We start from the raw sequence: 54,969 nt of genomic DNA on the forward strand, positions 1-54,969 counted from the left end.
GCTCCAGGCCGGGGACGCCGTTCTCATAAAAGGCTCTAACGGCGTGCGGCTCGGGTCGGTCGTTGCGGCGTTGGCGGAAAGGGCACCTGCCTGATGTTGTACTGGATCGCAGAGCTGCTCGGCTTCCCCGGCGTGTTCAACCTGTTCCGTTACCTGTCGTTCCGCACCGGCGGCGCGGTGGCGACGGCGCTGCTGATCGGCCTCGTCATCGGCCCGAAGTTCATCGGCTGGCTACGCGTCCGCCAGGGCAAGGGGCAGCCGATCCGCGACGACGGCCCGCAGAGCCACCTCGCCAAGCGCGGCACGCCGACGATGGGCGGGCTGATGATCCTGACCAGCCTGATGCTGTCGCTGCTGCTGTGGATGGACCTGAAGAACCCCTATGTCTGGGCCTGCATGTTCGTCACCTTCGGCTTCGGCATGATCGGCTTCCTCGACGACTACGACAAGGTGCGGAAGCAGAAGACCGCGGGCGTATCGGGCAAGGTGCGGCTGATCGGCGAGTTCGCGATCGCGGGCATCGCCGCGGCGATCATCTGCTCGCAGAACGGCACCCAGCTCTACGTGCCCTTCTTCAGCAGCTTCCACCCCGATATCAGCTATTTCTACATCGCCTTCGCCGCCTTCGTGATCGTCGCGTTCGGCAATGCGGTGAACCTGACCGACGGGCTCGACGGCCTGGCGACGATGCCGGTGGTGATCGCCAGCATGGCATTCATGCTGATCGCCTACCTGGCGGGCAACAAGATCTACGCCGTCTATCTCGGTATCCCGCACGTGCCCGGCGCCGGCGACCTGGCGATCTTCTGCGGCGCGATGGTCGGCGCAGGGCTCGCCTTCCTGTGGTTCAACGCACCCCCGGCGGCGGTGTTCATGGGCGATACCGGCAGCCTCGCGCTCGGCGGCGCGCTTGGCACCATCGCCGTGACCACGCACCACGAGCTGGTGCTCGGCATCATCGGTGGCCTGTTCGTGATGGAGGCGCTGAGCGTCATCATCCAGGTGTTCTTCTACAAGCGCACCGGCAAGCGCATCTTCCGGATGGCGCCGATCCACCACCATTTCGAGCAGCTCGGCTGGTCGGAGCCGACGGTCGTGATCCGCTTCTGGATCATCGCCTTCGTGCTGGCGCTGGCGGGCCTCGCGACGCTCAAGCTGCGGTGATCACGAGCACGTCCTGGCGCGGCAAACGCTATGCGGTGCTCGGGCTTGCGCGCTCGGGGCTGGCGACGGTCGACGCGCTCGTCGCCAGTGGTGCTGACGTCACCGCCTGGGATAGCAGCGAGGCGGCGCGTGCCAGGGCGCAGGGTGCGAGCCTCGCCGATCCGCTGGAGATCGACCTGACGGGCTTTGCCGGCGTCGCCGTTTCGCCGGGCGTGCCGCTCAACACCCATCCCATCGCGGCGAAGGCGGCTGAGGCCGGCGTGCCCGTCATCGGCGATATCGAGCTGTTCGCCGAGGCGCGCGCCGAGATGCCGGCGCACCGCGTCGTCGGGATCACCGGGACCAACGGCAAGTCGACCACCACGGCGCTGATCCACCATATCCTCTCGACCGCCGGCATCCCGACGCGGATGGGCGGCAATATCGGGCTGCCGATCCTGGGGCAGGACCCGCTTCCCGAAGGCGGCGTCTATGTGCTCGAGCTCAGCAGCTACCAGATCGACCTGACCCACAGCCTCGACTGCGACGTCGCGGTGCTGCTCAACATCACCCCCGACCATCTCGACCGCTATGACGGGTTTCTGGCCTATGCGGCATCGAAGGCGCGGCTGTTCGCGATGCAGGCCAGGGGGCATGCCGCGATCATCGGCATCGGTGACGAGCCCAGCGCGAACATCGCGCGCCAGGTGGCGGATGCCGGCCGCAGCGAGGACCTGACCCGGATCGCGCCGGGCATCTGCATGGACCAGTCGCGCTGGCCGGCGCTGCAGGGGCCGCACAACGCCCAGAACGCGCTTGCGGCCATCGCCGCCTGCCAGGCGCTCGGCATCGAGCAGGCCGCGATCGACAAGGGGCTGGAGAGCTTCCCCGGCCTGCCGCACCGCATGGAACGGGTGAAGACCGTGAACGGCGTGCTGTTCGTCAACGACAGCAAGGCGACCAACGCGGATTCCACCGCGCCGGCGCTCTCGGCCTATCCCAAGATCCACTGGATCCTGGGCGGCAAGGCCAAGACCGACGATCTCGATGCCTGCCGGCCGGGCTTCCCCCATGTGGTGAAGGCGTACACGATCGGCGATGCGGGCGAGATGTTCGCGAAGCTGCTCGAAGGCGAGATGCCGGTCGAGCGATCGGGCACGCTCGATGTCGCGGTAAAGGCCGCCGCCGCCAATGCCCAGCCGGGCGAAGTGGTGCTGCTGTCGCCCGCCTGCGCGTCGTTCGACCAGTTCAAGGACTATGAAGCCCGGGGCCAGGCCTTCCGCGACGCGGTGGAGGCACTGGGATGAACGACACGATGCCGCAGGAAGCGGAGCCCGAGGCCCGCCGCCGCGGCTCGCCACAACTCGGCCGCGCGAGCAAGACGCGCGCCGGCATGTGGTTCTGGGAAGTCGACCGCGTGCTGCTCACGCTGGCGCTGCTGCTGATCGCGATCGGTCTGGTCGCGGTTGCAGCGGCCTCGCCCGCGACCGCGCGCCGCTATTCGGACGCCAGCCATGTGATGGCGCCGATGTATTATTTCTGGCGACAGCTGGTGTGGGTGTGCATCTGCGTGCCGGTGCTCGTCACCGTGTCGATGCTGCCGGTCACGTTGGCGCGCCGGCTTGCACTGATCGGGGCGGCGATATTCCTCGCCTGCCTCGCCCTGGTGCCGATCATCGGGCACGAGGTGAACGGCGCCAAGCGCTGGATCGGCGTCGGCATCTCCGAATTCCAGCCTTCCGAGTTCCTCAAGCCGCTGTTCATCGTCGCGACCGCGTGGATGCTGAGCTTCCGCGCCAAGGATCCGCAGCTGCCGGTGCTGTTCGTCACCGGCGGGCTGACCGCGCTGATCGGCGTGCTGCTGATGCTGCAGCCGGACTTTGGCCAGACGATCGTGTTCGCCAGCGTGTGGATCATCCTGCTGATGATCTCGGGCATTTCCCCGGCGGCAATCGCCGGGCTGTTCGGCACCGCTGTCGCCGGCGTGATCGCGGCCTATCTGTTCTACGGCACGGCGCGCACCCGCATCGATAACTTCCTGTTTCCCACCAAGGACGCGGCGCTCGCCGAGCGCTACCAGGTGGAGATGGCGCATGACACGCTGACCGCCGGCGGGCTGCTCGGGCGCGGGCCCGGCAACGGCATCATGAAGTTCAAGCTGCCGGAAGGGCATACCGACTATATCTTCTCGGTGATCGGCGAGGAGTTCGGGCTGATCGCCTGCATCGTGATCGCGCTGCTGTATCTCGCCATCGTGATCCGCGTGCTGATGAAGCTGCTCGACGAGGAAGACGCGTTCCGGCTGCTCGCCGCGGCGGGACTTGCCGCGCAGTTCGGCGTGCAGTCGCTGATCAACATGGCGGTGAACACCGGCATCGCCCCGTCCAAGGGCATGACACTGCCCTTCATTTCCTATGGCGGATCGTCGATGATCGCGCTGGCGATCGGCTATGGGTTGCTGCTCGCCTTCACGCGACGAAACCCGTATCTGAAGCGCTCGCCCTATACCGGCCGCTGGAGCACCAACGCATGAGTCAGTCCCGAAGCTATGTCCTCGCAGCCGGCGGTACCGGTGGGCATATGGTGCCCGCTGCCGCCCTGGCAGCGGAACTGGCCGAGCGGGGCCATCATGTGGCGCTGGTGAGCGACGATCGCGGCGTGCGCTTCCCGGGCCTGTTCGACGGCGTCGAGACGCATGTGCTGCCGGCCGGACGGCTGGGCGGCGGGCCGCTCGGCTATATCCGCGCGGCGGGCAAGATCATGGCCGGGCGCTCGATGGCGCTGCGGCTCTACAAGGAAATCCAGCCTTCGGCGGTGATCGGGTTCGGCGGCTATCCGGCGCTGCCCTCCCTGCTCGCGGCGTTCCGAGCCGGCGTGCCGACGATCATCCATGAGCAGAATGCGGTGCTCGGCCGGGTGAACCGTTTCGTTGCGGGACGCGTCGATGCGATCGCGACGTCGTACGAGCAGGTCGACCGGATGAAGCCGGGCTGGCAGGCCAAGGCGCATCTCGTCGGCAATCCGGTACGCGAAGCGGTGCTCAACCTGCGCAACCGGCCCTATCCGCTGCTCGAGGAGGACGGCATCTTCCGCGTGCTCGTCACCGGCGGCAGCCAGGGCGCGACCGTGCTGAGCCAGGTGGTGCCCGATGGCCTGGCGCTGCTGCCCGTCCATTTCCGCCGCCGCCTGCAGGTGACCCACCAGGCGCGCGTCGAGGATATCGAGACGGTGCGCGCCAAGTATCAGGCGCATGGTATCCCGGCCGACGTCTCCACCTATATCACCGACATGCCCGAGGCGCTGGCCTGGGCGCATATCGTGATCGCGCGGGCAGGGGCCTCGACCATTGCCGAGCTGACCGCGGCGGGCCGCCCGGCGATCCTGGTGCCGCTGCCCAGCGCGACCGACGATCACCAGACCGCCAATGCGCGCGAGATCACCGCCGCCGGCGGGGCGCGGACGATCTCGCAAAAGGGCTTCACCGCCGCCGAGCTCGCCAAGCAGATCCAGAAGCTCGGGCTCGACACGGTGGGCCTTGAGAATGCAGCGGCGCGGGCGCGCAGCGTGGGCCGTCCCAACGCCACGCGCGACCTTGCCGATCTCGTCGAATCCATCGATGCGCCCGAGGCCCCGATCAAGGGCCAGCGCATCTCCATGCAGGGAAGGCCAGCGTTCGCATGAAGGGTGTCGCAAAGGACATCGGTACCATCCATTTCGTCGGTATCGGCGGCATCGGCATGTCGGGCATTGCCGAGGTGATGCACAATCTCGGCTATTCGGTGCAGGGCTCGGACGTGGCCGAGGGCTATGTCGTGCAGGGGCTGCGCAGCCGCGGCATTCCCGTCACGATCGGCCACAAGGCGGAGAATCTGGGCGATGCTTCGGTGGTGGTGGTCTCCACCGCGATCGTGCGCACCAATCCTGAGGTCGAGGCCGCCTATCAGCGCCGCATCCCCGTGGTGCGCCGCGCCGAGATGCTCGCCGAGCTGATGCGCCTGAAGTCCACCGTCGCGGTGGCGGGCACGCACGGCAAGACGACGACGACTTCGATGGTCGCGGCGCTGCTCGATGCCGGCGGGGTGGACCCGACCGTGATCAACGGCGGCATCATCAACCAGTATGGCTCGAACGCCCGCCTGGGCGACAGCGAGTGGATGGTGGTCGAGGCCGATGAGAGCGACGGCAGCTTCCTGCGGCTCGACGGCACCTATGCGATCGTCACCAATATCGATCCCGAGCATCTCGACCATTATGGCTCGTTCGATGCGGTGAAGGATGCGTTCGTCGAGTTCGTCGAGAATGTGCCCTTCTACGGCGCGGCGCTGCTGTGCCTCGATCACCCCGAGGTGCAGGCGATCATCCCGCGCGTGCGCGACCGGCGGATCGTGACCTATGGTTTCGCGGCCAGCGCCGACGTGCGCGGCGTCAATGTCGTGCCGCATCATGGCGGCAACCGCTTCGAGGCGATCATCCGCAACCGCGACGGCACCACCCGCTCGATCGAGGGGATCGAGCTGCCGATGCCGGGTCGCCACAACGTCCAGAACGCGCTCGCCGCGATCGGCGTGGCGCTCGAGCTGGGCATCCCCGATGCGACGATCCAGCAGGGCTTCGCCAAGTTCGGCGGAGTGAAGCGACGCTTCACCAAGGTCGGCGAAGTAAACGGCGCGACGATCATCGACGATTACGGCCATCACCCGGTCGAGATTCGCGCGGTGCTGGCGGCAGCGCGCGAGAGCGCCGAGGGCAGGGTGATCGCGGTGGTGCAGCCGCACCGCTTCACGCGCCTGAAGAACCTGATGGACGAGTTCGCCCAGGCCTTCAACGACGCCGACATGGTCTATGTCACACCGGTCTATGCGGCGGGCGAGCTGCCGCTCGAGGGCGTGAGCGCCGAGGCGCTGGTCGAGAATGTCCAGCGGCGCGGGCATCGCTCGGTCGCGGCGGTGGAGAATGAGGACGGGCTGGCGCAGGCGCTTGCGGGCGTGGTGCAGCCCAAGGACATGGTGATCTGCCTGGGCGCGGGCGACATCACCAAATGGGCGGCGAACCTGGCTGGCGCGATCGAGGAAGCGCGGGCGTGAACCAGGCGGCTGCCGCGCTCCCTCCCGTGCGCGGAAAACTGACTGCGGATGCGCCGCTGGCGCCGCTCGTCTGGTTCAAGAGCGGCGGCGCGGCGCAGTGGCTGTTCGAGCCGGCCGATGCCGAGGACCTGGCTTCGTTCCTGGCGGGGCTCGATCCTTCGGTTCCGGTGATGGGGCTGGGGCTCGGCTCGAACATGATCGTGCGCGACGGCGGCGTGCCGGGCGTGGTCGTGCGGCTGGGCAAGGCCTTTGCCGGGGTGGAGCAGCTGGATCCGGTGACGCTGCGCTGTGGCGGCGGGGCTTCGGGCATCCTGGTTTCCTCCAAGGCGCGCGATGCCGGGATCGGTGGGGTGGAGTTCCTGCGCTCGATCCCCGGCACGGTCGGCGGGTTCGTGCGGATGAACGGCGGCGCCTATGGCCGCGAGGTCAAGGACGTGCTGGTCGAATGCGAGGTCGTGCTGCGATCGGGCGAGCGGCGGGTGCTGGCGCTGGCCGAACTCGGCTATACCTATCGGCACAGCGCGCTGCCCGAGGGCGCGATCGTGATCTCGGCGACGTTCCGCGGGCATGGCGAGGAACCGGCGGTGATCCAGGCGGAGATGGACCGCATCGCGGCGGCGCGCGAGGAATCGCAGCCGCTGCGCTCGAAGACCGGGGGCTCGACCTTCAAGAACCCGGACGGGCACAAGGCCTGGGCGCTGATCGACGCCGCCGGCTGCCGTGGCCTGATGCGCGGCGATGCGCAGGTCAGCGAAAAACACTGCAATTTCCTGCTCAATCTGGGCAATGCTAGCTCCGCCGACATCGAGGCGCTGGGCGAGGACGTCCGCGCGAAGGTGAAGGCGCAGTCGGGTGTGGAGCTGGAGTGGGAAATCCAGCGGATAGGGGTTAGCAAGTGAAGTCGTTGCACGTCGCAGTTCTCATGGGTGGCTGGTCGGCCGAGCGCGAGGTGTCGCTGATGTCCGGTGCGGGCATCGCCGATGCGCTGGAGGGGCTGGGCCACAAGGTGACGCGGATCGACATGGATCGCGACGTCGCTTTGAAGATCGCCGAGGCGAAGCCCGATGTGGTGTTCAACGCGCTGCACGGCACGCCGGGCGAGGACGGCACGGTGCAGGGCATGCTCGACCTGATGGGGGTGCGCTACACGCATTCCGGGCTGGTCACCTCGGTGATCGCGATCGACAAGCAGCTTACCAAGCAGGCGCTGGTGCCGCACGGCATCCCGATGCCCGGCGGACGGATGGTCAAGACCGAGGACCTCCACCGCGAGGACCCGCTGCCGCGCCCCTATGTGCTGAAACCCGTGAACGAGGGTTCGTCGGTGGGCGTGGCGATCGTCACCAAGGAAGGCAATTACGGCAACCCGATCGCGCCGGACGCGCGCGGGCCGTGGCAGGAGTTCGACGAGCTGCTCGCCGAGCCGTTCATCCGCGGGCGCGAGCTGACCACGGCGGTGCTCGCGGGCGAGGCGCTGGGGGTGACCGAGCTCAAGCCCAAGAGCGGCTTCTATGATTACGACGCCAAGTACACCGACGGGCTGACCGAGCATGTCTATCCGGCGCAGATCCCCGACGAGATCACCGAGGCGTGCAAGCGCATCGCGCTCGAGGCGCACAAGCTGCTCGGCTGCAAGGGCACCTCGCGCTCGGATTTCCGCTGGGACGACAGCATGGGGATCGAGGGGCTGTTCCTGCTCGAGGTGAATACCCAGCCGGGCATGACGCCGCTGAGCCTGGTGCCCGAGCAGGCGCGCCACCTGGGCATCTCCTATCCCGAGCTGTGCCAGCGCATCGTCGACGAGGCCTTGAGCGGATGAGCCGGCAGCCCGCCAAGCGGACGGCCACCCGTCGCGGGGCGAAGCCGGTAGCGAAACGCAAGCAGCAGCCGCGCAAGAAGCAGCCGGGCCTGATGGACCAGGCGCTGGCCGCGCTGCCGTTCGACCAGGCGACGCTCACGCGCATGGCGACCTGGGGGATTGTCGGCATCTTCGGGATCGGCGCGATCACCGTCGCGACCTGGTTCGGCATCCCGCAGATCATCGGCACGGGGGCCGCGCAGGCTGTGGGCGATGCCGGGCTGCGGGTGGACACGATCCAGATCAACGGGCTCAAGCGGATGAACCGCATGACCGTGTACCAGCAGGTGCTCGACCAGAATTCGCGCGCGATGCCGCTGGTCGACCTTGGCCAGGTCCGTGCCAAGCTGCTTGCCTATCCCTGGATCAAGGATGCGCGTGTTTCACGTCGGCTGCCCGACAAGCTGCTGATCGACATCGTCGAGCGCGAGCCCGCGGCGATCTGGCAGAACCATGGCCAGCTGATGCTGATCGACCCGACCGGCGTGCCGCTGGAGCCGGTGTCGCGCGAAGCGATGCCGGACCTGCCGCTGCTGATCGGCGACGGCGCCAACAACCAGGAGCCCGCGCGCCGCGACCTGATGGACAGCGCGCCCGCGCTCAAGCCGCTGGTCCGCGCCGCCACCTGGGTGGGCAATCGCCGCTGGGATATCATCTTCGATACCGGCGAGAAGCTCCAGCTGCCCGAGGGCGACAAGGAAGCGAAGGACGCGCTCAAGACCTTCGCCGAGAAGGATGGGGCGTATCGGCTGCTCGGCCGCGGAAACCTGGGGTTCGACATGCGCGACCCCGATAATCTGGTCGTCCGCCGGCCCGCCGCGATCGGCGCGCCGCCCGCGACGGGATTATGAGTAACACCGTAGTTGTAATCAGGGCAAAATCCTGATTCATATGGTGAATTGAGTATTAAGCGTTTTTTCGAATGAGGGGCAGATGGCGAAGGTAGCACCGGAAGGGCTGATCACGGCATTGGACGTGGGGTCGTCCAAGGTCTCGGCGCTGATCGCGCAGCGGTCCGACGACGGCACTTTGGTGGTGCTCGGCACCGGCCAGCGCGAGAGCCGAGGCGTCAAGCGCGGCTATGTCGCCGACATGCACGCGACCGAACTCGCCATCCGCGAAGCGGTGGAGCAGGCCGAGCGCATCGCCGGCCAGAACATCGAAGACGTGTGGGTGAGCTTCTCCGCCGGTGGCCTGATCTCGGACATCGTCCGGCTTGAATCGGATCTCGGCGGCCACCGCATCGAGCAGAACGACATCGACGAGCTGCTCCGCGCCGGCCGCGACGCGATCGACCCGCAGGGCAAGATGGTGCTCCACGCCCAGCCGACCCGCTACACGGTCGACGGCCTTGCCGGCGTGCGCCGTCCCCTCGGGCTGCATGCCGAGCGCCTGGGCGTCGACATCCATGTCGTCGCGACCGACGGCGCGCCGGTGCGCAATCTCGATCACTGCGTCCGCTCGGCGCATCTCGAAGTCCGCTCGATCATCGCCGCGCCGGTGGCGACGGGGCTGGCCTGCCTGACCGACGAAGAGCGCGAGCTCGGTGTCGCGCTGGTCGAGATCGGCGCGGGCGTGACCAATGTCTCGGTCTTCTCGCAGGGCGTGCTTTCGGGCCTTGCCTCGATCCCGATGGGCTCGGCCGACATCACCGACGATATCGCCTCGTCCTTCGGCACCGCGCGTGCCTGGGCCGAGCGCACCAAGTGCTTCCATGGCTCGGCGAACCTGAGCCCGCGCGACAATCATGAGATGATCGATGTCGTGCCGGCGATCCCCGATGACGGCACCGAAGGCCCGCGCATCACCAAGGCGCAGCTCAACGCGATCATCCGCAAGCGGCTGGAGCGGCTGATGGGCGAGATCCAGAAGGAGCTGAAGAAGCTGAGCTTCGAGGATCCGGCCGGCCGCCAGATCGTCCTGACCGGCGGCGGTGCCGAGCTGAAGGGCGTCGCCGATTACGCCCAGCAGTTCCTGGGCAGCGCGGTGCGCGTCGGCCGGCCCAAGGGGCTGGTGGCGCTGCCGGAAGCGCATGCCGGCCCGGCCTTCGCCACGCTGGCGGGCCTGGCGCGCTTCGCCGCGGCCAACCCGATCGACCTGCGCACGCTGGAGCCCAGTCGGCACCAGATGGTCACCCGGACCAACCCGGGAGCCCTGTTCCAGCGGCTAATCGCGGCATTCCGGGCAAATTATTAGAAGAAATGCGTTGGTAACTTCGCGTTCCCTCTAGAGTCGCCCTCCGCGTTCGTGCAGAACGGGCGACAGATTACGCGTTCGTGACAGGCCACCCGGACGCAGGGAGACTAAGGCGATGAGTATCGATTTCCTTCCGCCCGACGTGGACGAGCTGACCCCCAAGATCACCGTAGTCGGTGTGGGCGGCGCGGGCGGCAACGCGATCGCGAACATGATCCGCGCGGACGTGCAGGGCGTCGACTTCATTGTCGCCAACACCGATGCGCAGGCGCTCAAGCAGTCGAGCGCGGGCCACCGCATCCAGCTCGGCGCCAAGATCACCCAGGGCCTGGGTGCCGGCAGCCGTCCCGAGATCGGCCGCGCCGCCGCCGAAGAGACGATCGACAACGTCCAGAAGGCGCTTGAGGGCGCCCACATGGTGTTCATCGCTGCCGGTATGGGCGGCGGCACCGGTACCGGCGCCGCGCCGGTCATCGCCAAGGCGGCCCGCGACATGGGCATCCTGACGGTGGGCGTGGTCACCCGGCCGTTCGCCTTCGAGGGCAAGCGCCGTGCGGCTTCGGCCGAGGCAGGCATCAACGAACTGCAGAAGTACGTCGATACCCTGATCGTCATCCCGAACCAGAACCTCTTCCTGATCGCCAATGCGAACACGACCTTCAAGGAAGCGTTCGAGATGGCCGACGAGGTGCTGCAGCAGGGCGTGCGCGGCATCACCGACCTGATGGTCATGCCGGGCCTCATCAACCTCGACTTCGCCGACGTCCGTTCGGTGATGCAGGAGATGGGCAAGGCGATGATGGGCACCGGCGAGGCCGAGGGCGACGACCGCGCGCTCATCGCCGCGCAGAAGGCGATCGCCAATCCGCTGCTGGACGGCGTGAGCATGAACGGCGCCAAGGGCGTGATCGTCTCGATCACCGGCGGCGAGGACATGCGCCTGCTCGAAGTCGACGAAGCCGCCAACCATATCCGCGAGCTGGTCGATCCGGACGCGAACATCATCTGGGGTTCGGCGTTCAATCCAGAGCTCGAGGGCAAGATCCGCGTCTCGGTCGTCGCGACCGGCATCGACGCCGAAGCGCAGCCGGTGGCCGCGCCGCGCGCCGCCGAGCAGCCGCGCGTCTTCTCCTTCTCGACCCCGCGCCGCACCGCGGCCGAGCCGGCGCCTGCCGCCGCGCCCGAGCCCGAGGCTGCAGCCGAGCCGGTTGCCGAGGAAGCGCCGCTCGCACCGCCGATTCCCGAGGCCTATGAGCCCGTCGCCGAGGAGCCCGTGTCGCTCGCGCCGCCGGTGCCCGAAGCCTATGAGCCCGAGCCGCAGCCGGCCGCGCCGGTCCAGTCCAACTGGGTCGATGACGGCAAGGACGAGGACGAGCTGGTCCTCGGTGCTGACAGCCTGGTGCCCGAGGCGCCCGTCGCCCCGATCGACGAGCCTGCCGCGACGCCGACCACGCGCCGCCGCTGGCTGACCGGCGGGGACGAGGAAGAAGCTTCGCCGCTGGTCGAGAAGCCGGCCAAGAAGAGCGGCGGCACGCTGTTCGAGCGCATGGCGATGGCCTCGCGCGGTGCCTCCAAGTCGGAAGACGAGGCGGACAAGGATCCGCTCGACATTCCGCGCTTCCTGCGCAGCCAGAACAACCAGTAAGCCATTCGTCGCCGGCCGGTCTCGCTTCGGCGAACCGTGCCGGCGCCGTCATTGGCGGTTCAGCGCAATTGCGCGCAGGTGGCGGGGACATGAACCGGAATCGCTTTATCGGCATCGCTGTGCTGGCCCTTGCGTCCGCGCAGGCCGTGCCCTCGTTCGCCCAGACCGAAGTCGTCGCCCAGGCCAATCCCGATGCGGACCGGCTGGCCAATGACATCCGCATGCTCGCCAGCGATCCGCGCGACCTGACGACGCTGGTCGATGCCGGGATGACCAGCGCGCGGCTGGGCGATACCTCCGCCGCGCTTGCCTTCTTCCAGCGGGCCGAAGTGATCAGCTCTACCGATCCGCGCATTTCGGCGGGCCGGGCGATGGTGCTGGTCCGGCTCGAGCGGCCGGGCGAGGCGCTGCGCCTGTTCCAGTCGGCCGAGGCGCACGGGCTGGAGCCGCGCAACTACGCCTCCGATCGCGGCTTCGCCTATGACCTGCTCGGCCAGCCGCTGCTCGCCCAGCGCGACTACAAGCTCGCGCTCGCCGGCGACCGAGACGATGCCGAGACGATGCGCCGTTTTGCGCTGTCACTGGGCATCACCGGCGACAAGGACGAGGCGATGCGCGTGCTCGATCCGCTGCTCCGCCGCAGCGATCGTGCCGCCTGGCGCGCGCGCGCCTTCATCCTGGCGATGAATGGCGACACGGCGGGGGCGGAGAAGATCGCCTCCAGCATGATGCCGGGCACCATGGGCCAGTCGCTGATCCCGTTCTTCCGCCGGCTTGGCGGGCTGAGCCCGGCGGACCGTGCCTTTGCCGTGCATTTCGGCGAGCTGTCGCCGACCCAGGCGCGGCTTGCCGATGCGCGGATGGCGCCCGATCTGCCGCGCTACGTGCCGACGCCGCGCCCGGTGCAGGTCGCCGTCGCCCAGCCGGTGGCACCTCCGCCCGAGCCCAAGGGCAGGGACCGCCGCTCGCGCAAGGATCGCGAGCGTGACCAGAAGCTCGCCGCTGTCGCTGCCGTGCGCCCGGCGCCGGCACCCCAGCCGGCGCCCGAAGAGAATCTGCCGCCCCCGCCGCGCTTCGTGGCGCCGCCCGCCGAGATCGTCCAGCCGATCCCGCAGCCGAAGCGCGAGGAAGAGCCGAGCGAGACCAGCGAGCGGCCGGTGCCGGCGCCGGTTCGTCCGACGCCAGCGCCTGCGCCGGTTCGGATGGCGGCTGCTCCCACGCCGACGCCAGCTCCTGTGCGGCCAGCGCCTGCACCAACCCCGGTTACGCCTGCTCCGGCGCCTGGGCCGGTCACGCTCGCGCGTGCCGAACCCGTGGTGCAGCCGGTTCGGCAAGCGCCGCCGCGTTCCGAGCCTACCCCGCCGGGACCGGCCAAGGTGGGGCAGGAGGATTCGGTGCTTGCCGCGATCGTCGGCGGGATCACCATTCCGGCCGAGGAACTCGCCACCGTCACCGCGACGCCGATCGATCCGGTGCCGACCGCCGCGCCCGAACCGCCGCCGGTGCGCGTCGCCGAGGCCAAGCCGGTGCCGCCGGTGAAGCCCAAGCCCGAGCCGGTCGTCGCCAAGCCCGATCCGAAGAAGCCGGATCCCAAGGCCAAGTCCGACCCCAAGGCCAAGACGCCGCCCGAGGATGCGAAGAAGGGCGGCAAGCCCGATCCGAAGGACGCCAAGGCGAAGAAGCCCGAGCCCAAGAAGCCGGATCCGGCCAAGACCGATCCGAGCCGCATCTGGGTGCAGGTCGCCGGCGGCGCCAACCCGGATACGCTGGCCAAGGCCTGGAAGGGCGTTGTCGCCAAGGCGCCGGCGCTGATGAAGGGCAAGGGCGCCTGGACCACGCCACTGCGCGCCACCAACCGCGTGCTCGCCGGCCCGTTCAAGACCAGCGCCGAGGCCCAGGCCTTCGTCAACGCGCTGGGCAAGGAAGGCGTGTCGGGCTTCGTCTTCACCAGCGAGGCCGGGCAGAAGGTCACCAAGCTGGGGCTATAGCCGTCATCTCCGCCTGCGCGGGGATGACGGGTGAGGCGGAGCCTGTTAGGGCACGCGCGTGAAAGCGATTTCTCCCTGGGCCTCCACGCCTGAAGCCAGCCGCGGCCGTCTCCATCCCGAGCCCGGCGGCACCGCCCGGGGGCCGCGCGACGCCTTCCAGCGCGACCGCGACCGGATCATCCATTCGATCAGCTTCCGGCGGCTGCGCCACAAGACCCAGGTGTTCATGGCGCCCGATGGCGACCATTTCCGGGTGCGGCTCACCCACAGCCTGGAGGTTGCGCAGATCGGCCGGGCGATCGCGCGGACGCTCGGGCTCAACGAGGACCTGACCGAGGCTTTGTGCCTGGCCCACGACATCGGCCATCCGCCCTTCGGCCATGCCGGCGAGAAGGCGCTGGGCGAGGCGCTGGCCGGGCAGGGCGGGTTCGACCATAACGGCAACACGCTGCGCACCCTGACCACGATCGAGCGACCCTATCCGGCCTGGGACGGGCTCAACCTGACCTGGGACACGCTGGAGGGGCTGGCCAAGCATAACGGCCCGATCGCGCACCCGGAATGGGCGCTGGCCGAGGCGGATGCGGCGTTCCCGCTCGAGCTGGAGAGCTGGGCGTCGCTCGAGGCGCAGGTCGCGGCGATCGCCGACGACATCGCCTATGACAATCACGACATCGATGACGGGCTGCGCGCCGGACTGCTCCAGCTCGATCAGCTGTTCGAGCTGCCGATGGTCGCCGAGGGCTGGCGGCAGGTGGAGGCGAAGTTCCCCGGCTGCGAGCGGCGGCGGCTGATCAGCGAGCTGATCCGCGCCCAGATCGGGCTGATGGTCAACGACCTGATCGAGGCGACCCGCGCGCGCATCGCCGAGAGCGGCGTCGAGACGGTGGCGGATGTCCGCGCGGCGGGGCGGGTGCTCGCCCATTTCTCCGACGGGATGCGCGAGGCGGAACGCGGGCTGAAGCGCTTCATGTACGCCAATCTCTATCACCATCCGAGCCAGCTGGCGGCTGCGGACGCGGCGCATACGGTCGTGGCAGGGCTGTTCGCCGCCTATCGCGACGATCCCAGGCTGATGCCGGCCGAATGGGCCGAAGCGCTGCCCGAGGCGGAACCCGCGCGCAGCCGGCACATCGCCGACTTCATCGCCGGCATGACCGACCGCTACGCCATCGCCCGCTACAAGCAGCTGGTCGGCACGATCGACTTGCCCGAAGGGTTCTGAACACAAGAAAGGCCGGAGCGTTGCCGCCCCGGCCTTTCGTTCAGCCCCAGAGGGAGGGGGCTAGCTCAGCGTGCGGCCAGAACCGCGCCGCTCTTGTCCTTCGGCGCGCGGAACGAGACGCGGGTGTCGTTGACGTAACCGTCGACCCAGCCGTTCTTCACGTTCAGGCGGAATTCGCCGCCCTTGTTGGTGCGGCCTTCGAGCACCTGGACCTTGTCCTTGCTGGTGACCGAATAGGTGTAGGTCACGCCTTCATGGGTGAAGCTGCGCTCGCCGGCGATCGCGGCGGGGGCGGTGAAGGCGAGAGTGGCGGCGGCAGCCGCGAAAAGGAACTTCGTCACGATCTTTCTCCTTATTGATAAAGAAGCCAGATCAGCATCCAATATGTTCTGTTCTTGCGCCGAGTTATGTTGCGACGCAGCAAAAGCATCAATCGCAAAGAAAGTCGGGCCCAGTTGCAGAAAACGCAACCGGTGAAGCGTTGCATGCAGGCGACGAGTCGAAAGTCTGGCAAACTTCTGCGACACTTGGGACGTATTCCGGAGAAATACCGTTACAGGGGAGTCGCATGTCGGACGCCAGTATCGCGCGAAACCGCTTCGGGCTCGGCGCCAGGCCGGGCGAGGATGTGGGGAGCGATCCCCGTAAATGGCTCGCCGGGCAGATCGCCGCCTTTGATCCGCGACCCCAGGCGATCGCCGCCCAGGCATCGAGCGCGCAGGTCGCAAGCGAGCTTGCCGATTTCTATGAGCGCCAGCGGCTGCTCCGGCTGGAGAACCCCAAGCCGAAACCCGCTGCCGTAGCGCCCGCCAAACCAGCCGGCGTGCAACCGGCGATGGCCGAGGGCATGGCGATGCAGGACATGCAGGCCGCGGCACCGGCGATGCAGGGAGCCCCGGCGGCCAAGCCGGTCTATCAGGGCGAGGATGCCGCGATGATCGCCCGGCGCGAGGCGCGGCGGGTGCAGCAACAGGCCTATGTCGGCATGGTCTCGGCCCGGGCGCTGACCGCAATCACCTCGCCGACGCCCTTTGCCGAGCGGCTCGTCCATTTCTGGGCGAACCATTTCGCGGTCTCGGCCGACAAGCTCGAGCTGGTCGGGCTGTCGGGCACGATGGAGTTCGAGGCGATCCGCCCGCATGTGATGGGCAAGTTCGGCGACATGCTCAACGCGGTCGAGCGCCATCCGGCGATGCTGCTCTATCTCGACCAGGCGGTGTCGGTCGGCCCCAACAGTGCGGTAGCGCAGCGCCAGCGCGGGCGGCGCAGTGGCCTCAACGAGAATCTGGCGCGCGAGATCATGGAGCTTCACACGCTCGGCGTGCGCAGCGTCTACACCCAGGCGGACGTCACCGAATTCGCCCGGGCGATGACCGGCTTCACCGTGGCGGGTATCGGGCGCGGGCCAGGCGCGCGCTATGTCGGCGCCGCCGACGGCCAGCCGGGCAGCTTCCTGTTCGCCGACCGGATGCATGAGCCGGGCACCCGCACGATCCTGGGCAAGCAATGGAGCGCGCAAGGCGAAGAGCAGGCGAGCGAAGTGCTCGACTATCTCGCCACCCATCCGGCGACCGCGAAGCATATCGCTACCAAGCTCGCCCGCCATTTCGCCAGTGACGATCCGCCCGCGCCGCTGGTCGCGCGGCTGCAAAAGGCGTTCCTGTCCTCGGGCGGCGACCTGCCGACCGTTTACCGCGCGCTGATCGCCTCGCCGGAGTGCTGGTCGCCGACGCCGGCCAAGTTCAAGTCGCCCTGGGAGTGGTCGATCTCGGCGATGCGCGCGCTCGGCACGCAGCAGGTACAGCCCCAGGCAGTCAACGGCCTGATGGGGCAGCTCGGCCAGCCGACCTGGAAGCCGGGATCGCCGGCGGGCTGGGACGATGTCGCCGGCGCCTGGGCCGGGCCGGATGCGGTGATGCGCCGGGTCGAGGCGGCCGAGCGCATGGCTGCCCGCGCCAAGGACACGATCGACGCCCGCCAGCGCGCCGCCGAGCTGTTCCCCGGCACGCTTACCCCCTCGACCACCCAGTCGATCGCGCGTGCCGAGAGCCCGGGCCAGGGCCTCGCCCTGATGCTTGTCTCGCCCGAATTCATGCGGAGGTGATCCGATGACCGCACTTTCCCGTCGCAACTTCGTGGGCCTGGGCGCTTCCGCCATGCTCGCCACCGCCTTCGGCTCGCGCATTGCCTTTGCCCGCGCGGCGACCGATCGGCGCTTCGTCTTCATCATCCAGCGTGGTGCCGCCGACGGCCTGCACACCGTCGCGCCGGTGGGCGATCCTGCCTATGCCGGGCAGCGTGGGGCGCTGGCGGAGGAATTCGCCGCGGCACCGAAGCTCAACGACATGTTCGCGCTGCATCCGGCGATGAAGAACGTCATGGGGCTATATGGCGCCAAGCAGGCGCTGTTCCTGCATGCCGTCGCCTCGCCCTATCGCGACCGCTCGCATTTCGATGGGCAGAACGTACTCGAGACCGGCGGCACCTCGGCCTATCAGCTCAAGGACGGCTGGCTGAACCGGCTGCTGACCATGCTGCCTGCCGACGACAAGGCGATCGCGCTGGCCGCGACCGTGCCGATGGCGCTGCGCGGGCCGGTCGAGGTGGCGAGCTATGCACCCTCGTCGCTGCCCGACGCTTCGGACGATCTGCTCGCCCGGGTGAGCCAGATGTACCAGGGCGATGCCCAGCTCCACGGCATCTGGGAACAGGCGACCGCCACCCGCATGCTGACCGGAGACCTTGCCTCGAACAACGGCAAGAACGCAGCCGATACCGGCACGCTCACCGCCAAGATGCTCGCGGCGCCGGGTGGGTCGCGCATCGCGATGATCGAGACCGGCGGCTGGGACACCCATGCCGGGCAGAAGGGGCGGCTGCAGGGCCAGCTCAACGGGCTCGACCAGATGATCGGCGCGCTCAAGACCGGCCTCGGCCCGCTGTGGAGCAATACGGTGGTGCTGGTCGCCACCGAGTTCGGTCGCACGGTGAAGGTCAACGGCACCCAGGGTACCGATCACGGCACCGGTTCGGTCGCGATGCTGATGGGCGGCGCGGTGAACGGGGGCAGGGTGCTTGCCGACTGGCCGGGCCTGGCGGATGCGGCGCTCTACGAGAGCCGCGACCTCAAGCCGACGCTGGGGCTCGACGCGGTGATCGGCTCGACGCTGGCCACCCATTTCGACCTGTCGCCGCAGACCGCGGCGCGCAAGCTGTTTCCCGATGTGCAGATGGCCAGGCCGTTGCAGGACCTGCTGCGCGCCTGAACCGACGGCTCGCCGGAGATCCGGCGAGCGCTCCTCTCTGACGAAGTGCCTCGGGTCCGGTCGGCTACGGCCGGGCGGGCTCGCGGCTGTCTGATGGTGTCGTAACTTACATACATTCTTGATTGCATGTAAATGTGCGGCTAGCCTTTGGTCACCGGCGGAGACCGGGGATCGGGAGAGGATATCACTGCATCGAAGCCCAGGGGGCCGGTGCGCCATACGCGAAAACCAGCTTCTGCTCGCCACTCCGCGCGGCCGAACCCTTCGGCCCGGCACCAATTCGCCACACCGATACGGTTCGAAGGAGAAAACGATAAACGCAAGGAGAGGCAGATGAAGCGACTATCCCGAGCGATATGCATCACGCTGGTTTCGGCCACCGCATTGGCAGCGGCCCTGCCGGCGGCCGCGCAGTCCGTCCCCAATGCGCCGACCGGTCCGGTCGAGACGCAATATTACGCCAATGGCGCCTATGCGACCACCCAGACGCGCTCCACCGTCGCCTGCGATTCCAAGGGCAACCAGTGCGATGTCTTCTATCCGACCAACATCGCCTCGCTGAACACCCGCCTGCCGCTGGTGCTGTGGGCCAACGGCACCGGCTCCACCGCGGACAATTATCCCAACTGGCTGAAGCATCTCGCGAGCTGGGGCTTCATCGTGGTGGCGACGCGCGACCAGCAGACCGGCTATGGCAACACCGTCCTGGATTCGCTCGCCTATATGCAGGCGCAGGATACCAACCCGGCCAGCCCCTTCTACCAGCGGATCGATTTCGCGCATGTCGGCGCGGCGGGGCATTCGCAGGGGGCGTCCGGGGCCGCCAATGCGATGTTCCACTCGGTCGGCGTGATCAAGACCACGGTGACGTTCGAACTGCCGAACCAGAACTGGTGCAATCCGGCGGACAATTGCCTGCTCACGCCCACGCTGACCGGCGGATCGGGATCGATCTTCTATGTCAGCGGCACCGCCGACAGCCTGATCGCACCGGATACGCAGAGCGGCGGCACCCAGCTCAACTCGCAGACCGCCTGGTACAACGCCACGCCTTCCACGATGCTCAAGGCCAAGGGGCTGCTGAAGGGCGCCAACCATAACGACATCACCGGCACGCCGGGTTGCGGCCTGCTCGGTTTCCTCAAGGCCTGCGCCAATGGCGTGTACGGCTATCTGGGCTATCCGACGGCCTGGCTTGCCTGGCAGCTGAAGGGGGATGCCGTGGCGGGGGCCGCGTTCAAGTCCGGGACGGGTGAGTTCTTCACCGCGAACGCCTGGCAGGGACGGGTCTCCAACATTCCCTGATCGCCCTGGTCGCGCGCCGCCGTCCGGGCGGCGCGCGACCGACCCGCATATCCACGCAAGGGCAGGGACATGGCTCGGATATCCTTGATTGTCGCGTTTCTGATCCTGGCTGCTGTAGCGGCGGGGGCCTTCTTCGCCTGGCCGAGAAGCGCGCCCAGGGCACCGGATGCCGGCGCGGTCGTGATCCAGCCGCTCGCACCGCGCGAGGCCGCGCCTGTCCCCACGCCCGTGCCTTCCCCATCCCCGACGCGATCGGCGATCGAGGCGGCGATCCTCGACTCCATGGCCGATCCGCGTGCCGAGCTGCGCGATGTCGTCACGCGCCGGGATGCCCCGCAGATCGCCTGTGGCGAAAAGCGCACCTCGCGCGACCCGGTGTTCCGGCGCTTCGTCTGGCTCGGGCATTTGAAGATGCTCGCGACCGACGATGGCTCGCAGGATTTCGGCAATATCCTCGCGGTCTGCCGGGAAGGGCAGGCCGTGCCCTGATCGCTCAGCCCGGGAGCGGGCGGCCACGGGAATCGATCGTGCCGGCGCTGATCGCGCCGTCGATCAGCCGCTTGAGGAAATCGATCGAGCTGCGCATCTCCTCCGGGTTGGGCGCCAGCACCTGCGCGATCGACAGCCCGCGCACGGCCCAGACGAACAGGCGGATCCCCGCGAGCATCCCGGCATCGTCGCCGTTGCCGAATTGCTGCTTGATGGTGTCGAGCGACATCTGCTCGACCCTGGCCTGCATCGGCGTGACCAGCGCGGCCAGCTCCCCATCGCTGCGCGAGGCCTGGAGAATCTCGAGCACGGCAAGGCCCGAGGGACGGCTCAGCACTTCCCAGAGCATCTCCGGCCAGTCGGAGATATGCGCGCCGCGGCCGGTATCCGCCGCGATCTCCTCATAGGCGCGGCGTTCGCGCTCGTAGACGGTGCCGATCACGTCGGCCATCAGCTGGGCGCGCGTGCCGAAATGATGGTGCAGCGCGCCGCGCGTCACCCCGGCTTCCTCGGAGATCGCCTCGGTCGACGTGCCGCTATAGCCGTTGCGGTAGAGCAGCCGGATCGCAGCATCGAGCAGCGCCTCCCGCGTCTCCGCCGTGCGCTCCGCCTGTGTCCGCCGCTTCCTGGCCGGGGCTGCTTCCGCCACGTTCTTCCAAACCATGTTCCGGCGACGAGAAGCGCCGCCTCGATCCATTTGGCGGGTCGGAAGAAGGTCCGTCAACTCGCGGGCGTGCAAACTTCCGTGGCGCACCCCATCTCACCGCAGTGGCGTCGCGGCTCCGCATCCGCTAAGAGCCCGCGCTTCCGCAACCACTGGAACCGTGAATGACGCTTTACGCACGCTTCGCCGCGCATCTGAATCTGGCCCTTGATGCGCTTGTCCTCGCCGGCGACCTGCCTGCGGGGCTGGAGCGACGTGCGATCACCGTCGAGCCGCCGCGCGACGCCAGCCATGGTGACCTGGCGACCAACGCCGCGATGGTCCTCGCCAAGCCGGCGGGCACCAATCCGCGCGCGCTGGCCGAGAAGATCGGCGCCGAGCTGGAGAAGCTCGACGAGGTGTCCGCGGTCTCGATCGCGGGCCCGGGCTTCATCAACCTGACGCTGACCGACGCCACCTGGCGCGGCGAGCTGAACGCGATCCTCGAGGCGGGCGACGATTATGGCCGCTCGCATGTGGGCGCCGGCACCACCGTCAACGTCGAATATGTCTCGGCCAACCCGACCGGCCCGATGCACATGGGCCATTGCCGCGGCGCGGTGGTGGGCGATGCGCTTGCCGCCCTGCTCGAATTCGCCGGGCACAAGGTGATCCGCGAATATTATGTCAACGACGCCGGTGGCCAGGTCGATGTGCTCGCCCGCTCGGCGCATCTGCGCTACCGCGAGGCGCTGGGTGAGACGATCGAGATCCCCGAGGGCCTCTATCCGGGCGAGTATCTGAAGCCGGTCGGCGCGAAGCTCGCCGCCGACTATGGCGACAAGTACGTCTCGGCGCCGGAAAGCGAGTGGCTGGTGCTGTTCCGCCAGATCGCCGTCGCCGCGATGATGGACATGATCCGCGCCGACCTCGCGCTGCTCGGCATCCATCACGATCTCTTCTCGTCGGAAGCCGAGCTGCAGGCCGCGGGCAAGCCCGAGCAGGCCGAGGCCTGGCTGCGCGAACGCGGGCTGATCTATGACGGCGTGCTCGAGGCCCCCAAGGGCGAGACGCCCGAGGATTGGGAGCCGGTAGAGCTGCCGCTGTTCCGCTCGACGCAGTTCGGCGACGACCAGGATCGCCCGATCAAGAAGTCGAACGGCGCCTGGACCTATTTCGGCGCCGATCTCGCCTATCACTTCCAGAAGGCGCAGTCGGCCGACCAGCTGATCGACATCTGGGGCGCGGATCACGCGGGCACGGTCAAGCGCATCGTCGCGGCGGTGCAGGCGCTGACCGGCGGCGAGACCAAGTTCGACGTCAAGCTGGTTCAGATGGTCCGGCTGCTGCGCGACGGCGAGCCGGTGAAGATGTCGAAGCGCGCGGGCAACTTCGTGACGCTGGCCGATGTAGTCAACGAAGTGGGCAAGGACGTGGTCCGCTTCACCATGCTGACCCGCAAGGCCGATGCCCAGATGGACTTCGATTTCGCCAAGGTGGTCGAGGCGTCGAAGGACAATCCGGTGTTCTATGTGCAGTATGCGCATGCCCGCGTGGCGTCGCTCGGCCGCCGCACCGCGGAGGCCGGGATCACCTGCGGCACCGTCGACCTGTCTCTGCTTGATACAAATGAGCTGAAGCTGGTTAAGGCCGCCGCGCAGTTCCCGCGTATCGTCGAGGCAGCCGCCTCGGCGCGCGAGCCGCACCGAATTGCGTTCTATCTCTACGACTTGGCCGCCGAACTCCATTCCTTGTGGAATCTCGGCAAGGACGATGCGAGCCGTCGCTTCCTGCTGGCCGATCAACCGGAGCTGACGTGCGCACGGCTTTATCTCGCGCGTTCGATCGGGCAGATTATCCGAAATGGCCTCCGCATCATGGGCGTAGAGGCCGTCCAGGAGATGTGAGGGAATGAACATGCGTGGGGGGGAGGCCGGATTCGGCGAGGATGACCGTCTCCCCTGGCTCGAGACGGTCGAGGAGGACTATCGCGAAGGCGTTTCCTTCGGCCGTATTCTTTTGCTGGTCTTGCTGCTTCTCGCCGTGCTCGGCGCGGGGGCGTTCGGCTATTACTGGTATCAGAAGCAGAAGAGCCTGGTCGGCAATGGCGAGCTGATCGCCGCGCCGGCGGGCGACTACAAGGTCAAGCCCGACGAGCCCGGCGGCATGAAGGTGGATGGCGAGGGCGATACCGTCTTCGCCACCAGCCAGGGCAATAGCGGCAATTCGAGCATCGACGTGAGCGCGTTGCCCGAGGCGCCGGTCGACGGCAAGAAGGTCGCCGAGAAGGCGCCGACGCTTGCCGGCGAGCGCAATGCCAAGGTGGCGATCCCGTCGAGCGCGACGGCGGCCGATGCCCAGCCGAAGCGCGTGCCGGTGATCGCGCCCCAGGCCACGGGCTCGGGCGCGCTGATCCAGCTCGGCGCCTTTCCGGACGAGGCCGGGGCCAATGTCGCCTGGGCGCGGCTTTCCAAGCGCTTCTCCTATCTCGCGCCGCTCGGCAAATCGGTCGAGCGTGGCGAGAAGGACGGCAAGGCCCTGTTCCGCCTGCGGGTGAATGCCGGTTCGAACAGCCAGGCCAAGGAGCTGTGCGGCAAGCTCAAGGTGGCGGGCGAGAGCTGCTACGTGGCGAATTGAGTTCTATTGTTTAGCGCTCCCCGGCGAAAGCCGGGGCCCAGGGTTTCTCTGCTGATGCGCTTTGTTACCCTGGACCCCGGCTTTCGCCGGGGAAGCGGAAACCGAATGCCATGCCGCACGGGCATGGCCGATCGCCGCACAGGGGGTTATCCGGCGCGCCGCGCTTCGCTAAGACGGCGGCATGAAGCCAGTAATCTTCGGTGTCTCCGGCCTGTCGCTCACGGCCGAGGAGCGCGATTTCTTCCGTGATGCCGATCCGCTCGGCTACATCTTCTTCAAGCGCAATTGCGAGAGCCGCGCGCAGATGCGCGCGCTCACCGAGGAGCTGCGCGAACTGAGCGGCCGCGCCGACCTGCCGATCCTGATCGACCAGGAAGGCGGACGGGTCAGCCGGATGGTGCCGCCCGAATGGCCGGCCTTCCCGGCGGGCGAGGTGTTCGGCAAGCTCTACGACATCGCGCCGATCTCCGCGATCGAGGCGGCGCGGGCCAATTATCACGCGATGGGCATGATGCTCGCCGATGTCGGCGTCACTGTCGATTGCGCGCCGCTGCTCGACGTCGTGACGCCGGAAGTGACCAAGGCGATCGGCGACCGCGCGTTCGGTGGCGAGCCGATGCGCGTCGCCGCGCTCGGCCAGGCCTGTGTCGAGGGACTGCGCCGGGGCGGGGTGGTCGGCGTCGTCAAGCACATGCCGGGCCATGGCCGCGCGCTGGTCGACAGCCATCTCGAGCTGCCGCGGGTCAAGGTGGACGCCGAGGCGCTGGAGCAGGACATCGCGCCCTTCCACGCGCTCAAGGACGCGCCGATGGGCATGACCTGTCATGTGGTGTTCGAAGCCTGGGACGCCGAACGCCCGGCCACGCTCTCGCCGACCGTGATCCGCGACATCATCCGCGGGCGCATCGGTTTCGACGGGCTGCTGATGACCGACGACATCGACATGAAGGCGCTGAGCGGCACGCCGGGCGAGAAGGCCACCCAGGCGCTCGCGGCGGGTTGCGATGTCGTCCTCGATTGCTGGGCGCGGATGGACGAGATGGTCGAGATCATCGGCCTGCTCCCCGATGCGACGCCAGCGTGCATCGAGCGGCTCGACCGCGCGATGGCGACGACCGGTGCCGACGAGCCGGACGCCGATTTCGCCGAGCTTGTCGCGAAGCGGGACGAACTGCTGGCGCTCGTTCCGGCCTGAGGGGCTTCAATATTCCCCTCCCTGCAAGGGAGGGGCTAGGGGTGGGTTAGAAAAGGCCGGGCTCGATGCCCGGCCTTTTCTTTGTCACCGAATGCATGGTTGGGCTCGCTGCGCTCGCAACCCACCCCCAACCCCTCCCTTGCAGGGAGGGGAGGAGAAGAAAGCGCGATCGAGCCTCAGAGCATCTTGAGATATTCGAGCAGCGCCGCCTTGTCCTCGGCGCTGAACTTGGTTCCGAATTCGTGGCCGCATCGGCTGTTGCCCGAGTTGAGCTGGTCGCAGCCGGTGGTGGTGACCACATGGCTGCCGGTCTGGTCGGCGGCGATGCCGACGCGCTTGATGTCATAGGCGCGGCCCATCTTGAAGCTCGCCGGCCGCTCCGCCGCGGGCTTGAGCAGGTCCTCCAGCGTCGGGACCGATCCGTTATGGAGATAGGGCGCGGCGGCCCAGATCCCGTACATCACCCGCGATTCATACGAACCAGGCTTCACAGCCGTCGCAGCCGCGGGCGACGCAGCCATTGGCTTCTCGCCGAACGCACCGGCAAGGTCCTGCAGCGACTTGGGGAGCTTTCCACTCGTCTTCAGCGCGCCCGTTTCGGCCAGGCTCGCCTTGAACGGATCGGCATTCTGCAGGATCGAGCCGACCACCGAGAAGCCGAGCAGGCTGAACGAAGTGGTCTTTTGCGGGATCGCGGTGCCGAAGGGCGGCACCAGCTTGCCGCCGGCCAGAGAGCCTGAGTCGGCGGTGCGGGCCAGGATATCCCATTCGCGGGTATCGGTGCCGACATTCTGGATCGGCGTCGCCCAAGTTTCCGAGAAGGTGAAGCGGAACTGGCCCTTCTTCTGATCGTGGCAGCTGCCGCAGCTCGGGCTGTCCGGCGTCGACATCGCCCAGACCTGCTGCCCGCGTGCCGCCAGCTTCTGGTCGACCGGCCAGGGCCAGACGGGCGCGCCGATCAGCTTGATCGATCCCTCCAGCTTGCCCAGTCCGCTGAAGTTCGCCGAATTGTTGGCGAGGAAATCGATCCGGCCTCTGCCCTTGTTGACCGGGTGGAAGGTACCGAACACGCCGTACACCTCGCCCAGGTTGCGGGCGAGGCCGAGCAGGTCGTTGCCATTGTCGGCGAAGCCCGGCCACTGGGTCATGTCCTGCTTCGCGGCGTTCCACAGGAAGGGATAGCGCACCGGCGCATCGGCGGGCTGGATATTGCCGGGGATCAGATAGGTCGGCGCCTTGCCGATATCGAGCCCGGTCAGGCGGTTGAAGATCATGCTGACCGCGTCGAGCCTGCCCAGGCCCCAGATATCGGGGGTGCCATAGGCGCGGTCGCGCAGCGTGTCCTCGCGCGTGTACCAGAGCTGCACCGTCGCCTTGAGCTCGCTGACCAGGGCGGGATCGGGATCGGGGCCGAGCACGCTCACCGCGAAGGGCCGGAACGTCGCGTCGCTCTCCAGCACGCGGCCTACCGCATCGATCATGTCGGTCAGCAGGCCCTGGAAGTCGCTGAGCGCCGGGCCGCCATCGACGCGGTAGCTGGTGCCGGACACGTCGATCTCGCGCGTGTGGCAGGCGGCGCAGTTCATGCCCACGACTTCGTTGCCGGTGGTGCCGGTGAGGGTGAAGCCGATCGGCAGGTTGCCGGGCGTGCCCGAGCGATCGGCGAGATAGCCGTAGCGCTGCAGCTTGTCGGCGAGGAACGGCTTGCCGTCGGGCGTGGTGAGCCCCTGGAGCCAGCTATAGGGGATCAGCTGCGATCCCTGGTCCTGCCAGTAGAAGTCCTCGCGGGTGGAAGCGTTCCAGCTGGTGCCCTGGTTGAGATAGACCAGGGGCGACGGATCGAGCGCCTGGCTGTTCACCGTGGAGGCGGGCAGCGCGACGGCGGACAGGCACAGCAGCACCTTCACGGCGCGCGAAAAGCGGACGTGCGACATCAGATTTCCCCCAAACCAAGGCGTGAAACGCCATGCCGGACAAACGAGGGCGACCCTGTGCGATTATCTTTCTTGAATGCCCGGAACCTGATCGGCGCGGCGCCGCCCGTCAATCGGAACAGGGTCCGAAACGGCGCGTATCCGGCCACGCCCATGGGGAAGTGACTTTCCCGCGGCGCTCTGCTTAGCTCGGGACATGTCCGAGGAAGTGGCCGAGACCCTCAAGATCGATATCGACGGCTGGGAAGGGCCGCTCGACGTGCTGCTGGCGCTGGCCCGCACGCAGAAGGTCGATCTGCGCCAGATCTCGATCCTCCAGCTCGTCGAGCAATATCTCGGCTTCGTGAACGAGGCGCGCGAGCTCCGGCTGGAGCTGGCCGCCGACTATCTCGTGATGGCCGCCTGGCTGGCCTATCTCAAGTCCGCGCTGCTGCTTCCCCGCAACCCGGAGGAGACCCCGAGCCCCGAGGACCTGGCACTGCGCCTGCAGCTGCGTCTCGAGCGCCTCAATGCGATGCGCGAGGCCGGCGCCCGGCTGATGGCGCGCGACCGCACCGGCCGCGACAATTTCTTCCGCGGCGCCCCCGAAGGGCTGCGCGTGCTGCGCAAGGCCCGCTACGAAGCCGAGATCTACGACCTGATCGCCGCCTATGGCCGGATCAGCGCGCGCACTCGCCCGGTGATGCACGTCGTCCAGCAGCGCGACGTGATGACGCTGGAAGCGGCGATCGCGCGCGTCTCCTCGCTGATCGGCACGCGGATCGAATGGAGCACGCTCCAGTCCTTCCTGCCCGAGGATGCGAGCGGCGCCTATGCCAAGTCGGCGCTGGCCTCGTCCTTCGTCGCCGCGCTCGAGCTCGCCAAGCAGGGCAGGGTGGAACTCAAGCAGAAATCGGCCTTCGCGCCGCTCTATCTCAAGGCGACCGCATGACCCCTGAAGACGCCGCCACGCGCGCGGTGGAGGCCGTGCTGTTCGCCTCCGAGAACCCGATGAACCTCGACGAGATCCGCGCCCATGTCGGCACCGAGATGGACGTGCGCGCCGCGCTCGCGGCCCTCGAGGCGCTCTATGCCGGGCGCGGGGTCGAGCTGGTCCGCCGCGGCGACCGCTGGCATTTCCAGACCGCCGCCGATCTCGCCCATCTGCTCCGTCGCAATCGCGAGGAAAGCCGCAAGCTCAGCCGCGCCGGCATCGAGACGCTGGCGATCATCGCCTATCACGAGCCGGTCACCCGCGCCGAGATCGAGGCGATCCGCGGCGTGCAGATTTCCAAGGGTACGATCGACGTGCTGATGGAAGCGAACTGGGTGCGCCCGGCCGGCCGCCGCGAAGTGCCGGGGCGGCCGCTGATGTACGCCACCACCCAGGGTTTCCTCACCCATTTCGGCCTTGCCAGCCGGCGTGATCTGCCCGGAATCGACGATCTCAAGGCCGCCGGCCTGCTCGATCCGGTCGACCTCGCCTTCGAGGCGCTGGGCGAAAGCGAAGGCGCCGACGAGCCCGAAAGTGAAACTGTCACAGACGACGAATAGGGGCGACCCCGCGTAGGCCATTGCCGCTCGTGCGTGCGAGGCCTAGATAGGGCCTGAATCAAGGAGATTTGTTATGGGTATGGGTAGCATCTGGCACTGGCTCGTGCTGGGCTTGATCGCGATCCTGCTGCTCGGTGGCGGTCGTTTCTCGAACATGATGGGCGACGTGGCCAAGGGCATCAAGCAGTTCAAGAAGGGCATGAGCGAGGACGACGCCGACGACAAGCCGGCGACCCGCATCGAAGGCAAGGCGGCTCCCGAGCCGACCGTGCAGCGCGAAGCCGAGACGGCGCGCGAAGAGAAGCTCTGACCCTATCGTCCCCGGCTCAGGGCGCCGGGGACCGCTTCTGGCGAATTGATCGATGCTAGATTTCAACGCGCCCGAGTTTGTCGTGGTCGCCATCGTGGCCCTGATCTTCATCGGGCCCAAGGACTTGCCGAAGGCGATGCGCTTCGTGGGCAAATGGGTCGGCAAGGCCCGTGCGGTCGCGCGCCAGTTCCGCTCGGGCTTCGACAACATGGTCCGCGAGGCGGAGCTTGCCGAGCTCGAGAAGCAATGGGCCGAGGAGAATGCCCGGATCATGTCCGAGCATCCGCCCGCCGCGCTGCCCGCGCCTGAGGCTCCGGAAGTGCATCACGTCGCGGAGGATGCTGCGCCGGTGATGGTCGAGCAGCCTGCGTTCGTCGAGGACACTCCCGCCGTCTCGGCGCCGGCGCCCAAGCCGAAGCGCGCCCGCAAGCCGGCCGCTGCCGCTGCACCCGAGGTTGCGGACGAAGCCGCCGCCAAGCCAGCTCCCAAGCCCCGTGCGCCTCGCAAGAAGGCCGCGCCGCCTGCCGAGGCCGCCGAATGAAGGACATCGACGACACCCAGCAGCCGCTGCTCGAGCATCTGATCGAGCTGCGCCGCCGCCTGTTCTACTGTGTCGCCTCGCTGCTGGTGACCTTCTTCGTCTCCTTCTATTTCTCGAAGGAGATCTACGGGTTCCTCGTCCATCCGCTTGCGGTGGCGGGACAGGACCAGGTGATCTTCACCCAGATCTTCGGGGCGTTCTTCGTCCAGCTCAAGGTCGCCTTCTTCGCGGCGATGATGCTGTCCTTCCCGGTGATCGCCTCCCAGCTCTGGCAGTTCGTCGCGCCGGGCCTGTACCGCCAGGAGAAGAGGGCGCTGCTGCCCTTCCTGCTCGCCACCCCGGTGCTGTTCATCGCCGGCGCGGCGCTGGCCTATTTCATCGCGATCCCCACCGCGCTGCACTTCCTGCTCGGCTATCAGGGCGAGCTGGGCGACAGCGGCGTGCGGCAGACCGCGATGCCCGACGCCGAGAAATATCTCGATTTCGTGATGCAGTTCCTGTTCGCCTTCGGCATCACCTTCCTGCTGCCGGTGCTGCTGATGCTGCTCGAGCGCTCGGGGATCGTTTCCTATGAGCAGCTCAAGGGCGCCTGGCGCTATGCCGTGGTCGCGGCCTTCGCGATCGCCGCGGTGCTGACCCCGCCGGACGTCGGCTCGCAGCTGCTGCTCGCGATCCCGCTGGTCGGCCTCTATTTCCTGTCGCTGATCGCGATCTGGTTCACCCGCCGCCGTCGCCCCGCCGCGACGGAGGATGAGGACAAGGCCGAAGCGGCCGAAGCCTGACGCAAAAAAGGCCCCTCGCGATCCGATCGCGAGGGGCCTTTTCTTTTCCTGCCGGATTACTTGGCGTCGTCCGCCGTCTTGGCGACGGTGTCGCCGGCGGACGAAACGTCCCGGCCCACGCCTTCGATCGTGTTGCAGGCCGAAACCAGCACCGCGCCCGCAAGGGCGAGGCAGGTGATGATCTTACGCATCCTAACTCTCCAGATACCGAACCCGTTCGGGTCGGAAAGGAAATGCTTATCCGCACGCAAACGTTCCGTTTGCGAAGCAACGCGTTGAAGATGCTGGAAAAAGGGAAGGGCCCCGAAAAGTTTTAGGCCCGGAAGCGTCACCGGGGGGGGAGGGTTGACGCTTCCGGGCCCATGTCTTGGATAGCGAGAGCGGGGGGGCAAAAGGTCACTATCCGAAGTACAAAACGGACCAGGCGGTCAGGGGTTCCACGGCTCTCGATCTTTTTTGAAAAAATTTATCGAGATCAAGATTCGGGGAGAGATGCCCTCCAATCCTTACCGCCAGGGCCAAGGGCGGATACGCTCCGGAGGAGCGGACCAGAGCCATGTCGCCCGTCCTGAGCAGTTCCCCGGCGAAGGCCGGGGCCCAGTTTCGGCGCACTATCGAAGGTGCAGGAACCTCTCGAACGACATTGCAACTGGACCCCGGCCTTCGCCGGGGAACCGGAGCGGCTTCTCTAGGCCGCCTCCACATGCGACGCTCGTTGGATATCATCCCAAATCCTCCCCCGGAGGGGGAGGGGGACCAGCGAAGCTGGTGGAGGGGTAATCTCCACGGGCTATGTCGCTTGTGGCGCGCTACCCCTCCACCACCAGCTTCGCTGGCGGTCCCCCTCCCCCTCCGGGGGAGGATTTGTGGGAATGCCGATGCTTGCTGAGCCCCTACGGCTTCCCGGTGATCGCGATCGCCGCCTCATAGGCGCCGGTCAGCGGATCATGGTGCAGCTTGGTGCGCAGCTGGCGGGCCAGGCCGCCGATGATCCGGCCATAGCGGCTCTCCACGAGCGTCTCGAGCGCCGGGCTCTCGACCAGGGCCGGGGACGAAACCCGGAGCAGCGCCCGGTGCTCGTCATCGGGGATCGGCTTGATCGAGATGCGGATCTGCGCGGCGGGATGGCAGTTCATCGCCAGCTCGACGATCTCGGTGAGCAGGAAGGCGACCGCGATCGCCACGTCCTGGTTGACCAGCACCGGGGAGATGTCGAGCGTCACGCCCAGGCCCTGGGCCCGTTCCGGCGCGGTCGCGCGGATGTTCGCCGCCAGCTCGCCGATCACCGATCGTACGTCGAGCCCGCGATTTTCCTCGAGCTCGGCATAATGGTGGCGGTGGACCACGGCGAGCGCATCGACCCGGCGCTGGATCGAGGCATAGGCCTCGGTCGCTTCGTCGCTCTTGGCGCTGCGGGCGTGGAAGTTGATCAGGCTGGCGATCACCTGGAGGTTGTTCTTCACGCGGTGATGGACTTCGCGGGTGAGCTTGGTCTGGCGCACCAGGCCCTCGGCCAGGCCCGCCTCATGCTCCTTCACCGTGCGGCTGATCTCGCGGAACGTGTCGCCCAGCTCGCGGATCTCGGCGGCGGGCATCTCGCCGAAGCGCTTGATGTCGAGCACTTCGCCCGGCTGATAGGTGCCCACGCTGGCGCGCAGGCGTCGCAGCGGGCGGATCAGCAGGATGTCGACCACCAGCCAGCTGATCGCGGCGGCCGCCAGCCACATCAGCACCAGCACCACCGTATTGATGATCATCGGCGAGGTGATCGGGGTGCCGAGCATCGACATCTGGAGCTCGACGCCGTCCAGCCCCAGGTCGTTGGCCACGGTCTCGCGCCGGTCGAGCGGTCCGGCGCCTTCGAGCTTGCGCAGCACCAGCCGGTCGCCATGCCGGAGCAGCGCGGCGCCATATTCGGGGACGAAGCCGCTCGGCTGGGCGATCGAGGCGAGCGCCGCGGCCGGATAATAGGCAATGGCGCTGCCGCCGCGCCGGCCGCCGATGCGCAGCGTCAGCCCGTCCTCGGTCAGTCCGGTGCGAACCTGGCGCGGCTGGAGCTGGTTCTGCGCGGCGGAAACGAAATTCTGGCCGCAGATCACGCGGTCCTCGCCGTCCCGGATCGCGAATCGCGCGCCGGAAGTGGTGGCGAAGGTGCCGGCCAGGCGGGTGCAGGCGGGGGCGTCGTGCGGGTCCGCCTCCAGCGTCTCCAGCGCATTGGAGAGCTGGCCGACATGGTTGACCAGCAGGTCGCGCAGCACGTCCGAGCCTTCGCTGGCGGCGATGCGCAGCCGGGCGCGGGTGTCGGTATCGGCGCTACGGGTGCTCTGCAGGGTCGTGAACAGCGCGATCAGCGCGAGCGGCAACAGGCTGAGGATCAGGTAGAGGAACACCTTGGCGCCGGTCGGCATAGCCCCCAGCGCCGCGGCCGGGCGGAGCCTGGCGCGCGGTTCTTCGTCCGAAATCTCCATGCGTGCGGACTAGTCGAGCTTCTTCAGAAGGTCGAGCAGGTCGTCGGGCACGGCTTCGCCCAAGGCCTCGTCATAGGCCTGCCGCAGCGCCACGCCGACATTGCGACCGGGGCGACCGGTTTCCTTTCCGCCATCATTTTTGGGCGGCTTTTTCATCTTCTCATCCGCGGAATGCACCAATTCCCCCCTGCGCCGTGACGCATGTCACGGCTCGGACTAAAAGCGACCTGTTCCGGATGCAACGTCCGGACCTGAACGAATGCCACCGGTCGCATCGACACGGTGGGCCTGCAACGACACTACGCAGCATCTGCCATGAAACCAATTCCCCCGTCGTTTGTTCCACAGGCGATGCAATATCCGGGGAGGGGCTCCTTCGGGTGGCACGAATTGACATTGCAATAGCTCGGAACGGAGCCGAAACAAGCCGTTCCGCACCGTAGGAGAATAGTTCGACCATGTCGCTTGGACAGCAACTCGCGCCGCACCTTCCGCTGCTTCGCCGTTATGCGCGCGCGCTCACCGGCAGCCAGGTTGAAGGCGATCGCTATGTGCGCGCGGCGCTTGAGGCGATCGTCGCCGCGCCGGACCAGTTCCCCCGCGAAGTCGATCCGCGGCTCGGCCTGTATCGCACCTTCCAGGCGATCTGGCAGTCGACGCACCTCGAGGAAGAGGATGTGATCGAGGATACCACCAATGAGAATGAAGCGATCGCCCGCAAGCGGCTCGCCCGTCTCACTCCCTTGTCGCGCCAGGCGCTGCTGCTCACCACCGTTGAGGGCTTCAGCATCGAGGACGCCGGCTATCTGATCGAAGAGGATGCAGGACAGGTGCAGAAACTCGTTGCGGAAGCCGTGGCCGAGATCGAGCGCCAGACGCGCACCCGCGTGATGATCATCGAGGACGAGCCGCTGATCGCGATGGATCTCGAGCAGATCGTCCGTGACCTTGGCCATGACGTCACCGGTGTCGCGGTCACGCGCGACGAAGCCGTCGCGCTGGCGATGGAGGATCGTCCGGGCCTGGTGCTCGCCGACATCCAGCTGGCCGATGACAGCTCGGGCATCGATGCGGTGAAGGACATCCTCGCCGAATTCTCGGTGCCGGTGATCTTCATCACTGCGTTCCCCGAGCGGCTGCTCACCGGCGAACGTCCGGAGCCGACCTTCCTGATCACCAAGCCGTTCCAGCGGGAAACCGTGAAGACGACGATCAGCCAGGCGCTGTTCTTCGACCAGGCGACCGTTCCGGCCTGACCTGTCCCGCGAAAAATCCGGTGCGGGTTCCATATGGTACGGACCCAAAACGGCTTTCGTTGGTTTTAGGTGCATGGCTGAGAACGACGACTCTGTGCACCTCAGTACCGAGGAAGCCCGCGCCGGCACCACGCCGCACATGACGCGCTATGTACTGGGCTTCAGCCTGGTGCTGGTTGTCGTCGCGTTCGCGATCATCCTTCTTCTCTGACGGAAAGATCGGCGCGAATATGCTGGCAATCGCGGACACCAAGCCTATCTCTGGAAACGGTCGCCTGGCGACCAACGCAAACAAGCGGGAACGAATGAGCCAGTCCGAACAGCCCGAGGACAAGGGGACCGAGGCGCCGCAGGAGCATGTCTCGCTCTCCGATCCCGAGTTCAAGAAGCAGCTCGCCGTGGTCATCCCGCACCTGCGCGCCTTTGGCCGCTCGCTGTCGGGCAGCCGCGATCTCGCGGACGATCTGGTCCAGGAGACGCTGCTCAAGGCATGGGCCGCGCGCAAGCGCTTCCAGGCCGGGACCAACATGCGCGCCTGGACCTTCATCATCCTGCGCAACCTCTATTTGAGCCAGATGCGGCGTGCGCGGTTCAAGGGTGAGTGGGATGATCTGGTGGCGGATCGAATCCTTGCGGCACCGGCCAGTCAGGACCGCCATGTCGAACTTTCGGACATGCAGCGGGCCCTGCTCCATCTGCCGCAGCCCCAGCGCGAGGCGCTGATCCTGGTCGGCGCGGGCGGCTTCGCCTATGAGGAAGCCGCCGAGATCTGCCAGGTCGCGGTCGGCACGATCAAGAGCCGCGTCGCCCGCGGCCGCGTCGCGCTCGAGCACCTGCTGAGCGAGGGCCAGCTACCCTCGCGCCGGATCGAGCCGGGCACCGCCGAGGGCAAGACCGCGCTCGATACGATCATGGGCGAAGTCGAGGACCTCAGCCGCGAACGCGAGCCGCGGTCGGAATAAGCTCTTCCCGAGCGGGAAAACGAAAAGGCCGCGTTCCCCATGGGGAGCGCGGCCTTTTCGGGTGTGCCTGGCGGCGGCGCCGATACTAGCGCCGGTCGTCCCTGCTGAGCTGGCGGAGCATCGCCGCCATGTCGTCGGGAAGACCCAGGTCCCGCGCATAGGCGTCGCGCAAGGCAAGCCCGATCGCGTCGCTGGCGCGCGGCGCCTCGACCCGATATGCGGGCTGGCGGGCATCGCTGGCCGTGGCTGAAGTCGTCTGGTTCATGTTGCTAGAACAATTCAGTGCGCATTTTGTTGCTTGACTTTCCGCAACGCACCGTTTCGCAGGTGATTGAATCCGTGACTGACACGCATCTTCCTCCCGATCTTGCCGACGCCGTATCGAGGGCGAGCGCACATGCGCCGTTCCTCGATCATCTGCTCACGCGCGAGGCCGCGCTGGTGGCTGGCCTCGAGCGCGCGCTCGCGGATCCCCGCGCCGCCGCTGCCGCCATCGCCGATGAACTGGGCGAGGGCGCGCGGCTGCGCATCGAGCGTCGCCGGCTGGCCCTTATCGTCGCGCTGGGCGATCTCTCCGGCCGGTTCGACCTCACCCGTGTCACCCATTTGCTCAGCGATTTCGCCGATGATGCGCTGGACCGTGCGATCCGCGCGGCCATCCTCGAACGCACGCCGGACGCCGAACCGCGCGGGTTCGCGGCGATCGCGCTGGGCAAGCAAGGTAGCCGCGAGCTCAACTATTCGTCGGATATCGATCCGATCCTGATCTTCGACCCCGAGACCTTGCCCTGCCGCCCGCGCGAGGACGTGCAGGAAGCCGCGGTGCGGATCGGGCGGCGGGTAGTCGAACTGCTCCAGACCCGCGACGAGCATGGCTATGTGCTGCGCGTCGACCTGCGCCTGCGTCCGTCGCCCGAAGTCACTCCGATCGTGCTGCCGGTCGAAGCGGCGATCTCCTATTATGAGAGCCAGGCGCTGCCCTGGGAGCGCGCCGCGTTCATCCGCGCGCGGGCCTGTGCCGGCGATCTCGGCCTGGGCGGCTATTTCCTCGATGCGATCCGCCCGTTCGTCTGGCGCCGCGCGCTCGATTTCGGCACGATCCGCGAGATCCGCGACATCAGCCGCCGTATCCGCGATCATTATTCGCAGGCCCAGGCGTTCGGCCCGGGCTATGACCTCAAGCGGGGCAGGGGCGGCATCCGCGAAGTCGAGTTCTTCGCCCAGATCCACCAGCTCATCCATGGCGGCCGCGAGCCGGCACTGCGTGCCCCCGCCACCCGCGACGCGCTCGCCGCGCTGGCCGAGGCCGGGCGGATCAGCGCCGACGAGGCGCATGACCTCACCGCCGCCTATGTCCAGCTGCGCACGATCGAGCATCGCCTGCAGATGGTCGACGATCGCCAGACCCACGAGCTGCCCGAGAGCCTGGCCTCGCTCGACAATGTCGCCCGGCTCCACGGCCTGGAAGATGGTGGCGCGCTGACGGCGCTGCTCAAGCCCTATGTCACTCGCGTCGGCACGATCTATGACAGCCTGGCGGGCGAAGAGGAGCAGCGCCTGCCCAGCGAAGCCGCGCCGCTCGAGGCGCAGCTGGCTGCTGCCGGCTTCGAGCGCCCCGACGGCGCCACGCGCATCGTCCAGGGCTGGCGTGCCGGCACCTATCCGGCGCTGCGTACCCCCGCCGCGCGCGAGGCGCTGGAATCGGTGCTGCCCGGCCTGATCCAGGCCTTTTCGCGCGCGCCGGACACCGTCCATGCGATCACCCGCTTCGACGCGATGCTCTCGCGCCTGCCCAGCGCGATCAACTTCTTCCGCCTGCTCGAGGCCCAGCCCGGCATGGCCCAGCTGCTCGGCCAGATCCTTTCGCTGGCGCCGACGCTGGCCGAGCAACTCGGCCGCCGCGCGGAGCTGCTCGACGGCCTGATCGACGCAACCGCGCTCGAGCCCGTGCCGGACATCGAGACGCTCGCCGCCGGCATGCGCGGCTGGGAGCCGGGATCGGACTATCAGTACCAGCTCGAATTCGTCCGCCGCTTCGTCAACGAGAAGCGCTTTGCCCTTGGTGCGCAGATCGTCGCGGGGGCCAGCGATCCGCTCGAAGTCTCGGCCGGCTATGCCCGTGTCGCGGAAGCGGCGATCGGGACGCTGGCTGCCGCCACGGTCGAGGAATTCGCGCGCAATCACGGCGCGGTGCCGGAAAGCGAGCTGGTGATCCTCGCGCTTGGTCGGATGGGCGGGCAGGCGCTCACCCATGCCTCGGACCTCGACCTCGTCTATCTCTTCACCGGCGATTATGCGGCCGAGAGCGACGGCGCCAAGCCGCTTGGCGCGGTGATGTACTACAACCGGCTCGGCCAGCGCGTAACCGCCGCGCTCTCGGTACCGACCCCCGCCGGCCCGCTCTACGAAGTCGATACCCGCCTGCGTCCCTCGGGGGCGCAGGGGCCGCTGGTCGTCTCGCTCGAAGGCTTCGAGAAATACCAGCGCGAGGATGCCTGGACCTGGGAGCATATGGCGCTCACCCGCGCCCGGCCGGTCTACGGCTCGCCGCAAGCCCGTGCCAAGGTCCAGGCGATCATCGACGAAGTGCTCGGAGGTGCCCGGCCGGCGCGCGACATTCCCGCCGAAGCCGCGAAGATGCGGGCCGACATGGCCGGCCACAAGCCGCCCCAGGGGCCGCTGGACGCCAAGCTGCTGCCCGGCGGGCTGGTCGACCTCGAGTTCGCGGTCCATGTCACCCAGCTCGTCCATCGCGCCGGCTTCGAGCCGCGCCTGGGCCCGGCGATCGACGAACTGGCGGGGCAGGGGCTGCTGCCGCCTTCGATGCGGGCCGCGCATGATTTCCTCACCCGGTTGCTGGTGACGATGCGCCTCGTCGCCCCCGATGCGCAGGAGCCGCGCGCGCCCACCCAGGCGCTGATCGCCCGCGCGCTCCGCCTCGAGAGCTGGGACGAGGTGGTTGCGCAGCTGGAGCAGACCCGGCAGGAGGTCCGCCATTGCTGGGCCGCTGTCAGCGGCGCGGCCTGAGGAGATTCACATGGCACTGGAAGAAGGCGACAAGATCCCCGCGGTCAGTCTCGACGGCACCGAAGGCGAAGCGATCGCGCTGGCGGACAAGATCGGAAAGCCCTTCGTCCTCTATTTCTATCCCAAGGACGATACCTCGGGCTGCACGCGCGAGGCGCAGGACTTCTCGGCGCTGATCCCCGAATTCACCGCGCTCGGCGCCGAGGTGCTGGGCGTATCGAAGGATCCGCCGATCAAGCACCAGAAGTTCATCAACAAGTACGACCTCACCGTGCCGCTCGCCACCGACACTTCGGGCGCGGCGATGGAATCGTTCGGCGTGTGGGTGGAGAAGCAGCTCTACGGCAAGCGCTACATGGGCATCGATCGCTCGACCTTCCTGTTCGACGAGGAAGGCAAGCTGTTCCGCGCCTGGCGCCGCGTCCGCGTGCCGGGCCATGCGGTGGATGTGCTTGAATCGATCAAGGAAATGCAGGCCCGCTGATGCGGTGGCTGCTCGCCCTGGCAGCGGCATCGTCGCTCGCGGCTCCGGCCCAGGCGCAGGACCTGCCGGCGGTGCCGCGCGCGCTGCTCAACACGGCTGCGCTGGTCTGCGTGAAGATCGACCGCGAGGGCAGGGTGGACGCCTTCCTGCTCGATTCGAAGGGCGACGCGGTGCGCGACAAGGCGGTGCTCGACTGGTTGCGCGGGCTCAGATGGCCGGCCGGCGACGGGGAGGGGCGCAACCGCTGGTTCCCGATGCCGGTGCAGTTCGGCGACGTTCCCGCACCGGAAATGCCCGCGGGCTGCGCGCCCGGTTCGGACCGTACCTGACATGGCCCGCAGCGTTGCCGAAGCCTGCCGTGCGGTGCTCACCGCGGCGGCACCGGCCGACAAGGTCAAGGCCGCTCGCGCCGCCGCGCGCGATTGGCGGCTTGGCCGGCTCGCCTTCGCCTTCGACGTGGCGATGCCCGATCGCCCGGCGCGCCCGGACCGGCCCGAGCTGCTCCCGCCCAACCGCATGCCCAAGCGCGGCAAGGGCGGCTCCGAACGCGGCCGCATCGCGCTGATCCACGCGCTCGCCCATATCGAGTTCTCCGCGATCGACCTGGCGTTCGACGCCGTCGGCCGCTTCGGCGGCGAATATCCACGCGGCTTCACCGATGATTGGATGGGGGTAGGCGCCGACGAAGCGATGCACTTCGCCTTGCTCGATCGCCGGCTCAAATCACTCGGCAGCTTCTACGGCGCACTGCCCGCGCATGACGGGCTGTGGGACGCCGCGGCGGAGACCGCGCATGATTCGCTTGCGCGCCTCGCCGTCGTGCCGATGGTGCTGGAAGCGCGCGGGCTCGACGTCACGCCGGCCACGATCGAGCGATTTTCCGCGGCGGATGATGCAGTTACCACCCGCATCCTCACACGGATCGTGAACGATGAAATTCGCCATGTCCGGGCGGGAACCACCTGGTTCGAATCGCGTTGTCGCGAATTGGGCCGTGTCCCGCATGCAACATGGCATGCGCTGGTTGCACGTCACTTTCGCGGAGCAATTAAGCCTCCGTTCAACGACTCGGCGCGCGACTCAGCCGGTTTGTCCCGGGAATATTACCAACCTCTTGCGACGACCTGATCCATCTGGCCAAAAGCCATCCGTCCAGAAGGCGGAGGGGCTGCTTGCTGCGACAGTGGATAAATGAAGTACGGTCGCCGGGTCGCTTTTCGGTGCTGACTTCCATGAACTTGCCGGGGAATCATGGCCAAGGCGTCGAACACCAAAACCGCTACTGCTGCTCAGCGGTTCCGTGCTTTCTTCACTACCCGCGATTTTATTTTCCATGACGGCCGCGATCTGAAGCGCTTCAGCATCGCCGGGCGCACCCAGGCGCTGCTCGCCGGCGTGGGCACCGTCACCGTGCTGTTCTCCGCCTATGGCGTGGCTCAGGCCGCAGTCGGCGCGATCGCGATCAGCGGCGTGACCGGCACGCCCTCGTCGCCCGAGGCGCAGGTCGCCCAGATGCGCGATCAGGTCGAGAAGATGCAGGCCGATGTCGCCGCCGCCAAGGAGGCCGCCCGCCTCCAGGCCGCGCGCGTCGAGCAGCACCAGGCCCTGATCAGCGCCACGCTCACCGGCAAGGGCGATCGTGCCGTGATCGAGCAGCCGCTCCCCAATGCTTCGGCCCGCACCAGCGCCGTCGCCAGCGAAGTCCTCGCCCCGCTCAAGCAGGTCGAGGCGCGCCAGGTCGCGATGGCCGGCAAGGCCCGCGCCGCCGGCGAAGCCCGCTACCAGCGCACCGCCGGTGAGCTCCGCCGCCTCGGCCTCTCGCCCGAGCGCTACGTCAAGGTCCCCGCGATGGGCGGCCCGTACGAGCCGATCGACAATGACGGCGCCAATGGCAGCGACGCTGCGGCCGAAGCCGCCGACGCCCAGTTCCGCGCGCTGTTCGTCACCTGGAAGAAGCTCGACGTGCTCGAGCAGACGGTGATCTCGGTCCCGTCGATGCAGCCGGTCGACAAGCTCACCTTCACGTCGAACTATGGCGTCCGCTCGGATCCGTTCCGCGGCACCGCGGCGATGCACGCCGGCGTCGACATCCCCGGCGCGATCGGCACCCCGATCTACGCGACCGCCGACGGTGTCATCAGCCATGCCGGCCGCCAGGGCGGTTATGGCAACCTCGTCCAGATCAACCATGGCCGCGGCATCGAGACGCGCTATGGCCACCTCTCGAAGATTCTCGTCGCCGACAACACCCGCGTGAAGCGCGGCCAGCTGATCGGCCTGATGGGCTCGACCGGCCGCTCGACCGGCAGCCACCTCCATTATGAGGTGCGGGTCGACGGCAAGGCCGTGAACCCGATCCCGTTCCTGCAGACCGGCGAGTATCTCGCCTCGGTGCAGGACCGCGTCCAGGGCGGCGTTGGCGGCCCCGCGAAGAACAAGTAAGCCTGATTTCAGGAGAGGAAGAGGGGCTGCCCGCGAAGGCGGCCCCCTTTTCTTTTTGGGTCCCGGTCGTCCCGGTTCGAAATCCTGGTCTTCAGTTCCCCGGCGAAGGCCGGGGCCCAGTTTCGGCGCAGGCTGTTAGGACGGTCAAACCTCTCGAACGGCATTGCAACTGGGCCCCGGCCTTCGCCGGGGAACGGCCGGGCTAGTGGCACGCGTATCCAGGCCCGTCTGACCCGGGCATTGTGAGGAAGTGTTTCCTCGCCACCCCCGCCGGTTGCGCGCGCCCCAAGCCTTCTCCATCCGCCTGACAGACGCCGGCCGCCAAGAGCCGGTGCGCCGCAGGAGATGAACCCATGAGCATCGTTCTCGCGCTCGGGCTGGCGCTTGCAGCCCCGGAACCGGTCCATTCCACCCTCGAGCATCGCGCCCGCTTCGATCACGCCGGCGAAAGCGTCGATACGCACTACCGCGCGCGCGTCGTGCTGGTTCGGCGCCAGCTCGGTTCGGTCGCCAAGGCGGGCGTTCCGTCGACACTGCGTTGCAGCTGGCGGGCGCATCTGCGCATCGATCGAGAGGCGCGTTTCGGCGAGGCGCGGCGCTTGAGCCGCAGCATCGATCGCAAGGCGATCCTCGCAGGCAGCCGTCCCGGCTGGTGCGGCGCCAGCGACACCGCGGTGGACCGCGAAGTCGCCCGCCGCGCCGAGGAGATCCGCACGCATCTGCTGGCGGTCGCCGGCGAGGACCGGGACGTGCTGAAGGCGGCGATCGAGCCGAGGGGCGCGGGCCGCTGAAGAGGATGATGGTGAAGCGTATCAAGTTCATATCGTTGGCGGCGCTGCTCCCGGCCCTGGCCGGCGGTGCGGCGCATGCCCAGGACCTGTCCGGCGGCGTCGAGCTCGCGACCGACGAGAGCCGTCGCGGCCTCAGCTGGAGCGAAGGGCGGGTGGCGGCATCGGCGGATGCACTGGTCGCTCTCGGCGCGCTGGAGGCCTCCGCCCGCATCGTCAGCACCCGCGATTCGGCCCGGCATGCCGGCGCCGATGCGGTGGCGGACCTCGAACTGGGTGCGGCAACCGACGCCGGCCCGTTCCGGCTGCGCGGCCATGTGACCGCCCATGTCTTCACCGGTGCGCGCGAGCGGATGGACTATGTCGAGCTTGGCGGCCGTGCCAGCTACACACTGGGGCCGCTCCAGCTCGGCGCCGGCGCGGTCTATGCGCCGGACCAGCGCGCGATCGGCGGCGACAGTCTCTACGTCTTCGCCTCCGCCAATGCCGGCGTCCCGAGGACACCGCTCTCGGCGTCCGCCTCGGTCGGCCGCTCCACGGGAAGCACCGACGATCCGCTCCGGTCCGCCCGCCTGCGTCCGCTCGGCACCTATACCGACTGGCGGCTGGGGCTGGAGTTCAACAAGTTCCCCTTCACGCTGGGCGTCGACTATGTCGGCACCAACATCGATCGTGGGGCGACCAGTTCGCCCTTTGCCGATCTCGGCAACAGCGGAGACCGGGTGATGGGGCGCGTGCGGCTGTCGTTCTGAGGCGGGCAGGGCGTCTCAGTGTCCCTCTATCGTCCCCCAGACGCGGCTGAAATCGCGCCTCGCCAGGTCCTGGGGCGAAATCCAGAAGGTGCATTCGCCGACATCGCCGAACATCCAGCCGAGCCCGCCGTCCGTGGACAGACTCAACAGGCAGACGGTCGGATCGTTCACGGATAGCGCTTCCTGGGCGGAAGGCGCATGGCCGAGCATCTGCGAGAACTGGACGCCAAACACCGATCCTCCGCAGAACAGCGGCGCCATGATGTCGTAGCTCGAATGGGAGATCAGCGACGCCCGTTCCGGATTGCCGGCAAAGGCGCGGACGACGGCGGCGCTCGCCTCGGTGATGGCGTTCGATACGATGCCATTGAACGGAAGGCTCGGACGCTTGGGCAGCGACGCGATCCAGGCACGGAAATCGGCACGGTCCGCGCCGGCCACCGGATCGCCCGCCGGCTCGCCGCCAGCCCGCGCGATCCAGTCCTGCGCGGCCGACGTCGTGGCGGCGGGGTCGTCGAAACCGGCCCGGCCCGCCGCGATCTGCACGGTCAGCGCGCGGCAGAAGAAATCGACATGTGACCAGAGCTGCGGAAAGGCATCGGGTGCAGCGTCGTCGCCGTAGAGCTGCAGCGCGACCGCGGTCGAATGCCCGTTCCATTCCTCCTCGGGGCGGGGCTCCTGCGTCGCGCGGTAATATTCGGCGTCCCGCCTGCGCTCCAGCATCTCGTCATATGCCTCGACGATCTCCTCGATTTCGCCGGCACGTTCCACCCACGCCGGAAAGCGCGGCTTCCCGAACAGTCGCGCCGGGTTGAGCTGTCCCCAGTCGAAGGGAGGCGAGATCGCTTCGTGGACAGCGCTTCCGTCCGGCCAGCTATCGAACCGGAGCGGCTGGATCGGCCATTCGACATAGAGATTGGGGCCGGGTTCGTCGCGGTGAAGAAAGGGCCGTGCGAAGGGCGGCGGATAGAGGCCGCCGATGGGCGGAAGATCGTCCGGAGCAGCCCGTAGCGGCGTCAGCGCGAAGGCATCCTGGACATAGAGCACCCGGCAGGCTTCCTGCGGCCGATCCGCATCCCAGACCTGCTCGTCATCGCTTCGTCCGAAGAAGAACAGCACGCCGCGTTCCGGAAGCGGCGACGGATGGCCGATGTCCGCGCAATCGATCTGGGCAAGGAAATGGAGGGGCACGCCCGACGGCATGCGTGGCCATTCATGATGCTCGGGAAGGCGAGGCAGGCCGCCGAACTTGCTGTTGGTCCGCGGCGCGCTGTGCGGCGGATAGGGGCGATGGAGCAGCACGGCGTCCCGGCGATAGCGGGCCAGCAACTTGTCTATGATCCGCTCGGCTGCCTCGGTCATCAACACTCCCCCTTTTGCGGCCGACTGCGGATCGGTCGCCCCGGTGAAAGGCTAGCTTGGGCGAGGGATGCCGACAATGCGCGGAGGGGCCTTCGCGCCATAGCGGATCCGATCGCGCGGGATTATTGACTAATCGTTCCACAATACCTAATTGCGATTCATGGCACGACCACGCGAATTCGATCGGGATGCGGCGCTGGAAAAGGCGATGCGCGTCTTCTGGGCCAAGGGCTTTGCCGCCACCTCCACCGACGACCTGATCCAGGCGATGGGGATCGGCCGGCAGAGCCTGTACAACGCCTTTGGCGGCAAGCAGGATCTCTATCGCGAGGCGCTGGCCGCCTATCAGCGGGGCACCATCAGCGGGCACCTGAGGCGGCTGGATTCCCGGGCATCGCCGATCGAAGGGCTGTACGAATTGCTGCACGGCCTCACGCCCCAGGACGACGCCGAGCGTGCGCTCGGCTGCATGGGCGTCGGCTCGGTGAGCGAGTTCGGCACCGGCGATCCGGCGCTGGTCGAGCAGCGCGGCAAGGCGGGCACCTTGCTGGGCACACGCATCGCCGATCGTATCCGCGAGGGGCAGGGGGCAGGGGAGATCGATCCCGGCCTCGATCCCGTCCAGGCCGCGGCCTTCATCCAGATGACCATGACCGGGCTCCAGCTTGCCGCGCGCGGTGGTGCCGGGGCGGAGGATCTCGCCGCCATGGCCCGCTTCGCCGTCGATCGCCTGCGCAAGGGCTGAGGCTGCGGCGTATCGCCGGGGAATATCTTCATTTGCCTAGTTATTGACTGATCTATCAAGAAAGGAAGTCCAGATGAACGTTCAAGCAGGTGACGCGCGCAAGGTCGCGCTGGTTTTCGGCGGCTCGCGCGGGATCGGCGCCGCCGCGGTCGAGCGGCTGGCGCGGGAGGGCCATGCCGTCGCCTTCACCTATGTCTCGCGGCCCGATGCGGCCGAGGCGCTGGTCAGCAAGGTTGCGGTGGCCGGGGGCGCGGCACTGGCGATCCAGGCCGACAGCGCCGATCCCGCCGCGATCCGCGCGGCGGTGGAACAGGCGGTCGCGCATTTCGGCGGTCTCGATACCGTTGTGGTCAATGCCGGCATCCTGCGGCTCGGTTCGGTCGATACGGTCAGCCTGGAAGAGCTCGACCAGATGATCGCGATCAACATCCGCGGCGTCTACCTCGCGATCCAGGCGGCGATCCCGCATCTGCCTGACGGCGGACGGATCGTCACGATCGGCAGCAACACAGCGGTGCGCACCGGCCATCCCGGCTCGAGCGTCTACCAGTTCACCAAGGCGGCGGTCGCGGCGATGGTGAAGGGGATCGCGCTCGACCTCGCGCCGCGCGGGATCAGCGTCAACAATGTCCAGCCAGGGCCGATCGATACCGACATGAATGCCGGCGCGATCGAGATGCTGGCGGAGAAGAGCCCGATGCGGCGGGTGGGCCGTCCGGCCGAGATCGGCGGGCTGATCGTCTGGCTGGCCGGCCCCGATGCGGGCTACATGACCGGCGAGAGCCTCACCATCGACGGCGGCTGGGTGCTCTAGGCCAGGCAGGGCGGTGACCTTCCGGTTGCCGCCCGCATGCATTGCTTCGCGGGCCTCGCTACCCTATCTCGGCGCCATGGCAACGCTTACCCAGCCCGAGATCGGCCTGACCCCGTCCGCCGCGGCCCGTGTCGCGGCGATCGCGACGAAGCAGGGCAAGCCGGCGATCCTGCGCCTTTCGGTCGAGGGGGGCGGCTGTTCGGGCTTCCAGTACAAGTTCGGCTTCGCCGATGCGGTGGAAGGCGATGACAGCGTGGCGGAGCTCGACGGGGTGAAGCTGGTCGTCGATTCGATCAGCCTCGATCTGGTGCGCGGCTCGAGCGTCGATTTCGTCGACAATCTCGGCGGCGCGCATTTCACCGTGATCAATCCCAATGCCGCGTCCGGTTGCGGCTGCGGCACCAGCTTCTCGGTCTGAGGCGGAAGAGACCCTTGCCCAAGATCGTCACCTACAATGTCAACGGCATCAAGGCGCGGCTGGAGCGCCTGACCGAGTATCTGCGCGAACAGCAGCCCGATGTGGTCTGTCTGCAGGAGCTGAAGAGCTCGGACGAAACGCTCCCGGTGGGGGATTTCGAATCCCTCGGCTACGGCGCGGTCTGGCATGGCCAGAAAGGTTTCAACGGCGTCGCGGTGCTGGCCAAGGGGCAGCAGCCGGTCGAGCGCCAGCGCGGGCTCGAGGGCGATCCCGAGGACGTCCATAGCCGCTATATCGAAGTCGAGATCGGCGAGTTGGTCGTCGCGTCGATCTACCTGCCCAACGGCAATCCGCAGCCGGGCCCGAAGTTCGACTACAAGCTCAAGTGGATGGAACGGCTGGCCGATCGTGCCCGCGTGCTGCTCGCCGAGGAGCGGCCGGTGGTGCTGGCGGGCGACTATAACGTCATCCCCAATGACGACGACACCTTCTCGGTGCGCGCCATGCAGGAGGATGCGCTGATGCAGCCCGAGAGCCGCGAGCGCTATCGCGCGCTGCTCGCCCAGGGCTGGACCGATTCGCTGCGTACCCGGTATCCGAGCGGCGGCATCTGGACCTTCTGGGACTATCAGGCGGGCGCCTGGCAGCGTGACGCGGGCTTCCGCATCGATCACCTGCTGCTCAGCCCGATCGCCGCCGATCGCTTCCTGGGCGCCGGTGTCGACAAGGAGTATCGCGGCCGCGAAAAGGCCAGCGACCACGCGCCGACCTGGGTCTCGCTCCGCTAGTTCCAACACGCGCGCGGCTCCGACTCGCGGAAGTACACAAAGTACAGGCCAAGAAGCGTTTCCGGCCGGCTCCAGGCCGGCCGGATAGCTTGGATTGCGACGCGCTCCGCAACCTTGTTGCGTGCGTGGGATCCTATTCGTCCAACAGCGTCAAAGAGCGGCCGGCACCGCGCCTGGCCGCATGAGCCAAACAGACGAAATCCTACATTGCAAGCGGCACCGGACGACGCCGGCATGTCCGCCGCGTCCGCTTTCGGACGGTGCCATTGTCCGTTTCCGGACGGCGGGTCCGCGAAAATCCCAATATTTGGCGTGTATTACCGTGCTATAGCACGTCATCACTTAGTCATAATAGGCTAAGTCATTGAATTTCCGTAACTCTCAAAACTGGCACGCCGATTGCGAAGCATGGGGCACAGGCGGGAAGGAGCGCCTGTCATGTCTGCAAGTAGAGGAGTTGAGGATATGATCAGCAAGCCCATCCAGTCCGCCTGCCTGGCCTTCGCGGCCACCGTTACCCTGGTCGCCGGCGCGGTTTCGCCCGCCATGGCGCGCAGCAATGATCCGGCCAAGGAAGCCCCGAAGAAGTCCGACGATCAGTCCGACAAGGCGATGCAGAAGAAGTACTGCGTCCAGGGCCCGTCGACCGGCACGATGTTCCCGAAGCGCGAGTGCCACACCCGCGCCGACTGGATCGCGCTGACCGGCAAGGACCCCCTCAAGAAGGACTGAGCGGCCCCCGCCGTCCCCGTGCGGCGAACGGTCCGCGACGCCCCCTCGCATCGAACCGTTCGCCCGCTCGTGCCCCCCGATCCCAAGGAATCCCCATCATGACCCGCAAGTCCATTTTCTCCGCCGCAGCTGCCCTGCTGGCTGGTGCAACTCTCGTCGCCGGTGCCGTCTCCCCCGCCGCCGCTGCCGTGAATGATCCGGTCAAGTCAAAGCAGGAGGTTGCTGCGGCGAAGGCCGACAGCCGCAAATACTGCATCTATCTTGAAGCTGCGACCGGAACGCGCATCCAGAAGCAGGAATGCCGCACCCGGGCCGACTGGCTCGACCAGGGTGTCGACCCGCTCGAGCTGAAGAAGCAGGCGCGCTGAAGCCCAGGGAGGGCGCCCGCGGCGGCTTTGTAAGCGTTCGCCGCCGCGGGTAGCGCTCTTCCGGTCCCCAGGCCGGCACCGGCCTGTTCCCATTGCAACCGGGAACAGGCCGGTCGTGGCCGTGCAGGACCGGCGCCGTCAGAGCGGCTTCTGGTAGATGACGTACTCGCGGTTGATGCGGGAATCGATCGCGCTGGCGATCGCATTCATCCCCTGGTTGTCGTCCAGGATCCAGCCGATCTCGCCGCGGCTCGCGCCATAGGTCTCCACCGCCGCGCGGCGGATATATTCGATCATCATGAAGGCCAGCTGGCTCGCCATGCGCGAGCTCTGCAGCCGCTTGACCACGCCCATCAGCGGCACGCGCGCGGTGCGCGCCTTGGGGCGCTGTAGCCACAGCAGCAGCTTGGCCCAGCCGAACGGGAGCAGCGAACCCTTGAGCGGCTTCAGCGGCTCGTTGAGATCGGGCAGGGTGACCATGAACGCCACCGGCTCGCCGTCATATTCGGCGATGCGGATCAGGTCGTTGAACACCAGCGGCTTCAGCTTCTTGCCGACATCGGCGATTTCGGGCGGCGTCAGCGGCACGAAGCCCCAATTGTCCGACCATGCGTCGTTGAGGATGGCGAGGATGATCTCGGCTTCCTGATCGAACTTCGACTTGTCGACCATGCGCACGTTGATGCGCTCGTTCTTCTCGCCGGCCGCGACGATGCGCTGGACGAGCGGCGGGAATTGCTGGGTGACGTCGAGCTCATAGGTGAGCAGCTTCTTGGCTTCCTTGTAGCCCGCCGCTTCGATCCAGGCCTGATAGTGCGCCGGATGATGGCCCATTAGCACGGTGGGGGAGTGGTCATGCCCCTTCACCAGCAGGCCGGGCTCCTCCCAGATCGACAGGCTGACCGGGCCGAGCGCCTTGGTCATGCCCTTGCCGCGCAGCCAGTCCTCGGCGGCGTTGATCAGCGCCTTGGCGGCGTTCTGGTCTTCCGCCTCGAACAGGCCCCAGAAGCCGGTGCCTGGGCCAAAGCCCTGTTCCGGCGGCATTTCCAGCGCAAGGAAATCGATGTGCGCCGAGATGCGGCCCACCGTCTCCCCGTCGCGCTCGGCGAGGAAATACTGCGCTTCGGCATGGCTGAACCAGCCATTCTTCTTCGGGCTGATCGTCGCCGCCACTTCGTCGCGCAGCGGCGGCACCCAGTGCGGGTCGTTGCCGTTGAGGCGGTAGGCGATCTCGATGAACTGCTTGGTGTCGCGCTTGGAAGAGACGGGACGGATGCTGAGCGGGCCGCTGGGCAAGGGAAAAGCCCTTCTGTTGGTTTGATTCAGCGCAATGCAGTCTTCCGCCACGGGGCCAGTGTCAAGCGCGGCGTTTCGGGGCGGGAGATGCCTCCACCTGACCCCTGGAATGCCACCATAAAGCCACTATCTCCCGCCAAATGGCAGACATCATGACGAAATCGCTTGCCCTGAAGATCGACGATGCGGAGCTGGAAACGGCCCCGGCATCGGCGCGTATCAAGCTTTCCGGCGTGCCCGACGACCGTGCGATGCTGCGCGCCGCGGCCGAGCTGACGCGCGACCTGCACACGCCCAACAAGCGCATCTACTGGACGGACATGCTCGTCTCGGCCGGCATCGGCTATGCCGCGTTCGCCGCGACGATCCTGGCGCCGACCTGGCCGCTGGCGCTGGTCGCCGGCGTGGTGGCGGTGCTCGCGCTCTATCGCGCCAGCCTGTTCATCCACGAGATCACCCACCTCAAGCATTCGCTGCTGCCGAACTTCCGGCTGGTGTGGAACCTGATCCTCGGCGTGCCGCTGCTCGTGCCCTCGTTCATGTACGAGGGCGTGCACACCATGCACCACGCCCGCACCCGCTATGGCACGGTCGAGGATCCCGAATATCTGCCGCTCGCGCTGATGAAGCCGTGGACGCTGCCGATGTTCCTGCTCGTCTCGATGCTGTTGCCGGTGGCGATGCTGATCCGCTTCGGCGTGCTCACCCCGCTGTCGCTGGTGATCCCGCCGCTGCGCCGCCTTGTCGTCGCGAAATATTCGGGCCTGCAGATCAACCCTAAATTCTCGCGCCGCGCGCCCGAGGGCGAGTTCCGCACCCAGTGGTACTGGCAGGAAGCAGGCGCGTGCATTTTCTCGATCGCGCTGATCACCGCGGTGGCGACGGGTGTCGTCTCGCTGCATGCCTTCGGCGTCTACCTCGCGGTGGTCGCCGGCGTGGCGGTGATCAACCAGGTCCGCACCCTCGTGGCGCATCTCTGGGAGAATGACGGCGAGCCGCTCACCGTGACCGCCCAGTATCTCGACAGCGTCAACGTGCCGACGCCGGGCTTCCTGGCCTATCTCTGGGCGCCGGTCGGCCTGCGCTACCACGCGCTGCACCACCTGCTGCCGAGCCTGCCCTATCACGCGCTCGACGAGGCGCACCGCCGCATCTCGACCGCGCTGGAAGAGGCGTCGGCCTATCACAAGGCCAACTATCCCACGCTGCGCGGGCTGATGCACCGCCTCGCCGCCAGCACGATGGGCGCCCGCTAAACCAGCGGACTGGACGAAACAGAAAAGGCCGGGCAGCGATGCCCGGCCTTTTTGTTTGTCTGCCTGTCGACCCAAGCTGCTCCCCGGCGAAAGCCGGGAAGCAAGGTGGAAGGCAATATGCGATCAGCCCCTCAAATCGGCGACCATTCGATCGCTTCCTCGCCGTCATCGTCCTCGTCGACCTTGTCATGCTCGCCGCCGATTTCCTCGAGCAGCTTGTCGAGCACCCAGTCGACGCCGACGCCGCTGGCGCCGGAGATCGGGATCACGGGATGGCCGCTGGCTTCCTCCAGCTCGGCGGAAAGCGCCGCGATCAGCTCGTCGTCGAGCGTGTCGATCTTGTTGAGCGCGACGACCACCGGCTTGTCGACCAGCCCCGCGCCATAGGCTTCCAGTTCGCCGCGGACGATCCGGTAGGCCTCGGCCACGTCGGGATCATTGGCGTCGACCAGGTGGAGCAGCACGCGGCAGCGCTCGATATGGCCGAGGAACCGGTCGCCGATGCCGGCGCCTTCGGCCGCGCCTTCGATCAGGCCGGGAATGTCGGCGACGACGAATTCCTGCATCTTGTGGCGCACCACGCCCAGCTGGGGGCGGGTGGTGGTGAAGGCATAGGCGCCCACCTTGGCCTGGGCGTTGGTCACCTGGTTGATGAAGGTCGACTTGCCGGCATTGGGCAGCCCGACCAGACCCGCATCGGCGAGCAGCTTGAGGCGCAGCCAGACATAGGCTTCCTCGCTCGGCCAGCCGGTGCCGTGCTGGCGCGGGGCGCGGTTGGTCGAGGTCTTGTAGCTGGCATTGCCGCGCCCGCCATCGCCGCCGCGCAGGAAGACGACGCGCTGGCCCTCCTCGGTCAGGTCGAGCAGCAGCGAGCGCTCCTCGTCATCGGCGAGGATCTGGGTGCCGATCGGCACCTTGATGACAAGGTCGTCGCCGCCCGCGCCGGTGCGGTTCGAGCCCGCGCCGCCATGGCCGCGCGGCGCGCGGAAATGCTGGGTGTAGCGGAAGTCGATCAGCGTATTGAGGCCGGCAACGGCCTCGAACACGATGTCGCCGCCCTTGCCGCCATTGCCGCCGTCGGGGCCGCCATATTCGATGAACTTCTCGCGCCGGAAGCTGACGGCGCCGGGGCCGCCCGCGCCGGAGCGGACGAAGATCTTTGCCTGGTCCAGGAAATGCATCGCAGGCCCATAGGCGAATGTCGCAAATTCGTCACCCCATGGTGACGGACTATTTACGCTGGCGCGGGACAATCGCCGCCGAAACAGGCCGGGGATTGGGGCAAATGATCCGTGAGGCGTTGATCGGGTGCGCGCTGCTGGGCGGCGGAGGCTATTATGCGGTGTCTGCCTATCAGGCGCCGGACATCGTCCGCACGGTGAATGCGACGCCGCACGATACCTGGCGCGGCTTCGACCTGGTGCTGAACGGCGCGAAGGAGGGCTGGACCGGCTATGGCCCTGGCAGCGCGACGCCGGAAAAGGGCGTGAGCTGGCCCAAGGTGACCAGCGTCGATTCGAAGGAGATCGATTACCGCGTCAGCAATGACGGGGCGGAGGCGATCCACCTCAGGCTGCGCTTCGAACCGCTGGAGGACGGCCGCAAGACGAAGCTTTCCTTCGATGCGGACTTCAAGGGCAGGGCGGCCATGGCCAATTACAACCCGCAGGTCCGCGCGGCGATGGAGAAGGTGCTCGACGAGTTCATCGTCCAGATCGAGAATGGCAGGGCAGTGAGCTCTGTCGAGCGTTTCCTCGATTTCGATCGCCAGCTGCGTGCCCGGCCGGGCTATGCCGAAGGGCAGCGCCAGGTCGAGCAGATGCGCCAGCGCCAGGCCCAGTCGGCGGCGGCCGCGCCGATGATCGATCCCGACAGGGGCAAGCTTGATCCGAAAGGCGCCGATGTGACGCCCAGGAATCCGTCCTCGCGCTACTGACGCGCAACTTTCCTGCTGGCGCTGCCGGGAACCGGAGGTATAGGCTTTCGGTTCATGGAGGCGGCGCTCGCATGCGCCGGCGAGAAGAAACCAAGGCAACCGTCGCGCGCAGATGAACTCGATCGATCGGTACATGGCGCGGCTGATCGCGGTGCCCCTGATCTCGACATTGCTGATCTCGGCAATGCTGCTGGTGCTCGACCGCATGCTGCGGCTGTTCGAGTTCGTCGCGACCGAGGGCGGCCCGGTCAGCGTCGTCTGGCGGATGCTCGCCAACCTGCTTCCCGAATATCTCGGCCTCGGCATCCCGATCGGGTTGATGCTGGGCTGTCTGCTCGCCTTCCGCCGCCTTGCCACCTCGTCGGAGCTCGACGTGCTGCGCGCGGTGGGGATCAGCTATACGCGCCTGCTCAAGGTGCCCTTCATGTATGCGCTGGCGCTGGCGGCGCTGAACCTGGCGATCGTCGGCTTCGTCCAGCCCTGGTCGCGCTACAATTACGAGCAGCTCCGCTTCGAGCTGCGCTCGGGCGCCCTCGGTGCCTCGATCAAGGTGGGTGAGTTCACCAGCTTCGGCGCCAAGATGACCATGCGCATCGAGGAGAGCAAGGACGAGGGCCGCAAGCTCTCGGGCATCTTCGTGCAGATGATGACGAAGGACGGCACGCCGGTCGCGGTGACCGCGCAGAGTGGCCAGTTCCTGCGCTCGGATGATCCCGACGTCATCATCTTCCGCCTGCAGAACGGCACGCTCGTCCATCAGGACAAGGGCTCGCCGGTGCCGCGGGTGCTCACCTTCACTACGCACAACCTGCCGATCCCGCTGCCCAAGTACGAGCAGTTCCGCACCCGTGGCGGCAAGAATATCGAGCGGACGCTGCCCGAGCTCGCGGTGATCGGCCGCAATCCGCAGTCGAGCGAGGAGGATCGCGAGACCAGCCGCGCCGCCTTCCACTTCCGCCTCGCGGAAGTCGTGTCGATGTTCCTGCTGCCGTTCCTCGCGGTGGCGCTCGGCGTGCCGCCCAAGCGCTCGACCTCGGCGCTCGGCGTGTTCCTGTCGATCGTGATGATCGTGACCTATCACAAGATCAACGAGTTCGGGCAGTCGTTCGGCGCCAGTGGCGCCGTCGATCCGATCCTCGCGCTCTGGGGGCCGTTCTCGCTGTTCTGCGCGCTGGTGATGTGGATGTACTATCAGATCGCCTATGTGCCGGGCGGACAGCCGATCGGCGGGCTCGAAAAGATGTTCTCCAAGCTCACCAAGTTCGTCCTGCGCTACCTGCCCGGGCGGCGGCGCAAGCTGCGCAGGGATGAGGCCGCGGCATGATCCTGAGCCTTTTCCCGTCCCGGACCATGTCCGCCTACATGGCGAAGATGTTCCTCACGCGCACCTTCGCCATCCTCGGCGCGCTTGTGCTCATCCTCCAGTCGCTCGACCTGCTGACCGAGAGCAACACGATCCTGGCCTATGCCGGCAACGGCGATGCCGAGATCTGGCGCTATGTCAGCCTGCGCGTGCCGCAGATCGCCGCGACCTTCCTGCCCTATTCGGTGCTGCTCGGCTCGATCCTGACGCTCAGCCAGCTCAACCAGAACAGCGAAGTGATCGCGATGAAGGCCTCAGGGCTTTCGGCGCACCAGGTGCTGGCGCCGCTGCTGCTCACCGGCATGGTCGTGGCGGCGATCTCCTTCGCCTTCAACGACCGGATCGTCACGCGCGCCACCTCCACGCTCGAGCAGTGGAAGAAGGTCAACTACGCTCCGCTGCCGATCGATCGCGGTGATCGCAGCAATGTCTGGGTGAAGGGCGACAACAACCTGATCCAGGTCCAGCAGATCCGCGGGCGCGGTGACGGCGCCCAGCTCTATGGCATCACCGTCTATGAGCGGCAGGACCGTTCGCTGACCGGTATCCTCACCGCGCCGCACGGCGTGCGCGACGGCGATGGCTGGCGCGTCGACAATGCCGAGCGCTTCACTATTGCGACCGGGCAGAAGGCCAAGGTCGGCAGCGTGGTGATCGGCCACAATATCCGCCCGGACCAGTTTACCCTGGCGCATGTCGATGCCGACAGCATGTCGTTCGGTACGCTCTACCAGGCGATCGGGGACCTGCAGGTTGCCGGCCGCCAGACCGAGGCGCTGGAAGGCGCGCTGTGGCACAAGCTCTCGGGCCCGCTCTCGGCGATCCTGATGCCGCTGCTCGGCGCGGTCGCAGGCTTCGGCCTGGCGCGCTCGGGCAAGCTGTTCGTCCGCGCGGTGATCGGCATGGCGCTCGGCTTCCTCTATTTCGTCGCCGACAATTTCGCGCTCGCGATGGGCAATCTCGGCGCCTATCCGCCGTTCCTTGCCGCCTGGGCACCGTTCCTGCTGTTCCTGATGATCGGCGAGGCGGTCCTGCTGCGCACCGAGGAATAGCTGGCGGGGCGGATGCCCCAAGCGTTCCTGTCTGGTCGTGGCGGATCGGGGGCCATATAGCGGCGCCCATGTCGCTCTTCCCGCCTGCTTCCTGCCCGCGCATCGTCGTCAAGATCGGTTCGGCCCTGCTGGTCGATCCGGATGGCAGCGTGCGCCGGGAATGGCTGGAAGGCATCGCCGCCGACATCGCCGCCCGGGCGCGCGAAGGGCAGCAGGTCGCGGTGGTATCCTCGGGCGCGATCGCGCTCGGCGCCCGGCGGCTCAGGCTTGCCCGGGGTGGGCGCGCCAGCCTCGAGGATGCGCAGGCGGCCGCGGCGACCGGCCAGATCGAGCTGAGCCGCGTCTGGGCGGACGTGCTGGGCGCGAACGGCCTCACCGCCGCGCAGATGCTCGTCACCCTGGGCGACCTCGAGGATCGCCGGCGCTACCTCAATGCCGCCGCCACGCTCGACCGGCTGCTCGGCCTCGGCGTCGTGCCGGTGCTCAACGAGAATGACAGCGTCGCCACCGAGGAAATCCGCTTCGGCGACAATGACCGCCTCGCCGCGCGCGTCGCCCAGGCGGCCGGGGCGGGCGGCGTGGTGCTGCTCTCCGACATCGATGGCCTGTACGACCGCAACCCGGCATTGCCCGGCGCGGTGCATATCCCCCGCGTCGAGCGGATCGACGGCGCGATCGAGAGCATGGCCGACAAGGGTTCGGCCTCGGGCATGGGATCGGGCGGCATGGTCTCCAAGATCGCCGCCGCGCGCATCGCCAATGCCGCCGGTGCGCATCTCGCCATCGCTTCGGGCCGGATCGCGCATCCGCTCTCGGCCGAAGCCAGGCACACGCTGTTCGTGGCGGAGAAAGCCGCCCCCGCGCGCAAGGCCTGGCTGGCCGGCGG

General features: G+C 67.6%; 55 protein-coding genes (2 of these 55 cut by a window edge). 45 read left to right on the forward strand and 10 right to left on the reverse strand.

Translation table 11 applies throughout. From position 1 onward, the window contains the following. The 13 genes from murF to HNP52_RS22290 all read left to right on the forward strand — a co-directional run. On the forward strand, nucleotides 1-94 hold the 3' portion of the coding sequence (murF, locus tag HNP52_RS22230) for a UDP-N-acetylmuramoyl-tripeptide--D-alanyl-D-alanine ligase (protein ID WP_184171030.1). Its footprint begins 1,280 nt before the window's first position; only the last 94 of its 1,374 coding nucleotides appear in the window; its start codon lies beyond the left edge, outside the window; it ends in the stop codon at nucleotides 92-94. Next, the gene (gene mraY, locus HNP52_RS22235) at nucleotides 94-1,164 is read left to right on the forward strand and encodes a phospho-N-acetylmuramoyl-pentapeptide-transferase (protein WP_184171033.1); all 1,071 of its coding nucleotides are present in this window, start codon (nucleotides 94-96) and stop codon (nucleotides 1,162-1,164) included. Before murF ends, mraY begins: the two co-directional genes overlap by 1 nt. Beyond that, the gene (murD, locus tag HNP52_RS22240; protein WP_184171035.1) at nucleotides 1,161-2,450 is read left to right on the forward strand and encodes a UDP-N-acetylmuramoyl-L-alanine--D-glutamate ligase; all 1,290 of its coding nucleotides are present in this window, start codon (nucleotides 1,161-1,163) and stop codon (nucleotides 2,448-2,450) included. Before mraY ends, murD begins: the two co-directional genes overlap by 4 nt. After that, entirely contained in the window at nucleotides 2,447-3,676 is a 1,230-nt protein-coding gene (locus HNP52_RS22245; protein ID WP_260396327.1) for an FtsW/RodA/SpoVE family cell cycle protein, read from the forward strand. Before murD ends, HNP52_RS22245 begins: the two co-directional genes overlap by 4 nt. After that, nucleotides 3,673-4,824: an undecaprenyldiphospho-muramoylpentapeptide beta-N-acetylglucosaminyltransferase gene (murG, locus tag HNP52_RS22250; protein WP_184171038.1), complete on the forward strand. Its 1,152-nt coding sequence runs from the start codon at nucleotides 3,673-3,675 to the stop codon at nucleotides 4,822-4,824. Before HNP52_RS22245 ends, murG begins: the two co-directional genes overlap by 4 nt. Further along, a complete protein-coding gene (murC, locus tag HNP52_RS22255; protein ID WP_184171041.1) occupies nucleotides 4,821-6,227 on the forward strand; it encodes a UDP-N-acetylmuramate--L-alanine ligase in 1,407 nt (468 codons plus the stop codon). Before murG ends, murC begins: the two co-directional genes overlap by 4 nt. After that, complete coding sequence (gene murB / locus HNP52_RS22260) at nucleotides 6,182-7,126, forward strand: UDP-N-acetylmuramate dehydrogenase (protein ID WP_184171044.1); 945 nt, start codon at nucleotides 6,182-6,184, stop codon at nucleotides 7,124-7,126. The genes murC and murB overlap by 46 nt, the downstream gene beginning before the upstream one ends. Next, nucleotides 7,123-8,046, forward strand: a complete 924-nt coding sequence (locus HNP52_RS22265) for a D-alanine--D-alanine ligase (RefSeq protein WP_311768534.1) — start codon at nucleotides 7,123-7,125, stop codon at nucleotides 8,044-8,046. The genes murB and HNP52_RS22265 overlap by 4 nt, the downstream gene beginning before the upstream one ends. Further along, nucleotides 8,043-8,936 carry a cell division protein FtsQ/DivIB gene (locus HNP52_RS22270; protein WP_184171047.1) on the forward strand — a complete coding sequence of 298 codons (894 nt, stop codon included), beginning with the start codon at nucleotides 8,043-8,045 and terminating at the stop codon, nucleotides 8,934-8,936. Before HNP52_RS22265 ends, HNP52_RS22270 begins: the two co-directional genes overlap by 4 nt. Before the next feature lie 82 nt (nucleotides 8,937-9,018). Beyond that, nucleotides 9,019-10,281, forward strand: a complete 1,263-nt coding sequence (gene ftsA, locus HNP52_RS22275) for a cell division protein FtsA (protein ID WP_184171050.1) — start codon at nucleotides 9,019-9,021, stop codon at nucleotides 10,279-10,281. Between the two features lie 115 nt (nucleotides 10,282-10,396). After that, entirely contained in the window at nucleotides 10,397-11,926 is a 1,530-nt protein-coding gene (gene ftsZ / locus HNP52_RS22280) for a cell division protein FtsZ (RefSeq protein WP_184171053.1), read from the forward strand. A gap of 89 nt (nucleotides 11,927-12,015) precedes the next feature. Continuing rightward, a complete protein-coding gene (locus HNP52_RS22285; protein WP_184171057.1) occupies nucleotides 12,016-13,914 on the forward strand; it encodes an SPOR domain-containing protein in 1,899 nt (632 codons plus the stop codon). A 58-nt stretch (nucleotides 13,915-13,972) separates the two neighbouring features. After that, the gene (locus HNP52_RS22290; protein ID WP_184171060.1) at nucleotides 13,973-15,139 is read left to right on the forward strand and encodes a deoxyguanosinetriphosphate triphosphohydrolase; all 1,167 of its coding nucleotides are present in this window, start codon (nucleotides 13,973-13,975) and stop codon (nucleotides 15,137-15,139) included. Between the two features lie 65 nt (nucleotides 15,140-15,204). Here HNP52_RS22290 and HNP52_RS22295 read toward each other — a convergent pair whose 3' ends face one another. After that, nucleotides 15,205-15,480, reverse strand: coding sequence for a hypothetical protein (locus HNP52_RS22295; RefSeq protein WP_184171063.1), 276 nt, complete (start codon nucleotides 15,478-15,480; stop codon nucleotides 15,205-15,207). 227 nt (nucleotides 15,481-15,707) lie between these two features. On the opposite strand from HNP52_RS22295, the gene HNP52_RS22300 reads away from it, so the two are divergent. From HNP52_RS22300 to HNP52_RS22315, 4 genes are all read left to right on the forward strand, one after another. Further along, nucleotides 15,708-17,243, forward strand: coding sequence for a DUF1800 family protein (locus tag HNP52_RS22300; RefSeq protein ID WP_184171066.1), 1,536 nt, complete (start codon nucleotides 15,708-15,710; stop codon nucleotides 17,241-17,243). Nucleotides 17,244-17,247: 4 nt separating this feature from the next. After that, nucleotides 17,248-18,405: a DUF1501 domain-containing protein gene (locus HNP52_RS22305; RefSeq protein ID WP_184171069.1), complete on the forward strand. Its 1,158-nt coding sequence runs from the start codon at nucleotides 17,248-17,250 to the stop codon at nucleotides 18,403-18,405. A 333-nt stretch (nucleotides 18,406-18,738) separates the two neighbouring features. Continuing rightward, the gene (locus HNP52_RS22310) at nucleotides 18,739-19,710 is read left to right on the forward strand and encodes a hypothetical protein (protein ID WP_184171071.1); all 972 of its coding nucleotides are present in this window, start codon (nucleotides 18,739-18,741) and stop codon (nucleotides 19,708-19,710) included. An 84-nt stretch (nucleotides 19,711-19,794) separates the two neighbouring features. After that, the gene (locus tag HNP52_RS22315) at nucleotides 19,795-20,199 is read left to right on the forward strand and encodes a hypothetical protein (protein ID WP_184171074.1); all 405 of its coding nucleotides are present in this window, start codon (nucleotides 19,795-19,797) and stop codon (nucleotides 20,197-20,199) included. 4 nt (nucleotides 20,200-20,203) lie between these two features. On the opposite strand, the gene HNP52_RS22320 is transcribed toward HNP52_RS22315, so the two are convergent. Then, the gene (locus HNP52_RS22320) at nucleotides 20,204-20,863 is read right to left on the reverse strand and encodes a TetR/AcrR family transcriptional regulator (protein WP_184171077.1); all 660 of its coding nucleotides are present in this window, start codon (nucleotides 20,861-20,863) and stop codon (nucleotides 20,204-20,206) included. A 164-nt stretch (nucleotides 20,864-21,027) separates the two neighbouring features. On the opposite strand from HNP52_RS22320, the gene argS reads away from it, so the two are divergent. The 3 genes from argS to nagZ all read left to right on the forward strand — a co-directional run bounded on the left by argS (nucleotide 21,028) and on the right by nagZ (nucleotide 24,674). Beyond that, entirely contained in the window at nucleotides 21,028-22,749 is a 1,722-nt protein-coding gene (gene argS, locus HNP52_RS22325; protein ID WP_184171080.1) for an arginine--tRNA ligase, read from the forward strand. A 10-nt stretch (nucleotides 22,750-22,759) separates the two neighbouring features. After that, a complete protein-coding gene (locus tag HNP52_RS22330) occupies nucleotides 22,760-23,479 on the forward strand; it encodes an SPOR domain-containing protein (RefSeq protein ID WP_260396328.1) in 720 nt (239 codons plus the stop codon). 181 nt (nucleotides 23,480-23,660) lie between these two features. Next, complete coding sequence (gene nagZ, locus HNP52_RS22335) at nucleotides 23,661-24,674, forward strand: beta-N-acetylhexosaminidase (RefSeq protein WP_184171085.1); 1,014 nt, start codon at nucleotides 23,661-23,663, stop codon at nucleotides 24,672-24,674. Between the two features lie 176 nt (nucleotides 24,675-24,850). Here the strand turns inward: nagZ and HNP52_RS22340 are convergent, their stop codons facing one another. Further along, a complete protein-coding gene (locus HNP52_RS22340) occupies nucleotides 24,851-26,608 on the reverse strand; it encodes a di-heme-cytochrome C peroxidase (RefSeq protein WP_184171088.1) in 1,758 nt (585 codons plus the stop codon). Between the two features lie 196 nt (nucleotides 26,609-26,804). On the opposite strand from HNP52_RS22340, the gene HNP52_RS22345 reads away from it, so the two are divergent. From HNP52_RS22345 to tatC, 5 genes are all read left to right on the forward strand, one after another. Continuing rightward, nucleotides 26,805-27,539, forward strand: coding sequence for a ScpA family protein (locus HNP52_RS22345; RefSeq protein WP_184171090.1), 735 nt, complete (start codon nucleotides 26,805-26,807; stop codon nucleotides 27,537-27,539). After that, nucleotides 27,536-28,141: an SMC-Scp complex subunit ScpB gene (gene scpB, locus HNP52_RS22350; RefSeq protein ID WP_184171093.1), complete on the forward strand. Its 606-nt coding sequence runs from the start codon at nucleotides 27,536-27,538 to the stop codon at nucleotides 28,139-28,141. The genes HNP52_RS22345 and scpB overlap by 4 nt, the downstream gene beginning before the upstream one ends. Nucleotides 28,142-28,214: 73 nt before the next feature. After that, complete coding sequence (locus HNP52_RS22355) at nucleotides 28,215-28,451, forward strand: twin-arginine translocase TatA/TatE family subunit (RefSeq protein ID WP_184171096.1); 237 nt, start codon at nucleotides 28,215-28,217, stop codon at nucleotides 28,449-28,451. Nucleotides 28,452-28,503: 52 nt separating this feature from the next. Next, nucleotides 28,504-28,992, forward strand: a complete 489-nt coding sequence (gene tatB, locus HNP52_RS22360; protein ID WP_184171099.1) for a Sec-independent protein translocase protein TatB — start codon at nucleotides 28,504-28,506, stop codon at nucleotides 28,990-28,992. Next, nucleotides 28,989-29,774, forward strand: coding sequence for a twin-arginine translocase subunit TatC (gene tatC / locus HNP52_RS22365; protein WP_184171101.1), 786 nt, complete (start codon nucleotides 28,989-28,991; stop codon nucleotides 29,772-29,774). Before tatB ends, tatC begins: the two co-directional genes overlap by 4 nt. Before the next feature lie 56 nt (nucleotides 29,775-29,830). On the opposite strand, the gene HNP52_RS22370 is transcribed toward tatC, so the two are convergent. From HNP52_RS22370 to HNP52_RS22380, 3 genes are all read right to left on the reverse strand, one after another. Then, entirely contained in the window at nucleotides 29,831-29,965 is a 135-nt protein-coding gene (locus tag HNP52_RS22370; protein WP_184171104.1) for an entericidin A/B family lipoprotein, read from the reverse strand. Nucleotides 29,966-30,667: 702 nt separating this feature from the next. Further along, nucleotides 30,668-32,242, reverse strand: a complete 1,575-nt coding sequence (locus tag HNP52_RS22375; RefSeq protein ID WP_260396330.1) for a sensor histidine kinase — start codon at nucleotides 32,240-32,242, stop codon at nucleotides 30,668-30,670. A 9-nt stretch (nucleotides 32,243-32,251) separates the two neighbouring features. Then, nucleotides 32,252-32,398: a NepR family anti-sigma factor gene (locus HNP52_RS22380; protein ID WP_184171107.1), complete on the reverse strand. Its 147-nt coding sequence runs from the start codon at nucleotides 32,396-32,398 to the stop codon at nucleotides 32,252-32,254. Nucleotides 32,399-32,700: 302 nt separating this feature from the next. Between HNP52_RS22380 and HNP52_RS22385 the strand changes: the two genes are divergently transcribed. Further along, a complete protein-coding gene (locus HNP52_RS22385) occupies nucleotides 32,701-33,498 on the forward strand; it encodes a response regulator (protein ID WP_184171109.1) in 798 nt (265 codons plus the stop codon). A gap of 305 nt (nucleotides 33,499-33,803) precedes the next feature. Continuing rightward, nucleotides 33,804-34,460 (forward strand): sigma-70 family RNA polymerase sigma factor, encoded by a 657-nt coding sequence (locus tag HNP52_RS22390; RefSeq protein WP_184171112.1) that lies wholly within the window; start codon nucleotides 33,804-33,806, stop codon nucleotides 34,458-34,460. Between the two features lie 85 nt (nucleotides 34,461-34,545). On the opposite strand, the gene HNP52_RS22395 is transcribed toward HNP52_RS22390, so the two are convergent. Further along, nucleotides 34,546-34,725, reverse strand: a complete 180-nt coding sequence (locus HNP52_RS22395) for a hypothetical protein (RefSeq protein WP_184171115.1) — start codon at nucleotides 34,723-34,725, stop codon at nucleotides 34,546-34,548. A 74-nt stretch (nucleotides 34,726-34,799) separates the two neighbouring features. Here HNP52_RS22395 and HNP52_RS22400 point away from each other — a divergent pair, with 74 nt between their 5' ends. The 7 genes from HNP52_RS22400 to HNP52_RS22430 all read left to right on the forward strand — a co-directional run bounded on the left by HNP52_RS22400 (nucleotide 34,800) and on the right by HNP52_RS22430 (nucleotide 41,953). Then, entirely contained in the window at nucleotides 34,800-37,487 is a 2,688-nt protein-coding gene (locus HNP52_RS22400) for a bifunctional [glutamine synthetase] adenylyltransferase/[glutamine synthetase]-adenylyl-L-tyrosine phosphorylase (RefSeq protein ID WP_184171118.1), read from the forward strand. Nucleotides 37,488-37,497: 10 nt separating this feature from the next. After that, nucleotides 37,498-37,971: a peroxiredoxin gene (locus HNP52_RS22405; protein ID WP_184171121.1), complete on the forward strand. Its 474-nt coding sequence runs from the start codon at nucleotides 37,498-37,500 to the stop codon at nucleotides 37,969-37,971. Beyond that, nucleotides 37,971-38,300: a hypothetical protein gene (locus tag HNP52_RS22410; RefSeq protein WP_184171124.1), complete on the forward strand. Its 330-nt coding sequence runs from the start codon at nucleotides 37,971-37,973 to the stop codon at nucleotides 38,298-38,300. The genes HNP52_RS22405 and HNP52_RS22410 overlap by 1 nt, the downstream gene beginning before the upstream one ends. Before the next feature lies 1 nt (nucleotide 38,301). Next, nucleotides 38,302-39,099 (forward strand): ferritin-like domain-containing protein, encoded by a 798-nt coding sequence (locus HNP52_RS22415; protein ID WP_184171127.1) that lies wholly within the window; start codon nucleotides 38,302-38,304, stop codon nucleotides 39,097-39,099. 123 nt (nucleotides 39,100-39,222) lie between these two features. Further along, entirely contained in the window at nucleotides 39,223-40,413 is a 1,191-nt protein-coding gene (locus HNP52_RS22420) for a M23 family metallopeptidase (RefSeq protein ID WP_184171130.1), read from the forward strand. A gap of 353 nt (nucleotides 40,414-40,766) precedes the next feature. Then, on the forward strand, nucleotides 40,767-41,204 hold the full coding sequence (locus HNP52_RS22425; protein WP_184171132.1) for a hypothetical protein: 438 nt from the start codon (nucleotides 40,767-40,769) through the stop codon (nucleotides 41,202-41,204). Nucleotides 41,205-41,212: 8 nt separating this feature from the next. Further along, complete coding sequence (locus tag HNP52_RS22430; RefSeq protein WP_184171135.1) at nucleotides 41,213-41,953, forward strand: TorF family putative porin; 741 nt, start codon at nucleotides 41,213-41,215, stop codon at nucleotides 41,951-41,953. 15 nt (nucleotides 41,954-41,968) lie between these two features. Here HNP52_RS22430 and HNP52_RS22435 read toward each other — a convergent pair whose 3' ends face one another. Continuing rightward, nucleotides 41,969-43,315, reverse strand: coding sequence for a DUF1963 domain-containing protein (locus HNP52_RS22435; RefSeq protein WP_184171138.1), 1,347 nt, complete (start codon nucleotides 43,313-43,315; stop codon nucleotides 41,969-41,971). Nucleotides 43,316-43,475: 160 nt separating this feature from the next. Between HNP52_RS22435 and HNP52_RS22440 the strand changes: the two genes are divergently transcribed. From HNP52_RS22440 to HNP52_RS22465, 6 genes are all read left to right on the forward strand, one after another. After that, nucleotides 43,476-44,060: a TetR/AcrR family transcriptional regulator gene (locus HNP52_RS22440; RefSeq protein ID WP_184171141.1), complete on the forward strand. Its 585-nt coding sequence runs from the start codon at nucleotides 43,476-43,478 to the stop codon at nucleotides 44,058-44,060. 73 nt (nucleotides 44,061-44,133) lie between these two features. Beyond that, nucleotides 44,134-44,874 (forward strand): SDR family NAD(P)-dependent oxidoreductase, encoded by a 741-nt coding sequence (locus tag HNP52_RS22445; RefSeq protein WP_184171144.1) that lies wholly within the window; start codon nucleotides 44,134-44,136, stop codon nucleotides 44,872-44,874. Nucleotides 44,875-44,950: 76 nt separating this feature from the next. Then, nucleotides 44,951-45,292, forward strand: a complete 342-nt coding sequence (erpA, locus tag HNP52_RS22450; RefSeq protein WP_184171147.1) for an iron-sulfur cluster insertion protein ErpA — start codon at nucleotides 44,951-44,953, stop codon at nucleotides 45,290-45,292. Nucleotides 45,293-45,306: 14 nt separating this feature from the next. Then, entirely contained in the window at nucleotides 45,307-46,080 is a 774-nt protein-coding gene (gene xth, locus HNP52_RS22455; protein ID WP_184171151.1) for an exodeoxyribonuclease III, read from the forward strand. Between the two features lie 465 nt (nucleotides 46,081-46,545). Further along, nucleotides 46,546-46,812: a hypothetical protein gene (locus tag HNP52_RS22460; protein ID WP_184171154.1), complete on the forward strand. Its 267-nt coding sequence runs from the start codon at nucleotides 46,546-46,548 to the stop codon at nucleotides 46,810-46,812. A gap of 98 nt (nucleotides 46,813-46,910) precedes the next feature. Further along, a complete protein-coding gene (locus HNP52_RS22465; RefSeq protein WP_184171157.1) occupies nucleotides 46,911-47,180 on the forward strand; it encodes a hypothetical protein in 270 nt (89 codons plus the stop codon). A 138-nt stretch (nucleotides 47,181-47,318) separates the two neighbouring features. On the opposite strand, the gene HNP52_RS22470 is transcribed toward HNP52_RS22465, so the two are convergent. Continuing rightward, nucleotides 47,319-48,476, reverse strand: coding sequence for a GNAT family N-acetyltransferase (locus tag HNP52_RS22470; protein WP_184171160.1), 1,158 nt, complete (start codon nucleotides 48,474-48,476; stop codon nucleotides 47,319-47,321). 152 nt (nucleotides 48,477-48,628) lie between these two features. Between HNP52_RS22470 and HNP52_RS22475 the strand changes: the two genes are divergently transcribed. Then, entirely contained in the window at nucleotides 48,629-49,732 is a 1,104-nt protein-coding gene (locus tag HNP52_RS22475; RefSeq protein ID WP_184171325.1) for a fatty acid desaturase, read from the forward strand. 131 nt (nucleotides 49,733-49,863) lie between these two features. Here the strand turns inward: HNP52_RS22475 and obgE are convergent, their stop codons facing one another. Next, a complete protein-coding gene (obgE, locus tag HNP52_RS22480) occupies nucleotides 49,864-50,913 on the reverse strand; it encodes a GTPase ObgE (protein WP_184171163.1) in 1,050 nt (349 codons plus the stop codon). Nucleotides 50,914-51,017: 104 nt separating this feature from the next. Between obgE and HNP52_RS22485 the strand changes: the two genes are divergently transcribed. From HNP52_RS22485 to proB, 4 genes are all read left to right on the forward strand, one after another. Continuing rightward, nucleotides 51,018-51,668, forward strand: coding sequence for an SRPBCC family protein (locus HNP52_RS22485; protein WP_184171166.1), 651 nt, complete (start codon nucleotides 51,018-51,020; stop codon nucleotides 51,666-51,668). A 112-nt stretch (nucleotides 51,669-51,780) separates the two neighbouring features. Then, nucleotides 51,781-52,992 carry an LPS export ABC transporter permease LptF gene (gene lptF / locus HNP52_RS22490; protein WP_184171169.1) on the forward strand — a complete coding sequence of 404 codons (1,212 nt, stop codon included), beginning with the start codon at nucleotides 51,781-51,783 and terminating at the stop codon, nucleotides 52,990-52,992. Continuing rightward, complete coding sequence (lptG, locus tag HNP52_RS22495) at nucleotides 52,989-54,083, forward strand: LPS export ABC transporter permease LptG (protein ID WP_184171172.1); 1,095 nt, start codon at nucleotides 52,989-52,991, stop codon at nucleotides 54,081-54,083. The genes lptF and lptG overlap by 4 nt, the downstream gene beginning before the upstream one ends. A 68-nt stretch (nucleotides 54,084-54,151) precedes the next feature. Then, a protein-coding gene (gene proB, locus HNP52_RS23220; RefSeq protein ID WP_184171175.1) for a glutamate 5-kinase crosses the window boundary here: on the forward strand, nucleotides 54,152-54,969 show its 5' portion. It continues 289 nt past the right edge of the window; only the first 818 of its 1,107 coding nucleotides appear in the window; its start codon is at nucleotides 54,152-54,154; its stop codon lies off the right edge, out of view.

This window comes from Sphingomonas kyeonggiensis, from assembly GCF_014204495.1.
Lineage (GTDB): Bacteria > Pseudomonadota > Alphaproteobacteria > Sphingomonadales > Sphingomonadaceae > Sphingomonas > Sphingomonas kyeonggiensis_A.

What these genes read in the sequence shown, in the direction of transcription:
- HNP52_RS22375 (WP_260396330.1), bottom strand. Translation starts at nt 32,242, where the DNA reads ATGGAGATTTCGGACGAAGAACCGCGCGCCAGGCTCCGCCCGGCCGCG.
- HNP52_RS22475 (WP_184171325.1), top strand. Translation starts at nt 48,629, where the DNA reads ATGACGAAATCGCTTGCCCTGAAGATCGACGATGCGGAGCTGGAAACG.
- HNP52_RS22300 (WP_184171066.1), top strand. Translation starts at nt 15,708, where the DNA reads ATGTCGGACGCCAGTATCGCGCGAAACCGCTTCGGGCTCGGCGCCAGG.
- murG (WP_184171038.1), top strand. Translation starts at nt 3,673, where the DNA reads ATGAGTCAGTCCCGAAGCTATGTCCTCGCAGCCGGCGGTACCGGTGGG.
- erpA (WP_184171147.1), top strand. Translation starts at nt 44,951, where the DNA reads ATGGCAACGCTTACCCAGCCCGAGATCGGCCTGACCCCGTCCGCCGCG.
- tatC (WP_184171101.1), top strand. Translation starts at nt 28,989, where the DNA reads ATGAAGGACATCGACGACACCCAGCAGCCGCTGCTCGAGCATCTGATC.
- HNP52_RS22270 (WP_184171047.1), top strand. Translation starts at nt 8,043, where the DNA reads ATGAGCCGGCAGCCCGCCAAGCGGACGGCCACCCGTCGCGGGGCGAAG.
- HNP52_RS22320 (WP_184171077.1), bottom strand. Translation starts at nt 20,863, where the DNA reads ATGGTTTGGAAGAACGTGGCGGAAGCAGCCCCGGCCAGGAAGCGGCGG.
- HNP52_RS22330 (WP_260396328.1), top strand. Translation starts at nt 22,760, where the DNA reads ATGCGTGGGGGGGAGGCCGGATTCGGCGAGGATGACCGTCTCCCCTGG.
- HNP52_RS22425 (WP_184171132.1), top strand. Translation starts at nt 40,767, where the DNA reads ATGAGCATCGTTCTCGCGCTCGGGCTGGCGCTTGCAGCCCCGGAACCG.
- lptF (WP_184171169.1), top strand. Translation starts at nt 51,781, where the DNA reads ATGAACTCGATCGATCGGTACATGGCGCGGCTGATCGCGGTGCCCCTG.
- obgE (WP_184171163.1), bottom strand. Translation starts at nt 50,913, where the DNA reads ATGCATTTCCTGGACCAGGCAAAGATCTTCGTCCGCTCCGGCGCGGGC.
- HNP52_RS22420 (WP_184171130.1), top strand. Translation starts at nt 39,223, where the DNA reads ATGGCCAAGGCGTCGAACACCAAAACCGCTACTGCTGCTCAGCGGTTC.
- murC (WP_184171041.1), top strand. Translation starts at nt 4,821, where the DNA reads ATGAAGGGTGTCGCAAAGGACATCGGTACCATCCATTTCGTCGGTATC.
- HNP52_RS22395 (WP_184171115.1), bottom strand. Translation starts at nt 34,725, where the DNA reads ATGAACCAGACGACTTCAGCCACGGCCAGCGATGCCCGCCAGCCCGCA.
- HNP52_RS22285 (WP_184171057.1), top strand. Translation starts at nt 12,016, where the DNA reads ATGAACCGGAATCGCTTTATCGGCATCGCTGTGCTGGCCCTTGCGTCC.
- HNP52_RS22485 (WP_184171166.1), top strand. Translation starts at nt 51,018, where the DNA reads ATGATCCGTGAGGCGTTGATCGGGTGCGCGCTGCTGGGCGGCGGAGGC.
- HNP52_RS22245 (WP_260396327.1), top strand. Translation starts at nt 2,447, where the DNA reads ATGAACGACACGATGCCGCAGGAAGCGGAGCCCGAGGCCCGCCGCCGC.
- HNP52_RS22345 (WP_184171090.1), top strand. Translation starts at nt 26,805, where the DNA reads ATGTCCGAGGAAGTGGCCGAGACCCTCAAGATCGATATCGACGGCTGG.
- HNP52_RS22385 (WP_184171109.1), top strand. Translation starts at nt 32,701, where the DNA reads ATGTCGCTTGGACAGCAACTCGCGCCGCACCTTCCGCTGCTTCGCCGT.
- HNP52_RS22380 (WP_184171107.1), bottom strand. Translation starts at nt 32,398, where the DNA reads ATGAAAAAGCCGCCCAAAAATGATGGCGGAAAGGAAACCGGTCGCCCC.
- HNP52_RS22355 (WP_184171096.1), top strand. Translation starts at nt 28,215, where the DNA reads ATGGGTATGGGTAGCATCTGGCACTGGCTCGTGCTGGGCTTGATCGCG.
- ftsA (WP_184171050.1), top strand. Translation starts at nt 9,019, where the DNA reads ATGGCGAAGGTAGCACCGGAAGGGCTGATCACGGCATTGGACGTGGGG.
- lptG (WP_184171172.1), top strand. Translation starts at nt 52,989, where the DNA reads ATGATCCTGAGCCTTTTCCCGTCCCGGACCATGTCCGCCTACATGGCG.
- HNP52_RS22465 (WP_184171157.1), top strand. Translation starts at nt 46,911, where the DNA reads ATGACCCGCAAGTCCATTTTCTCCGCCGCAGCTGCCCTGCTGGCTGGT.
- HNP52_RS22405 (WP_184171121.1), top strand. Translation starts at nt 37,498, where the DNA reads ATGGCACTGGAAGAAGGCGACAAGATCCCCGCGGTCAGTCTCGACGGC.
- mraY (WP_184171033.1), top strand. Translation starts at nt 94, where the DNA reads ATGTTGTACTGGATCGCAGAGCTGCTCGGCTTCCCCGGCGTGTTCAAC.
- HNP52_RS22460 (WP_184171154.1), top strand. Translation starts at nt 46,546, where the DNA reads ATGATCAGCAAGCCCATCCAGTCCGCCTGCCTGGCCTTCGCGGCCACC.
- HNP52_RS22445 (WP_184171144.1), top strand. Translation starts at nt 44,134, where the DNA reads ATGAACGTTCAAGCAGGTGACGCGCGCAAGGTCGCGCTGGTTTTCGGC.
- nagZ (WP_184171085.1), top strand. Translation starts at nt 23,661, where the DNA reads ATGAAGCCAGTAATCTTCGGTGTCTCCGGCCTGTCGCTCACGGCCGAG.
- murB (WP_184171044.1), top strand. Translation starts at nt 6,182, where the DNA reads ATGGGCGGCGAACCTGGCTGGCGCGATCGAGGAAGCGCGGGCGTGAAC.
- scpB (WP_184171093.1), top strand. Translation starts at nt 27,536, where the DNA reads ATGACCCCTGAAGACGCCGCCACGCGCGCGGTGGAGGCCGTGCTGTTC.
- HNP52_RS22390 (WP_184171112.1), top strand. Translation starts at nt 33,804, where the DNA reads ATGAGCCAGTCCGAACAGCCCGAGGACAAGGGGACCGAGGCGCCGCAG.
- argS (WP_184171080.1), top strand. Translation starts at nt 21,028, where the DNA reads ATGACGCTTTACGCACGCTTCGCCGCGCATCTGAATCTGGCCCTTGAT.
- HNP52_RS22415 (WP_184171127.1), top strand. Translation starts at nt 38,302, where the DNA reads ATGGCCCGCAGCGTTGCCGAAGCCTGCCGTGCGGTGCTCACCGCGGCG.
- HNP52_RS22440 (WP_184171141.1), top strand. Translation starts at nt 43,476, where the DNA reads ATGGCACGACCACGCGAATTCGATCGGGATGCGGCGCTGGAAAAGGCG.
- HNP52_RS22305 (WP_184171069.1), top strand. Translation starts at nt 17,248, where the DNA reads ATGACCGCACTTTCCCGTCGCAACTTCGTGGGCCTGGGCGCTTCCGCC.
- HNP52_RS22430 (WP_184171135.1), top strand. Translation starts at nt 41,213, where the DNA reads ATGGTGAAGCGTATCAAGTTCATATCGTTGGCGGCGCTGCTCCCGGCC.
- ftsZ (WP_184171053.1), top strand. Translation starts at nt 10,397, where the DNA reads ATGAGTATCGATTTCCTTCCGCCCGACGTGGACGAGCTGACCCCCAAG.
- HNP52_RS22370 (WP_184171104.1), bottom strand. Translation starts at nt 29,965, where the DNA reads ATGCGTAAGATCATCACCTGCCTCGCCCTTGCGGGCGCGGTGCTGGTT.
- HNP52_RS22410 (WP_184171124.1), top strand. Translation starts at nt 37,971, where the DNA reads ATGCGGTGGCTGCTCGCCCTGGCAGCGGCATCGTCGCTCGCGGCTCCG.
- HNP52_RS22435 (WP_184171138.1), bottom strand. Translation starts at nt 43,315, where the DNA reads ATGACCGAGGCAGCCGAGCGGATCATAGACAAGTTGCTGGCCCGCTAT.
- HNP52_RS22340 (WP_184171088.1), bottom strand. Translation starts at nt 26,608, where the DNA reads ATGTCGCACGTCCGCTTTTCGCGCGCCGTGAAGGTGCTGCTGTGCCTG.
- tatB (WP_184171099.1), top strand. Translation starts at nt 28,504, where the DNA reads ATGCTAGATTTCAACGCGCCCGAGTTTGTCGTGGTCGCCATCGTGGCC.
- HNP52_RS22310 (WP_184171071.1), top strand. Translation starts at nt 18,739, where the DNA reads ATGAAGCGACTATCCCGAGCGATATGCATCACGCTGGTTTCGGCCACC.